The 47202-nt window shown below is 63.1% G+C and carries 45 protein-coding genes and 1 pseudogene; 14 read left to right on the top strand and 32 right to left on the bottom strand.

Going from position 1 to position 47202, the window contains the following annotated elements; translation table 11 throughout:
* The first annotated feature begins 794 nt into the window (after positions 1-794).
* Positions 795-1559 carry an SDR family oxidoreductase gene (locus tag NR164_RS27890; RefSeq protein WP_017849722.1) on the top strand — a complete coding sequence of 255 codons (765 nt, stop codon included), beginning with the start codon at positions 795-797 and terminating at the stop codon, positions 1557-1559.
* Between the two features lie 126 nt (positions 1560-1685).
* Here the strand turns inward: NR164_RS27890 and NR164_RS27885 are convergent, their stop codons facing one another.
* The 5 genes from NR164_RS27885 to ureE form a co-directional block, all read right to left on the bottom strand.
* Positions 1686-2807, bottom strand: coding sequence for an AGE family epimerase/isomerase (locus NR164_RS27885; RefSeq protein ID WP_256823528.1), 1122 nt, complete (start codon positions 2805-2807; stop codon positions 1686-1688).
* A gap of 196 nt (positions 2808-3003) precedes the next feature.
* A complete protein-coding gene (locus NR164_RS27880) occupies positions 3004-3576 on the bottom strand; it encodes a HupE/UreJ family protein (RefSeq protein ID WP_079442730.1) in 573 nt (190 codons plus the stop codon).
* A 22-nt stretch (positions 3577-3598) separates the two neighbouring features.
* The gene (ureG, locus tag NR164_RS27875) at positions 3599-4213 is read right to left on the bottom strand and encodes an urease accessory protein UreG (RefSeq protein ID WP_017849719.1); all 615 of its coding nucleotides are present in this window, start codon (positions 4211-4213) and stop codon (positions 3599-3601) included.
* 9 nt (positions 4214-4222) lie between these two features.
* The gene (locus tag NR164_RS27870; protein ID WP_046384880.1) at positions 4223-4897 is read right to left on the bottom strand and encodes an urease accessory protein UreF; all 675 of its coding nucleotides are present in this window, start codon (positions 4895-4897) and stop codon (positions 4223-4225) included.
* Positions 4894-5394 carry an urease accessory protein UreE gene (ureE, locus tag NR164_RS27865; RefSeq protein ID WP_017849717.1) on the bottom strand — a complete coding sequence of 167 codons (501 nt, stop codon included), beginning with the start codon at positions 5392-5394 and terminating at the stop codon, positions 4894-4896. Before ureE ends, NR164_RS27870 begins: the two co-directional genes overlap by 4 nt.
* A gap of 338 nt (positions 5395-5732) precedes the next feature.
* On the opposite strand from ureE, the gene NR164_RS27860 reads away from it, so the two are divergent.
* Positions 5733-6239, top strand: a complete 507-nt coding sequence (locus NR164_RS27860; RefSeq protein ID WP_026140377.1) for a C40 family peptidase — start codon at positions 5733-5735, stop codon at positions 6237-6239.
* 4 nt (positions 6240-6243) lie between these two features.
* Here the strand turns inward: NR164_RS27860 and NR164_RS27855 are convergent, their stop codons facing one another.
* Both NR164_RS27855 and NR164_RS27850 read right to left on the bottom strand, forming a co-directional pair.
* Complete coding sequence (locus NR164_RS27855) at positions 6244-6876, bottom strand: TetR family transcriptional regulator (RefSeq protein WP_046384878.1); 633 nt, start codon at positions 6874-6876, stop codon at positions 6244-6246.
* 160 nt (positions 6877-7036) lie between these two features.
* A complete protein-coding gene (locus NR164_RS27850; RefSeq protein ID WP_079442732.1) occupies positions 7037-7408 on the bottom strand; it encodes a hypothetical protein in 372 nt (123 codons plus the stop codon).
* A 358-nt stretch (positions 7409-7766) separates the two neighbouring features.
* Here NR164_RS27850 and NR164_RS27845 point away from each other — a divergent pair, with 358 nt between their 5' ends.
* The gene (locus tag NR164_RS27845) at positions 7767-9836 is read left to right on the top strand and encodes an AsmA family protein (RefSeq protein ID WP_256823527.1); all 2070 of its coding nucleotides are present in this window, start codon (positions 7767-7769) and stop codon (positions 9834-9836) included.
* Between the two features lie 292 nt (positions 9837-10128).
* Positions 10129-10485 carry a hypothetical protein gene (locus NR164_RS27840; RefSeq protein WP_256823526.1) on the top strand — a complete coding sequence of 119 codons (357 nt, stop codon included), beginning with the start codon at positions 10129-10131 and terminating at the stop codon, positions 10483-10485.
* Between the two features lie 55 nt (positions 10486-10540).
* On the opposite strand, the gene NR164_RS27835 is transcribed toward NR164_RS27840, so the two are convergent.
* Positions 10541-11071, bottom strand: a complete 531-nt coding sequence (locus NR164_RS27835; RefSeq protein ID WP_046384874.1) for a bacterioferritin — start codon at positions 11069-11071, stop codon at positions 10541-10543.
* A 176-nt stretch (positions 11072-11247) separates the two neighbouring features.
* Between NR164_RS27835 and NR164_RS27830 the strand changes: the two genes are divergently transcribed.
* Positions 11248-12138 (top strand): triacylglycerol lipase, encoded by an 891-nt coding sequence (locus NR164_RS27830; protein WP_177034491.1) that lies wholly within the window; start codon positions 11248-11250, stop codon positions 12136-12138.
* A gap of 112 nt (positions 12139-12250) precedes the next feature.
* Here the strand turns inward: NR164_RS27830 and NR164_RS27825 are convergent, their stop codons facing one another.
* Entirely contained in the window at positions 12251-13138 is an 888-nt protein-coding gene (locus NR164_RS27825; RefSeq protein WP_169864645.1) for a DMT family transporter, read from the bottom strand.
* A 144-nt stretch (positions 13139-13282) separates the two neighbouring features.
* On the opposite strand from NR164_RS27825, the gene NR164_RS27820 reads away from it, so the two are divergent.
* Complete coding sequence (locus NR164_RS27820; protein WP_017849707.1) at positions 13283-13582, top strand: PsiF family protein; 300 nt, start codon at positions 13283-13285, stop codon at positions 13580-13582.
* A 174-nt stretch (positions 13583-13756) separates the two neighbouring features.
* Positions 13757-14770 carry an AI-2E family transporter gene (locus NR164_RS27815; RefSeq protein WP_046384871.1) on the top strand — a complete coding sequence of 338 codons (1014 nt, stop codon included), beginning with the start codon at positions 13757-13759 and terminating at the stop codon, positions 14768-14770.
* 140 nt (positions 14771-14910) lie between these two features.
* Here NR164_RS27815 and NR164_RS27810 read toward each other — a convergent pair whose 3' ends face one another.
* Positions 14911-16179 (bottom strand): Hsp70 family protein, encoded by a 1269-nt coding sequence (locus NR164_RS27810; RefSeq protein WP_017849705.1) that lies wholly within the window; start codon positions 16177-16179, stop codon positions 14911-14913.
* A 288-nt stretch (positions 16180-16467) separates the two neighbouring features.
* Between NR164_RS27810 and NR164_RS27805 the strand changes: the two genes are divergently transcribed.
* Positions 16468-17412, top strand: a complete 945-nt coding sequence (locus NR164_RS27805) for a DnaJ C-terminal domain-containing protein (RefSeq protein WP_046384870.1) — start codon at positions 16468-16470, stop codon at positions 17410-17412.
* Positions 17413-17566: 154 nt separating this feature from the next.
* Here the strand turns inward: NR164_RS27805 and ureC are convergent, their stop codons facing one another.
* The 12 genes and pseudogenes from ureC to urtA all read right to left on the bottom strand — a co-directional run bounded on the left by ureC (position 17567) and on the right by urtA (position 27730).
* Entirely contained in the window at positions 17567-19267 is a 1701-nt protein-coding gene (ureC, locus tag NR164_RS27800) for an urease subunit alpha (protein ID WP_057006066.1), read from the bottom strand.
* Positions 19268-19380: 113 nt separating this feature from the next.
* Positions 19381-19686, bottom strand: a complete 306-nt coding sequence (locus tag NR164_RS27795) for an urease subunit beta (RefSeq protein ID WP_017849702.1) — start codon at positions 19684-19686, stop codon at positions 19381-19383.
* Positions 19683-20216, bottom strand: a complete 534-nt coding sequence (locus tag NR164_RS27790) for a GNAT family N-acetyltransferase (protein WP_256823525.1) — start codon at positions 20214-20216, stop codon at positions 19683-19685. Before NR164_RS27790 ends, NR164_RS27795 begins: the two co-directional genes overlap by 4 nt.
* A 5-nt stretch (positions 20217-20221) precedes the next feature.
* A complete protein-coding gene (locus tag NR164_RS27785) occupies positions 20222-20734 on the bottom strand; it encodes a GNAT family N-acetyltransferase (RefSeq protein WP_046384868.1) in 513 nt (170 codons plus the stop codon).
* 9 nt (positions 20735-20743) lie between these two features.
* The gene (locus tag NR164_RS27780; RefSeq protein WP_010213535.1) at positions 20744-21046 is read right to left on the bottom strand and encodes an urease subunit gamma; all 303 of its coding nucleotides are present in this window, start codon (positions 21044-21046) and stop codon (positions 20744-20746) included.
* A 145-nt stretch (positions 21047-21191) separates the two neighbouring features.
* On the bottom strand, positions 21192-22031 hold the full coding sequence (locus NR164_RS27775; protein ID WP_198718350.1) for an urease accessory protein UreD: 840 nt from the start codon (positions 22029-22031) through the stop codon (positions 21192-21194).
* 30 nt (positions 22032-22061) lie between these two features.
* Positions 22062-22760, bottom strand: a complete 699-nt coding sequence (gene urtE / locus NR164_RS27770) for an urea ABC transporter ATP-binding subunit UrtE (protein WP_256823524.1) — start codon at positions 22758-22760, stop codon at positions 22062-22064.
* A 22-nt stretch (positions 22761-22782) separates the two neighbouring features.
* Positions 22783-22869 (bottom strand): annotated as a pseudogene (locus NR164_RS27765) (outer membrane lipoprotein carrier protein LolA); the annotation flags it as partial.
* A 24-nt stretch (positions 22870-22893) separates the two neighbouring features.
* A complete protein-coding gene (gene urtD / locus NR164_RS27760; RefSeq protein WP_046384866.1) occupies positions 22894-23742 on the bottom strand; it encodes an urea ABC transporter ATP-binding protein UrtD in 849 nt (282 codons plus the stop codon).
* Positions 23739-24818 (bottom strand): urea ABC transporter permease subunit UrtC, encoded by a 1080-nt coding sequence (gene urtC, locus NR164_RS27755; RefSeq protein ID WP_017849696.1) that lies wholly within the window; start codon positions 24816-24818, stop codon positions 23739-23741. The genes urtD and urtC overlap by 4 nt, the downstream gene beginning before the upstream one ends.
* The gene (urtB, locus tag NR164_RS27750) at positions 24818-26320 is read right to left on the bottom strand and encodes an urea ABC transporter permease subunit UrtB (protein ID WP_104904032.1); all 1503 of its coding nucleotides are present in this window, start codon (positions 26318-26320) and stop codon (positions 24818-24820) included. Before urtB ends, urtC begins: the two co-directional genes overlap by 1 nt.
* 144 nt (positions 26321-26464) lie before the next feature.
* Complete coding sequence (gene urtA, locus NR164_RS27745) at positions 26465-27730, bottom strand: urea ABC transporter substrate-binding protein (protein ID WP_017849694.1); 1266 nt, start codon at positions 27728-27730, stop codon at positions 26465-26467.
* A gap of 476 nt (positions 27731-28206) precedes the next feature.
* Here urtA and NR164_RS27740 point away from each other — a divergent pair, with 476 nt between their 5' ends.
* Positions 28207-32814 carry a DUF4329 domain-containing protein gene (locus NR164_RS27740; protein WP_256823523.1) on the top strand — a complete coding sequence of 1536 codons (4608 nt, stop codon included), beginning with the start codon at positions 28207-28209 and terminating at the stop codon, positions 32812-32814.
* A gap of 75 nt (positions 32815-32889) precedes the next feature.
* On the opposite strand, the gene NR164_RS27735 is transcribed toward NR164_RS27740, so the two are convergent.
* The 9 genes from NR164_RS27735 to NR164_RS27695 all read right to left on the bottom strand — a co-directional run bounded on the left by NR164_RS27735 (position 32890) and on the right by NR164_RS27695 (position 40882).
* A complete protein-coding gene (locus NR164_RS27735) occupies positions 32890-34260 on the bottom strand; it encodes a PepSY domain-containing protein (RefSeq protein WP_046384863.1) in 1371 nt (456 codons plus the stop codon).
* A gap of 119 nt (positions 34261-34379) precedes the next feature.
* On the bottom strand, positions 34380-36455 hold the full coding sequence (locus NR164_RS27730) for a TonB-dependent copper receptor (RefSeq protein ID WP_026140374.1): 2076 nt from the start codon (positions 36453-36455) through the stop codon (positions 34380-34382).
* A gap of 93 nt (positions 36456-36548) precedes the next feature.
* Positions 36549-36974 (bottom strand): DUF2946 domain-containing protein, encoded by a 426-nt coding sequence (locus tag NR164_RS27725; RefSeq protein WP_079442743.1) that lies wholly within the window; start codon positions 36972-36974, stop codon positions 36549-36551.
* Between the two features lie 11 nt (positions 36975-36985).
* The gene (locus NR164_RS27720) at positions 36986-37468 is read right to left on the bottom strand and encodes a copper chaperone PCu(A)C (RefSeq protein WP_046384861.1); all 483 of its coding nucleotides are present in this window, start codon (positions 37466-37468) and stop codon (positions 36986-36988) included.
* A gap of 47 nt (positions 37469-37515) precedes the next feature.
* Complete coding sequence (locus NR164_RS27715; protein WP_256823522.1) at positions 37516-37911, bottom strand: DUF2946 domain-containing protein; 396 nt, start codon at positions 37909-37911, stop codon at positions 37516-37518.
* A 96-nt stretch (positions 37912-38007) separates the two neighbouring features.
* Positions 38008-38298: an addiction module antidote protein gene (locus NR164_RS27710; protein ID WP_046485673.1), complete on the bottom strand. Its 291-nt coding sequence runs from the start codon at positions 38296-38298 to the stop codon at positions 38008-38010.
* Positions 38299-38301: 3 nt separating this feature from the next.
* Positions 38302-38604 carry a type II toxin-antitoxin system RelE/ParE family toxin gene (locus NR164_RS27705; protein ID WP_079442744.1) on the bottom strand — a complete coding sequence of 101 codons (303 nt, stop codon included), beginning with the start codon at positions 38602-38604 and terminating at the stop codon, positions 38302-38304.
* Between the two features lie 356 nt (positions 38605-38960).
* Positions 38961-39680: a cobalt-precorrin-6A reductase gene (locus tag NR164_RS27700; RefSeq protein ID WP_256823521.1), complete on the bottom strand. Its 720-nt coding sequence runs from the start codon at positions 39678-39680 to the stop codon at positions 38961-38963.
* Positions 39677-40882, bottom strand: coding sequence for a bifunctional cobalt-precorrin-7 (C(5))-methyltransferase/cobalt-precorrin-6B (C(15))-methyltransferase (locus NR164_RS27695; RefSeq protein ID WP_057006058.1), 1206 nt, complete (start codon positions 40880-40882; stop codon positions 39677-39679). Before NR164_RS27695 ends, NR164_RS27700 begins: the two co-directional genes overlap by 4 nt.
* Positions 40883-40920: 38 nt before the next feature.
* On the opposite strand from NR164_RS27695, the gene cobG reads away from it, so the two are divergent.
* From cobG to NR164_RS27670, 5 genes are all read left to right on the top strand, one after another.
* Entirely contained in the window at positions 40921-42273 is a 1353-nt protein-coding gene (cobG, locus tag NR164_RS27690; protein WP_256823520.1) for a precorrin-3B synthase, read from the top strand.
* Entirely contained in the window at positions 42266-42892 is a 627-nt protein-coding gene (locus NR164_RS27685) for a precorrin-8X methylmutase (protein ID WP_046384855.1), read from the top strand. The genes cobG and NR164_RS27685 overlap by 8 nt, the downstream gene beginning before the upstream one ends.
* On the top strand, positions 42892-43623 hold the full coding sequence (locus tag NR164_RS27680) for a precorrin-2 C(20)-methyltransferase (protein WP_177031677.1): 732 nt from the start codon (positions 42892-42894) through the stop codon (positions 43621-43623). Before NR164_RS27685 ends, NR164_RS27680 begins: the two co-directional genes overlap by 1 nt.
* Positions 43623-45260, top strand: coding sequence for a precorrin-3B C(17)-methyltransferase (gene cobJ / locus NR164_RS27675; protein ID WP_256823519.1), 1638 nt, complete (start codon positions 43623-43625; stop codon positions 45258-45260). The genes NR164_RS27680 and cobJ overlap by 1 nt, the downstream gene beginning before the upstream one ends.
* Before the next feature lie 237 nt (positions 45261-45497).
* Positions 45498-46277 carry a hypothetical protein gene (locus NR164_RS27670; protein ID WP_046384853.1) on the top strand — a complete coding sequence of 260 codons (780 nt, stop codon included), beginning with the start codon at positions 45498-45500 and terminating at the stop codon, positions 46275-46277.
* Here NR164_RS27670 and NR164_RS27665 read toward each other — a convergent pair.
* Positions 46274-46870, bottom strand: a complete 597-nt coding sequence (locus NR164_RS27665; protein ID WP_017849674.1) for a MarC family protein — start codon at positions 46868-46870, stop codon at positions 46274-46276. The genes NR164_RS27670 and NR164_RS27665 overlap by 4 nt on opposite strands.
* Positions 46871-47202 lie beyond the last annotated feature (332 nt).

The following is a 47202-nucleotide window of genomic DNA, read 5'->3' as shown; positions in this document are numbered from 1 at the left end:
TAAAGGATGTCCCCGGTCTCGTTTGTAAAGGATGTCTCCGTCTGTACACCCCGATGGCGGTGTATCAGTCAGAACACCTGATACTGACCCACCGCCATCGGGGGCAAGCCCCCTCCCACATTTGTTTTTGTGGTGTTCACAAGTGCGATCCCAAATTGTGGAAAACAAATCCGGCCACCTTCCAAAGCGCGACAGATAGCCGCCGCAAATCGCTGTTTTGTCACAGTTTTGACTTGTCCCCATCCGCTGTGGAACCGGCTGTGGGTAACGTGGGAGTAGCTGGCTGAAAGCCTTTGATTACGTGGCCTGCAGCGTGATGGTTGTTTTTTGATCAGTGGCTTTTTGGCGACCTGCCGAGGGGTTTGTCAACCTGTTTAAAGACACAGGTATATGACCGGATTATGTCTGTCCAACCTGTGGATAAGTCTGTGGTTAAACTCTGGAAAGACGCCCGCAGAGGCCGGAATGACTGGCCTGGAGCCATCGTTCGGTTTTTCCTCTCGTGCATGGGCCTACATACCGCCTCGTCCAGGTCAAGCAAAAAACTTTGCAAAACCGCCTGAAAGCCTTGTACACAGCGGCTCTGGGCTTTTTGCACTTGCCCCCAAAGACTGTGGGCGCAATTGTGGATAACCTGCGCGCATATGGCTGCAGGCCACGGTGTGTAAGGCTTTGCGTGGTTTGGTTAAAAACTGATCAGGCGTGCATGGCGTGATGTGCATAGCGGTTGCCGCGACGACGGTGTAAGGGCATTCTGCTGGCTTATTTTTTCCGATGCCCGCAAGGAGAACACCATGTCCAACACGCTGTTTATTACTGGCGCAACTTCAGGTTTCGGCGAAGCCTGCGCCCGTCGGTTTGCCGAAGCTGGCTGGAAACTGGTGCTCACCGGTCGTCGTGCCGAGCGTCTGAACGCGCTGGTCGAAGAGCTTTCCAAGCAGACCGAAGTACACGGCCTGGTGGTGGACGTGCGTGACCGTCAAGGCATGGAAGCGGCGATTGCCGGCCTGCCGCCCGCGTTCGCCAAGCTGCGCGGGCTGATCAACAACGCCGGCCTGGCCGTGGGCACCGATCCCGCGCCCAAGTGCAACCTCGACGACTGGGAAACCATGGTCGACACCAACATCAAGGGCCTGCTGACCACCACCCACCTGCTGTTGCCGCGCCTGATCGCCTATGGCCGCGGTGCCGGGATCATCAACCTGGGCTCCATCGCCGGCAGCTACCCGTACCCGGGCAGCCACGTGTATGGCGGCTCCAAAGCGTTCGTGAAGCAATTCTCGCTGAACCTGCGCTGCGACCTGCAAGGCACCGGCGTGCGTGTGACCAACATCGAGCCAGGGCTGTGTGAAAGCGAGTTCTCCCTGGTGCGCTTCGGCGGCGACCAGGCGCGCTACGACGCCACCTATGCCGGCGCCGAGCCGATCCAGCCGCAGGACATCGCCGACACCATCTTCTGGGTGCTGAACACCCCGGCGCACGTCAACATCAACCGTCTTGAGCTGATGCCGGTGAGCCAGAGCTGGGCCGGGTTTGCGATTGAGCGTGGGGCCAAGTAAGGCGTTAGACCGAGTCGCCTGCATCGGGGGCAAGCCCCCCTCCCACACTGAATTGGGTTCACACATCAAGATCTGTGAACCACCTTCAAATGTGGGAGGGGGCTTGCCCCCGATGAGGCCCTGAGGTCAGCCGAGAACCTTGACCAACCCCTGATAACAGGTCGCCAGATGATACGGCGTGGTCGACGGCATATCCCGTCGGCTCACGCTGCCCTGGGCATCCAGGCATTCATTCCAGCCCTTGGCATGCAGGAAGTGCTGCTGCAACGCGAGCAACTGGCGCTGCAGCACGGCTTCGCTGCCCGGCCGCAAGGTCAGTGCGCGCAGGTATTCCGCCTGGGCCCAGATGCGTTGGGTGCCGTCGCGCACGCTGCCGTCCAGGGCGAGCATGCCGCTGACCGCGCCGGTCCGGTTATCCACACCCGTTTGCTCGGCATAGGCAAAGGCCCGCGTCAGCGAAGCATGCAGCGGCGTGCCGCGCAGCACGTCGGAAGACTCAAGCAAGAAGAACCACTCGAACTGGTGCCCCGGCTCAAACCAGTTATCCACAGCGCCCAGCGGTTTTTCCATCATCACGCCGTGCTGGCGCTCGATGAAACGCTGCTGCATGGCCGTCGCCAAGGCCAGCAATGCGGTTTGCACCGCGGCGTCGTCACGCACCGCCAGGGTGGCGAGGAAGCCTTCCGCCAGGTGCATCAGCGGGTTTTGCAATGGGCCGGACTTGAGGGACGACCAATTACGCTCCAGCACCGCCTCGTACAGGCCATCGCCGCTGGCGAAACGTTGGGCGACCACTTCCAGCGCCGCATTCAACACCGACTCCACCAGCGGTTCGCGTACCTTGGCCCAGTAATGGGCGCAGGCGAAGATGATGAACGCGTGGGTGTACAGGTCCTTGCGCTTGTCCAGCGGCTGGCCGGCGGGGTCGATGCTGTAGAACCAGCCACCGTGCTCGGCGTCGTGGAAATGCCGTTGCAGCGAGCGGAACAACACGGCAGCGCGTTCTTCGGCAAAGGCTGCGCCGGGTTCGCCGATCAGGCTGGCGAACAGGTACAACTGCCGGGCACAGGCCATGGCGCGGTAGCGTTGCGGCGGCAGCGGCCGGTGGTCGGCGTCCAGCGCCTCGTAGGGCAGCGCCAGCTCGGCGTTCCAGCCCGGGCCCTGCCAGAGCGGCACGATCAGGTCATGGAAGTGCGTGAGCACGGCATTCAAGGAAGGCTGAAGGGCGGAGCTTGGAGCGATGGGCATCGGCTGGCGTCGTCACGGCAGGGGTGTAGGCGCGCATGGTAGCAGGCTTGGGAACGGTGGTGTCTGCGCCACCGCTATCGGGGGCAAGCCCCCTCCCACATTCGACCGAGTTCCAACTTTGGAATGCAAGCGAATGTGGGAGGGGCGGTGCGACGATTCGACTTGCCCCCGATGAGGCGCTTAATCGCGCCGCAAATCAGCCAGCCAGCAACCAAACCCCAGTCGCCGCCGAAGCCGCCCCGGCAACCCGCACCAACGGCGCCGCCGCAGTCGGCAGCCAGCGCACCACGGCATAACCGGCGGCGTGCAACACAGCGGTGGCGCCGACAAATCCGGCGGCATACGCCCAAGGGCTGGACATGTCCGGCAGCTCCAAACCATGGGCCACGCCGTGGAACAGCGCGAACAAGGCCGTCGCCCCCAGCGCCATGAACAACGGCGGGCGCACCGCCAGCGCCACCGCCAGGCCCAGGGCCAGCACCGACGCGGCAATCCCGCTTTCCAGCGCCGGCAACGCCAGGCCTTCAAAGCCCAACAGGCCGCCGAGCAACAGGGTGGCCACGAAGGTGCAGGGCAGCGCCCAACGCGCCGCGCCTTTTTGCTGGGCGGCCCACAAGCCGACCGCCAGCATGGCCAGCAAATGGTCGAGACCGCCCAATGGATGGCTGATACCCGCCACCAGGCCGTTGTCGCCGTGACCCGGGTGGGCGAAGGCCAAGGCGGGTGCGAGCAGCAGGGCGGCGGCAGCGAAGAGTTTTTTCAGGCGCATGGACAGGTTCCTTATGGGTTGATCAGGCTGCAGTCAGCAGGCCCTGGCGTTCGATGAAGGCGACGATCTCATCCAGGCCGACGCCGGTTTTCTGGTTGCTGAACACAAAGGGTTTACCGTTGCGCATGCGTTGGGTGTCGCTGTTCATCAGTTCCAGCGAGGCACCGACCAAGGGCGCCAGGTCGATCTTGTTGATCACCAGCAGGTCGGATTTGCAGATGCCGGGGCCGCCCTTGCGCGGCAGTTTATCGCCGGCGGACACATCGATCACATAGATGGTCAGGTCCGACAGTTCCGGGCTGAACGTCGCCGACAGGTTATCGCCGCCCGACTCCACCAGGATCAGGTCCAGGCCGGGAAAGCGCCGGTTGAGTTGGTCCACCGCTTCCAGGTTGATCGAGGCGTCTTCACGGATCGCCGTGTGCGGGCAGCCGCCGGTTTCCACACCGATGATGCGCTCGGGCGCCAGGGCCTGGTTGCGCACCAGGAAGTCGGCATCTTCGCGGGTATAGATGTCGTTGGTGACCACCGCCAGGTTGTAGCGATCACGCAAGGCCAGGCACAGGGCCAGGGTCAGGGCGGTCTTGCCGGAGCCCACCGGGCCGCCGATGCCGACACGCAGAGGTTGTGTGTTCATGTGCTTCTCCTAGGAACGGAACAGGCGGCTGTACTGGCGCTCGTGGGCCATGCACGCCAGGGACAGGCCGAACGCGGCGCTGCCGAAATGGTTGGGGTCGATGTGGCTGGCGTCCTGCTGGGCGTGTTGCAGCAGGGGCAGCAGTTCACTGGTCAGGCGTTGGGCGGCCTGCTGGCCGAGCGGCAGGGTTTTCATCAGCACGGCCAGCTGGTTTTCCAGCCAGCTCCACAGCCAGGCGGCGAGGGCGTCGTCGGGGCTGATGCCCCAGGCGCGTGCGGCCAGGGCCCAGCCCAGCGCCAGATGCGGCTCGGTGTGTTGTGCGAGAAAATCACGGGCCGCGTCGTCCAGTTCCGGCAGGCCGTTGAGCAGTTGCTGCAGGGAGTACCCCATCTGCCGGCTCTCCTGATACAGCTCGCGGGTCTCGCGACTGGCGCGGTGTTCCTCACACAGTTGCGTCAGCTGCGACCAATCGCCGGCCACGGCGGCGCGGCAATGCGCGAGCAACAGCGGCGCTTCGAAGCGGGCGAGGTTGAGCAGCAACTGGTCGCTGATCCAGCGGCGGGCGCCGGCCGCGTCTTTGACGCGGCCATTCTCCACGGCCATTTCCAGGCCCTGGGAATAGCTGTAGCCGCCAATCGGCAATTGCGGACTGGCCAGACGCAGCAGCGCCCAGGCTGGGTTCATAAACGCACGCCGAACTGATGCAGCTTCGGCGGGTAGTTGAAATCTTCATCGCCATGGCGTGAATGGTGGTGGCCGCCGCCGTAGGCCCCGTGTTCCGGCTGGAATGGCGCTTCGAGGGTTTCGGTCCGCGCGCCCAGCTGTTCAAGCATGGCCTTGAGCACGTAATCATCTAGCAGGCGCAGCCAGCCGTCGCCTACTTGCAAGGCCACGTGGCGATTGCCCAGGTGATACGCGGCGCGGGTCAGTTCAAATGCGTTGCGACAGGTGACGTGCAGCAGTTGTTCAGGGCGCGCGCAGACGCGTACTACACGTCCGTCTTCAGCCTGTAGGAACTCGCCATCGTGCAGCGGCGGCTGGCCACGCTCCAGGAACAGGCCGACGTCTTCGCCGTCGGCACTGAAACAGCGCAGGCGGCTTTTGCTGCGTGCTTCGAAGTTCAGCAGCAACTCGGCGGCCCAGAGGGCTTGCGGGGCGATTCGGCGGTGGATCACCAGCATCAGAAGGCTTCCAGCTATGAGCGATAAGAGAGCTAGAGCAAGGGGCTTGCCAATCCCGCGCAGGAGTAGGAATTCCCTGAAGGCGAGCGCAGCGATGCCACCGAATAGGGCGTCAGTCAGCGCCTTTATGCTTCAATTTGGTGCGCGTCTGGAGGTGTGGCACTGGATGGGGGCGTTGTGTGTGGATGTGGTGTGCGGTTTTGCATGAAATTTCTCTCATCTAATTCGCACTGGTGTTTTTTCAGATTTCTCCTACGCGGTATCCGGATTCCGCGTTCAAAAAGTTACGCGCTGTTTCTTTAGGATTTGCGCCGTCTTAACACCACGGCGATTCATCAATGTTCAAGTCACTTTTCTTTTTAATCCTTTTCAGTCTTTCCTGCGTCATCTCATCGGCCTCGGCCAACCTGAAACCCCAATCGACATTCGGCTCTTCGCTGCCTGGTGTTCCAACGTCTTCGGTGGCGAATGTGGTCGACCGCGCCCATGCCCTGCTGGGCACCCCGTACAAATGGGGGGGCACCTCGGCCGAGCAAGGGTTTGATTGCAGTAGTTTCCTGGTCTACCTGTTCAAGACCGAAGCCAACATTCACATCCCGCGCACGACGGCGGCGATGCACCGTTCAACGGCTGCGACCGTCAAGCGCAACGAGCTCAAGCCGGGGGACGCGGTGTTTTTCAAAGGCAACGGGCGCGGTCAGGTCAGCCATGTGGGGCTGTATATCGGCGAAGGGAAATTCATTCATTCGCCGCGGGCCGGCAAGAATGTGCGGATCGATTCGCTGAGCAACAACTACTGGAACAAGAACTACACCGGCGCCAAGCGTTTCCACACGGCGGGTTGACGGCTTACTCGGTGCTGCCGAGGCCCTGCCAGTGCTTGAGGCCAATGAAGATGAAGCGCAACTGCTGGGTGATTTTCGCCTGGGGCGTGAGGTGGGCGGGCAGCGCGTGGGCGGGCGGGTCGATGATGTCGGGCAGGGTGGCGAACACACTTTTGACGATCAGGTCGGCCATCACGTGCAGGCCGTCGGCGTCCAGGTGCTGGAGCTTGGGCATCAGGGTCAGGTCGGCGGCCAGGTCACTGGTGATGTCTTCGCGCAGAGCGCCGATGGCTTGGCGCACAGCCAGGCAGCCACCGTACTGTTCGCGGGCCAGGAACAGGAATTGCGAGCGATTGGCCGCGACCACATCGAGGAAGATCCGCACGGATGCATCGATAATGCCGCCCATCATGAATTCGTTGTGGCGCACCAGGCGGATCGTGGCACGGAAGGTCTGGCCGACTTCGCTGACCAGCACCAGGCCCAGTTGGTCCATGTCGGCAAAGTGACGATAGAACCCAGTGGGCACGATCCCGGCTGTCTTGGCCACTTCCCGCAGGCTCAGGCTGCCGAACCCGCGGCCACACTCCATCAGATGGCGGGCAGCGTCCATCAGGGCGAGGCGGGTCTGTTGCTTCTGTTCGGCACGGGGCAGCATGGCGGGCGGGCTTTGTCGGCAAGTACAGCGACGCACTCTAGCAAAACCGCTTCATAGACGTCGAACTTGGCAGGGCATTGCGGCGTGGATACGTGACACGTTGTGCAGAAAGTCAAAAGCCCGATCCAGGGATCGGGCTTTTTTCCGGGCCACCACAGGCTTAGCTCTGAGCTTGATGCAGGTCTTGCAGACGGTCGGCACCGCCTTCAGCAACACCTTCTGTATAGGCACGTTTGTTGGCGAGTTCAGCACCACCTTCAACCAGGCCTTTTTCTTCCAGGCGGTTGTGGCCGTTTTCGGTCACGCCTTCGGTGTAAGCGCGTTTGTTGGCTTGTTCCGAACCATTTTCAGCAACGGCGCCTTTGGCGTAGTCACGGTTCTCTTGTTCTTGCGACCCGCTACGGGCGAGGGTTTGGCTGAATTGAACGGCATCGGCTTTGGCTTGTGGGATCGCTTGTTCAGCGGCCGGCAGGGCAAAGGCACTGGATGCCAGGACGGACAGCAGCACGGTAGCGAGTACTTGGCGTTTCATGATCGGTTGCTCCTTGGGAGGGCGATTAAGTGGGTACGGGGCTAATGCTACTCTCGATAAGTCGATATAAAAGTTCATAAACCCAATGGTAATAATCAACGGAATTGATTGTTCCCATGGGAGGCTCTAAGTCGAGCCTCTCAAGCCCGCGGTTTTGCACCGTGCTGGGTATTTTCGACACGCGCCTGGGTAACAATGGTGCGCTGGAGTGGGATAAATCTGTCGAAGTGGTCAGAAAAATGGATTTTTTCCGGCAAAACGTTGATTGGGTTAAACCCCGGGAGGGTTTGCCAGTCCTAGCTGTATAAGCTGTCTCAAGGGCCGTGACTCAGCCAGTCGTATTCAGGAGCTCTGTGCAATGACGCGCACTCGTAAAATCGTCGCTTGGTGCTGCGCCAGCATCGTTCTATCAATCGCCGTGGTGGTGTTGTTTTTGCTGTTCTTCGACTGGAACCGCATCAAACCGCCGCTCAATGCCAAGGTTTCCGAAGAACTGCATCGCCCGTTCGCCATCAATGGCAACCTGGCGGTGGTGTGGCGCCGTGAACTGGACGAGGGCGGCTGGCGCGCCTGGGTGCCCTGGCCCCATGTCATTGCCGAAGACCTGAGCCTGGGCAACCCCGACTGGTCGAAAACCCCGCAGATGGTCACGCTCAAGCGTGTGGAGCTGCGTATCTCGCCATTGGCCTTGCTGGTGCAGCGCGTGGTGATCCCGCGTATCGACCTCGTCGAACCGAGCGCCGAGTTGCAGCGCCTGGCCGATGGGCGCGCCAACTGGGTGTTCACATTCGATCCCAAGGACCCTAACGCCGAACCCTCCGCCTGGATGGTGGACATCGGTGCCATCGGCTTCGACAAGGGCCACGTGACCCTCGACGACCAGACCCTCAAAACCCAACTGGACGTGATCATCGACCCGCTGGGCAAACCCATTCCGTTTAACGAAATCGTCGGCGATGCGGATGCCAAAAAGGTCTTGGAAAAAGGCGCGGCCCCCCAGGACTACGCGTTCGGCCTCAAGGTCAAAGGTCGCTACCACGGGCAGACACTCGACGGCAGCGGCAAGATCGGCGGCCTGCTCGCCTTGCAGGACGCGGCCAAGCCGTTTCCGCTGCAAGCCCAGGTGAGCGTCGCCGACACCCGCATCGCCGTGGCCGGCACCCTGACCGACCCGCTCAACCTCGGTGCCCTGGACCTGCGCCTGAAACTCGCCGGCGCCAGCCTGGGCAACCTGTACCCGCTGACCGGCGTCACCCTGCCGGACTCGCCGGCCTATTCCACCGATGGGCGCCTGATCGCGCAACTGCATCAAGCCAGCGGCGCGACGTTCCGCTACGACAACTTCAACGGCAAGATCGGCGACAGCGACATCCACGGCAACCTGGCCTACGTCGCGAGCCAGCCGCGGCCCAAACTCAGCGGCACGCTGGTGTCCAACCAACTGCTGATGGCTGACCTTGCGCCCTTGATCGGTGCCGACTCCAACGCCAAGCAAAAAGCCCGTGGCGGGATGAGCAAGCAACCGGCGACCAAAGTGCTGCCGGTGGAAGCGTTCCGCACCGAGCGCTGGCGTGACATGGATGCCGACGTGGAATTCACCGGCAAACGCATCGTCCACAGCACCGACTTGCCCTTCACCGATCTCTATACGCACTTGGTGCTGACGGATGGCGAACTGAGCCTGCAACCCCTGCGGTTCGGCGTGGCCGGCGGCAAGCTCGATGCACAGATCCGCCTGAACGGGCGCATCACGCCGATGGAAGGCCGCGCCAAATTGACCGCGCGCAACTTCAAGCTCAAACAGTTGTTCCCGACCTTCGAGCCGATGAAAACCAGCTTTGGCGAACTCAACGGCGATGCTGATATTGCCGGGCGTGGCAACTCGGTGGCGGCGTTGCTGGGCTCGGCCAACGGTGACCTGAAGATGCTGATCAACGACGGCGCCATCAGCCGGGGCCTGATGGAAATCGTCGGGCTCAACGTAGGCAACTACGTCGTCGGGCGCCTGTTTGGCGACAAGGAAGTGAAGATCAACTGCGCGGCGGCCGACTTCGGCATCAAGACCGGGCTCGCGACCACGCGCTTGTTTGTGTTCGATACCGAGAACGCCATTGTCTATATCGATGGCACGGCGAACATGGCCTCGGAGCAGCTCGACCTGACCATCACCCCGGAGTCGAAAGGCTTCCGCCTGTTCTCGCTGCGCTCACCGCTGTATGTGAACGGTCCGTTCATCAAACCGAATGCCGGCGTGAAAGCCATCCCCCTGGCACTGCGTGGCGCCGGCATGGTCGCGCTGGGCGTGATCGCCGGCCCGGCTGCCGGGTTGCTGGCACTGGTCGCGCCGAGCGGCGACGTGCCCAATCAGTGCGCGCCGTTGTTGCAGCAGATGAAGGAAGGCAAGGCGCCGAAGACCGTGAAAGGTTGATTCGGCGCAGTCGTAAGAAAGGGCGCCCCTAGGGGCGCCTTTTTGATGGCGGTGCTGTAAGTGTGCTCCTGGTCTTGCGTAGTTCATTTCTGAAACAGCAAATCCGCCCCTGATTCCCCTTATACCTCCTGCGGCGCCTTCTTATAGTCGGCGGTCACAGTCACTTGGAGGTGGACGCGATGCAGGAGCCTTATGTGTTTATCGCCATAAAGGGCGTAGCCGTGGGCACTTTAGGTAGCCACACCGGTGAGCAAATAGGCTCCCTCCTTTACAAAGTTTCAGGGAGTGGGCAATGACGCTTGAGTCCATGGGGATAGTCTCGGGGGTTATTATGATGCTGAGTTTCCCTATATCTTTTTATTCTATGTATACAAAGCTGGAAGAGGCCGAGAGCTATTTGCGGTTCAGCACATTTATAGTGATGTTCAAGCACATGTTCAAAGCCGGATTGTTTGAGGGGAGGATGAAGAGACTCTTCGCTGTCGCCCTTGTTATTCTTATGCCCGCGGCTTTTCAATGGAGACGTTTAGTACTCGTTGACGATGTGAAAGCTATTCCCATAAGACTCAAACTCTGGATGGTCATGCCCTTCCTGCTCACACTGTTTTCCATCACTGGAATGGTCCTGTCATGGTTTCTGACGAACTGACGGTCAAAAGGGGAAGCGGTCTAATCCGCTTCCCCCTTTTTAGACGCGCAGCCATTTACAGACTTTCGAGAATATCCGCCATGTCATCCGCATGCTCTTCTTCCTGAGCCAGGATTTCTTCGAACAGGCGGCGGGTGGTCGGGTCTTTGTCACCGATGTACTGGATGATTCCACGGTAGCTGTCGACCGCAATCCGCTCGGCGACGAGGTCTTCGTAGACCATTTCCTTCAAATTGTTGCCGGCCACGTATTGCGCATGGGCGTTCTTCGACAGCAGGTCCGGGTTGAATTCCGGCTCGCCGCCCAACTGCACGATACGTTCGGCGAGTTTGTCGGCGTGTTCGGCTTCCTGGGTCGCATGTTCGAGGAATTCTGCAGCGGCGATCTGCGCCTTCACGCCGCTGGCCATGAAGTAGTGACGCTTGTAGCGCAGCACGCAGACCAGTTCGGTGGCCAGCGAGGCATTGAGCAGGCGAATGATCTCTTCGCGGTCGGCGTCGTAGCCTTCGGTCACGGCGCCGTTTTCGACGTTCTGGCGGGCGCGTTGGCGCAGGGTCGCAACGTCAGTCAGGTTTGCTGCAGTCATCTCAACCTCCTGGGGCTAATCCGGTTTTACGCCACGCTCTGTCGGCGTGATCGCTCCAAGTTGTGAGTCGTGGGCGGGGCAAAAAGTTTTATTGGATTTGCCGGCAGATGTCATCAGCCCGTCGCCGGATTGGGTTAGCCTGCGCTCATCCTTTCTTGATCAAGGACGTTCGCTTCATGTCGCAGTCGTTAGCCACGCGTTACCCCTTGGTGCTGGTGCCGGGCATGCTGGGGTTTGTGCGCCTGGGATTGTTTCCTTACTGGTACGGCATCGTCCCGGCGTTGCGGGCCGGCGGGGCGCAGGTGTTTGCGGTGCAGGTGGCGCCGCTCGATTCCAGCGAGGTGCGTGGCGAGCAGTTGCTCGCGCAGGTCGAGCGGATTCGCCGCGAAACCGGTGCCGACAAGGTCAACCTGATCGGCCACAGCCAGGGTTCGCTCACTGCGCGCTATGCCGCGGCCAAATGTCCGCAGTGGATCGCCTCGGTGACGTCGGTGGCCGGCCCCAATCACGGTTCGGAGCTGGCGGATTATTTCCACACCCATTACCCCCGGGGCAGCCTCAAAGGCCGGATGGTCAGCGCGCTGTTTCATCTGGTCGCCGCCGTCATGAGCCTGCTGGAGACCGGCTACCGAGGCCCGCGCTTCAAGGCCGACCTGCACGCCTCGCACCAGTCGCTGACCAGCGCCGGCGTGGCGGTGTTCAATCGTGAGTATCCCCAGGGATTGCCGCAGACATGGGGCGGGCAGGGCGCCGCAGAGGTCAATGGCGTGCGCTATTACTCGTGGTCCGGCACCTTGCAGCCGGGTAAGACCGATCGCGGGCGCAACCTGCTCGATGGCACGAATCGCAGTTGCCGCTTGTTCGCCCGCAGCTTCGTGCGCGAGAAAGGCCAGTGCGATGGCATGGTCGGGCGCTACAGCTCACACCTGGGCACGGTGATCGGCGATGACTACGCCCTCGACCATTTCGATATCGTCAACCAGTCGCTGGGGCTGGTGGGCAAAGGCGCGGAGCCGATCCGCTTGTTCGTCGAGCATGCGCAGAGGCTCAAGGCGGCTGGGGTGTAGGAGATGCACCGCGTTATCGTTCATCGGGGGCAAGCCCCCTCCCACATTGGCCCGCGTTCGCCCTGGCGCCTCGGTCAACTGTGGGAGGGGGCTTGCCCCCGATAGCGATAGCTCAGGCAACGCCCAGCTTACGCCCGACCGGCGTAGTCCAGCGCTCCGACAAAATCACCCCGCCCAACGTCAGCAGCCCGCCCACCAGGTGATACAGCGCCAACGCTTCCTTCAACACCAGCGCCGCGATCAGCGCGGTAATCAGCGGCAGCAGGTTGAAAAACAACGTGGTGCGGCTCGGCCCCAGGGTTTTCACCGAGTGCATCCAGGCCAATGGTGCGAGCATCGAGGCCAACAGGCAGGCGTACAGCACCAACGGAATATTCGCCCAGACCAACCCGGCTTTGGCCGAGTACAGAAACAGCGGAAACAGCACCACCACGGCCACCAGCACCTGCAGATACAGCAACACCAACGGCGGCAGGCGCAGCTGCCATTTTTTCAGCAAGGTGCTGTAGACCGCGTAGGCCAGGGTGGCGACCAGCATCATCGCGTCGCCCAGGTTGACCCCGTGTTGCAGCAGCGTGCCCAGGCTGCCGGACGACACCACCACCGCCACGCCAGCGAACGACAGCACCGCGCCGCTCAGCGCGCCGAAGGTCAGGCGTTGGCCGAGGCTGATGATCGCCGCCGTCAACGCCATCAATGGCATCAGCGACAGGATGATGCCCATGTTGGTGGCGCTGGTCAGCGACGCGGCGTAATAGGCCAGGCTTTGATACACCGCCATGCCCAGCACGCCGAGGATAAAAATCTTGCCCAGGTTCGGGCGGATGATCGGCCACTGGGCAATCACCGGCTTGAGCATGAACGGGGTAAACAGCAGCGCCGCGAGCAACCAGCGGTAGAAGCCGATTTCAGCGGGGAAGATCGAACCCACGGCCAGTTTGTTGACCACGGTGTTGCCGGCCCAGATGAAAATGGCCAGCAGGGGATACGCGTATTGCATTGAAAACAACCCAAGGTGTTGGTGAGACGGGAGTATGGCGCAGTACTGACGGGCGAACATCCGTAGTCGGTGAAGATGTTACAAGGTTTGGCTACACTCCTCGGTAGGCCGCGCCCTCCGGCGCGGTAACAGGGAGAAAACTCCATGAAGATGCTGCGAATTCCGTTGTTGATGATGGGCCTGCTGCTGTGTTCCCAAGGCTTTGCCGCTACCGCCCAGCAAAATAAAATGACCACCTGCAATGCCGAGGCCACCACCAAGACGCTCAAAGGCGACGAGCGCAAAGCGTTCATGAAAACCTGCCTGTCGGCGCCCGCCGCCAATGATGCGAAGACGCTGACCCCGCAGCAGCAGAAGATGAAAGATTGCAATGCCTCGGCGAAAACCAAGGCGCTGACCGGCGATGCGCGCAAGACGTTCATGAGCACCTGTCTCAAAGGCTGATCGCGCGTTCGCGCTCGCTGAAGATCAAATGTGGGCGGCTGGCTGGGGCCCCCCGGTCTACCTGAAGGGCCAGCCCGCTCCCACGCTTGATCGCATTGACTACCGATCCACTCGCTTGATTGCCTCAAGGCTGGCAGACTGCCCATCCTTTAACGCCGTTCGTTTTGAGGCTGTATGCCAACGTTTTCTCAGCGTCACGTGTTATTGCTGGCCAGTTACATCATCATTTTCGGCGGATTACTGCTGGTTCTGCCGCTGAAGTTGCTGCCCAGCCTGCTGGCCGGGCTGTTGGTATTTGAACTGGTCAACATGCTTACCCCTCAACTGCAACGGCTGATCGAAGGTCGGCGTGCGCGCTGGCTGGCCGTGGCCTTGCTCGGCACCCTGATCGTCAGCGTGTTGACCCTGATCTTTGCCGGCGCGATCAGCTTCCTGCTCCACGAAGCGGAAAACCCCGGGGCCTCCCTCGACAAATTCATGGGCGTGGTCGACCGCGCGCGCGGCCAGCTGCCGCCGTTCCTCGACGCTTACCTGCCCGCCAGCGCCGCTGAATTCCGGGTGGCCATCGGCGACTGGATCAGCAAACACCTCAGCGATCTGCAATTGGTGGGCAAAGATGCCGCCCACATGTTCGTCACCCTGCTGATCGGCATGGTGCTCGGCGCGATCATGGCGCTGCAGCGCATCCCCGACCTGACCAAGCGCAAACCCCTGGCTGCCGCGCTGTTCGATCGTCTGCACCTGTTGGTCCAGGCGTTTCGCAACATCGTCTTCGCACAAATCAAGATCGCTGCCCTCAACACCGTGTTTACCGCCGTGTTCCTCGCCGTGGTGCTGCCGCTGTGCGGGATTCACCTGCCGCTGACCAAGACCCTGATCGTGCTGACCTTCCTGCTCGGCCTGCTGCCGGTGATCGGCAACCTGATGTCCAACACCCTGATCACCATCGTCGCGCTGTCGCTGTCGATCTGGGTCGCGGTGGCGGCGCTGGGGTATTTGATCGTGATCCACAAGGTCGAGTACTTCCTCAACGCGCGCATCGTCGGCGGGCAGATCAGTGCCAAGTCGTGGGAATTGTTGTTGGCGATGCTGGTATTCGAAGCCGCGTTCGGCCTGCCGGGCGTGGTGGCGGGGCCGATTTACTATGCGTACCTGAAGAGTGAGCTGAAGCTCGGCGGGATGGTCTGAGGAGGGAGGACACTGCTCTGCTGTAGGAGCGAGCTTGCTCGCGAAAAACCCAAGAGCACCGCGCGCCGTCAGACAGCCCGCGTTATCGTTGGCGTCCTTCGCGAGCGAGCTCGCTCCTACAGGGGGGCAGTGCGACGGTATCAGCTGCCGTAGCGCTTGCTGGCCTCGATCGCCAACCCGCTGCCGATACTGCCGAAGATATTCCCTTCCACATGCCGCGCATTCGGCAGCATCGCCGAGATGCTGTGGCGCAGCGCCGGAATGCCGCTGGAACCGCCGGTAAAGAACACCGTGTCCACCTGCGCCACATCCACCGACGCGTCGCTGAGCAATTGGGTGACGCTGTTGCGCACGCGCTCCAGCAGCCCGTCGATGGCCGACTCGAACAACGTGCGGCTCAGGTCTACGCTCAAGCCCGGCTCAACCCGGTCGAGCAGCACATGACGGCTGTCTTCGTGGGTCAGCTGGATCTTGGTTTCTTCGACTTCCATCGCCAACCAGTGCCCGGCCCGCTGTTCGATCAGCTTGAACAGGCGGTCGATGCCGCCGGTGTCTTCGATGTCATAGCGCATGCTGCCCAGGGCCAACTGGGATTTTTGCGAGTACACCGAGTTGATGGTGTGCCAGGTGGCCAGGTTCATGTGATGGCTGGTGGGCATGTACGCGCCGCTTTTCATGCGGCTGCCGTAGCCGAACAGCGGCATCATGCCGGCCAGCGAAAGTTGTTTGTCGAAGTCGGTACCGCCGATGTGTACGCCGCCGGTGGCGAGGATGTCGTCGTGGCGGTTGTCGTTGTGGCGACGGTCCGGCGACAGGCGCACCAGCGAGAAGTCCGAGGTACCGCCGCCGATGTCGACAATCAGCACCAGCTCTTCTTTTTCGATGGTGGACTCGTAGTCGAAGGCCGCGGCAATCGGTTCGTACTGGAACGAGATGTCCTTGAAGCCGATCTTGCGCGCCACGTCGACCAAGGTGTTCTCGGCTTCCTGGTCGGCCATCGGGTCGTCATCGACGAAAAATACCGGGCGACCCAGCACCACTTCTTCGAACTCGCGGCCGGCGGTGGCTTCGGCGCGGCTCTTGAGTTGGCCGATAAACAGCGCGAGCAAGTCGGTGAACGGCATCGCAGTGCCCAGCACGCTGGTGTCGTGCTTGATCAGCTTGGAACCCAGCAGGCTCTTGAGCGAGCGCATCAGCCGGCCTTCGTAGTTCTCCAGGTATTCGTGCAGCGCCAGGCGACCGTAGACCGGGCGGCGCTCCTCGAAGTTGAAGAACACCACCGACGGCAAGGTGATTTTGTCGTCCTCCAGCGCGATAAGCGTTTCCATGCCGGGGCGAATCCAGCCGACGGTGGAGTTGGACGTGCCGAAGTCGATGCCGCAGGCACGGGCTGGGGATGGGTTTTTCATGTCTATCGGGTTCCGGTTGAAAAACGGCCGCGCAGTGTATGCCACCCGCGTGCAGATGCGTAGGCCAACGATCTGTTAAATAGCCGGCGGCGCGCCTTGAAAGAGCGGGGTTTGCCCCCAACTTGTCCAGCATACGGTCGGCGGCTGCAAGGTTATTCGTGCGGTGCCGATAAACTACTCAGACGCATCCATCGGCTTGGGATTGAGTTCAGTCAATCCAAACGCTGCAAACCGGCGCATGCTGTGCCCTTGGCTGTGCGATATCGATGACGGAGGGTGACCCCCCAGATGGACTTTAAAGATTATTACAAGATCCTTGGCGTGGAGCCGACAGCGGACGACAAGGCAATCAAGGCCGCCTATCGCAAGCTGGCGCGCAAATATCACCCGGACGTGAGCAAGGAAAAAGACGCCGAGGCCAAGTTCAAGGACGCGTCCGAAGCCTATGAAGCGCTGAAAAGTGCCGACAAGCGTGCCGAGTACGACGAGTTGCGCAAATACGGCCAGCATGGCCAGCCGTTCCAGGGCCCACCGGGCTGGCAGAGCCGTGGCGGCTATGGCGGCGGCCAGGACACGGGCGACTTCTCGGACTTCTTCAGTTCGATCTTCGGCGGGCGCGGCGATGCGTTCGGTGGCGGTCAGCGCCGCAGTACCGGACGCAAGGGCCAGGACGTGGAGATGCAACTGTCGGTGTTTCTTGAGGAGACGCTGTCGACCGAGTCCAAGCAGATCAGCTTCCAGGTGCCGCAATACGACGCCTCGGGCCGGCATGTCAGCAACACCACCAAGAGCCTGAACGTGAAGATCCCTGCCGGGGTGACCGACGGCGAGCGCATCCGCCTCAAGGGCCAGGGCGCGCCGGGCGTTGGCGGCGGGGCCAATGGTGATCTGTACCTGATCGTCAAGTTCGCGCCGCACCCCAAGTTCGAGGTCGAAGGCGAAAACCTGGTGATCACCGTACCGGTGGCACCGTGGGAGCTGGCGTTGGGCACCGAAGTCGCGGTGCCGACCCTGACCGGCAAGATCAACCTCAAGGTCCCGGCCGGCAGCCAGAACGGCCAGCGCATGCGCGCCAAGGGCCATGGCCTGCTGAACAAGAGTGGCCAGCGCGGTTACCTGTTCATCCAGCTCAAAGTGGTGATGCCCAAAGAAGCCAGCGAGGAGGTGCTCGGGTTGTGGAAGGCGCTGGCCGACAGCGCCGCCTTCGATCCGCGCAAAGGCTGGAACGCCTGACCCGCCAGGGCGGCGGTCTTGCAGAGTTAGGCCCAGGCCCGTGGGGGCCATGAATAAGCTGCTCATTTTCACAATGAGGCGCTATTCATGGCCCACGCTCAAGCCCCGTTCCCTCCGGGCGATGGGGCGCAGCGCCAGCGTGGCGTAGGGCGCTTCAGAACAGAAAGTAGCGCTGCGCCATCGGCAGCACATCCGCCGGCTCACACCACAGCAACACGCCGTCGGCCTTGACCTGATACGTCTGCGGGTCCACCTCGATGTGCGGCAGGTAGTCGTTGTGGATCAGGTCGGTTTTCTGCACGTCGCGGCAGCCCTTGACCACTGCGATCTGCTTCTTCAGGCCCAAGGCTTGCGGCAAGCCGGCGTCCGCGGCGGCCTGGCTGATAAAGGTCAGGCTGGTGGCGTGCAGGGCGCTGCCGAAGCTGGCGAACATCGGCCGGTAGTGGACCGGCTGCGGCGTGGGAATCGAGGCGTTGGCATCACCCATCAGGCTTGAGGCAATCGCGCCGCCCTTGAGGATCAGCGTCGGCTTGATGCCGAAGAACGCCGGCCGCCACAGCACCAGATCAGCCCATTTGCCGACTTCGATGGAACCGACGATATGGCTGATGCCATGGGTGATCGCCGGGTTGATGGTGTACTTGGCGATGTAGCGCTTGGCCCGGAAGTTGTCGTTGCCGGGGCCGTCGCCGGGCAGGGCGCCGCGCTGTTTTTTCATCTTGTCGGCGGTTTGCCAGGTGCGCGTGATCACTTCGCCGACGCGGCCCATGGCCTGGCTGTCGGAGCTGATCATCGAGAATGCGCCGAGGTCGTGCAGGATGTCTTCGGCGGCGATGGTCTCGCGGCGGATGCGGCTTTCGGCGAAGGCCACGTCTTCGGCGATGCTCGGGTCGAGGTGATGGCAGACCATCAACATGTCCAGGTGCTCGTCGATGGTGTTGCGCGTGAACGGCCGCGTCGGGTTGGTCGAGCTGGGCAGCACGTTGGGGAAGCCGCAGGCCTTGATGATGTCCGGTGCATGGCCGCCGCCGGCGCCTTCGGTGTGGTAGGTGTGGATGGTGCGGCCCTTGAGCGCGGCCAGCGTGGTTTCGACGAAGCCGGACTCGTTGAGGGTGTCGCTGTGGATCGCCACCTGCACATCGTATTGGTCGGCGACGTTCAGGCAGTTGTCGATGCTCGCGGGCGTGGTGCCCCAGTCTTCATGCAGCTTCAAGCCGATGGCGCCGGCCTTGACCTGTTCGATCAGCGGCTCCGGCAGGCTGGCGTTGCCCTTGCCGGTGAAACCGATGTTCATCGGGAACGAGTCGCTGGCCTGCAGCATGCGCGCCAGGTGCCACGGGCCGGAGGTGCAGGTGGTCGCGTTTGTGCCGGTGGCCGGGCCGGTGCCGCCGCCGATCAGGGTGGTGACGCCGCTGGTCAGTGCCTCTTCGATCTGCTGTGGGCAGATGAAATGCACGTGGCTGTCGATGCCGCCGGCGGTGAGGATCATGCCTTCACCGGCGATCACTTCGGTGCTGGCGCCGATGGCCATGGTCACGCCGGGCTGGATATCCGGGTTGCCGGCCTTGCCGATGGCGTGGATGCGACCGTTCTTGAGGCCGACGTCGGCCTTGACGATGCCCCAGTGGTCGATGATCAGCGCGTTGGTGATCAACGTGTCGACCACTTCATGGGCGAGCAATTGGCTCTGGCCCTGGCCATCGCGGATGACCTTGCCGCCGCCGAATTTGACCTCTTCGCCATAGACGGTGAAGTCCTGCTCCACTTCGACGAACAACTCGGTGTCGGCCAGGCGGACCTTGTCGCCGACGGTGGGGCCGTACATGTCGGCGTAGGCTTGGCGGCTGATTTTCATGTGTGGTTGCCCTGAAAAATTTATGTTGAATGTGAGTCAGCTATCGGGGGCAAGCCCCCTCCCACATGGGAATGCATTCCAACTGTGGGAGGGGGCTTGCCCCCGATGAGGCCCTAAAGGTCGCCCATGATCCGCCCGGCAAACCCGAACACCCGCCGCCCACCGCCGAAGTCGACCAACTCGACCTCACGGCTCTGCCCCGGCTCGAACCGCACCGCGGTGCCCGCCGGGATATTCAGGCGCATGCCGCGGCTCAATGCGCGGTCGAAGGTCAGCGCGTCATTGGTCTCGAAAAAGTGATAGTGCGAGCCCACCTGGATCGGCCGGTCGCCGCTGTTGGCCACGCTCAGGCTGACGGTGCGGCGGCCGACGTTGAGTTCGATGTCGCCAGGCTGGATCTGAAATTCACCAGGAATCATGCAGGTTGCCCCAGGGTCTTGTAGTAGATGGCGGTCGGGCTGTAGCGCCCGTCCGGGCTTTGGCAGTAATCGGGCAGTTCACCGACCTTGGTGTAGCGCAGCGCCTGGTAGAAGGCTTCGGCCTCGGAGCCGGCTTCGGTGTCCAGGTACAGCAGGCCGCGCTTGTGTTGGCGCGCGGCGAGTTCCAGGGCGTGCATCAACTGGTGGCCCAGGCCATGGCGGCGGGCGCTGCTGTGGACCAGCAGTTTTTGCACTTCGGCGCGGTTCAGACCGTTGGCTTTCTGGCACAGCGCCAGTTGCACGCTGGCGATCACCCGCTCGTCGCGCACCACCACCCACAGCAACAGGCTGGCGTCTTTGATGCTCGCTTGCACGCCGTGCAAATACGCACGCGCCTGGGCCTCATCGAAGTCGGCCATGAAGCCGATCGACGCGCCGTGCCTGACCGCATCCAGCAACAGCTCGATCAAGCCCTGGCGATAGTGGGCAAAACTTTCAGCATTGACTCGACGCAGTTGCGCGGCGTTCATCGATCTCACTCCTGGGGCGGTTCGGCGCCCGGATTCAAGGTCAGTTGCATAAAGGTCAGGTCGAGCCAGCGGCCGAATTTGATGCCCACTTGCGGCATCTGCCCGGTGGTGCTGAAACCCAGGCGCTCATGCAGGCGGAGCGAGGCCTGGTTGCCGCTTTCAATGGCGGCGACCATCACGTGTTTACCGCCGGCGCGCGCGCGTTCGATCAGGGTTTGCATCAGGCGTGGGCCGAGGCCTTTGCCGCGCTGATCGTTGCGCACGTACACCGAGTGCTCGACGCTGTAGCGAAAACCCTCGAAGGGGCGCCAGTCGCCGAACGAGGCGTAGCCCGTCACTTCGTGGTTTTCCACCGCGACCAGGATCGGGTAGCGCTGCGCCTGGCGCGCAGTGAACCAGGCCAGGCGGTTAGCCAGATCCACCGGCTGTTCGTTCCAGATCGCCGTGGTGTTCAGCACCGCGTCGTTGTAGATGTCGCGGATCGCTGGCAGGTCTTGCTCGGTTGCATCACGAATCATGGCTGGGCCTCACGCGATGGGTTGGTGGACGGTCACCAGTTTGGTGCCATCGGGGAAGGTGGCTTCCACCTGGATATCCGGGATCATCTCCGGGATGCCTTCCATCACCTGCTCGCGGCTGAGCAGGGTGGTGCCAAAGTGCATCAGGTCGGCCACGGTACGGCCGTCGCGGGCGCCTTCCATCAGCGCGGCGGAGATGTAGGCGATGGTTTCCGGGTAGTTGAGCTTCACACCACGCGCCAGGCGCCGTTCGGCAACTAAGCCTGCGGTGAAGATCAGCAGTTTGTCTTTTTCCCGTGGGGTCAGGTCCATGGTTCAGTCCGTCGTGAAATACATTCGTAAAATCACTGAAGATCAAGTGTGGGAGGGGGCTTGCCCCCGATGGCGGTGGGTCAGTGACAGATGCATTGCCTGACACTCCCCTATCGGGGGCAAGCCCCCTCCCACATGTTGATCTTCATGTGCTCCAGATTCGCGGTGCCACGGCCTCTCGGCCAAGTACTGCCGGGCGTAACAATTTCCATAAATCAATCAACCAGCCCCGCGCCAGCAGCGCCTCGCTGGCCAGGCAGCGGGCGACCAGCAAGCCGGGCAGTTGGGTCAGGTCGCCGCGCACCGCGTGGGGCAGGGCGCGGCAGTGTTCGAGTAATTCAGGCTCGATATCACCGGTCAGCAACAGGGTGGCGAATACCGGTTGTCCGTCCAGACCGATCGGTGAGTCGAGCAAGCCATCGTCGCCCACAATGCGCTGGCGTTCGTGCCAGAGCAACTGGCCGTCGCGGCGGATATCCAGGTGCGATTGAAAGTGCCCGAGGTCGAAGCGCTCGCCGCTGGCCGGGCGGCCGAGGGCGACCACGTCCCAGTACAACAGCCGCGCATCGCCGTGCAGCGCGATGCGTGTGCTGAGTTCGGCCTGGGCGGCGCTGAACACGATGGTTTCCTGAGGCAGCCATTCCAGGGTGGCGCCGGCCTCGACGCTCAGCTCCAGTTGCTGAAACGCCGGGCCGCTGGCGCGGTACCACTTGGCCGCGCCAGGGCTGGTCAATTGCGCCCAGGCGCCCGCGGCGACGTGGGCGCGGATGTCCAGGCGGTCGCCGCCGGCAATGCCACCGGGCGGATGCACGATGATGTGCTGGCACACCTCGGGGCCTTCGGCGTACAGGTGTTTCTGCACGCGCAGCGGGCCGAGGTGGCGGCGCATCACCGGGCGCGTGGTGGCGCCGAAACGCGCGTAGCCGAGCTCCAGCTCGGCGTGCCAGCTGGGGGTGAACAGGGCAGTGGAAACGGGCAGGTTCATGGCGTGTGCTTATCGTTAGGACGCTACAGATTAGATGGTTACGAGACCGCGCACACCGTCGCGTTCCATATTTTCGCCACGGCCTTGCTGGACGATTTCCCCGCGTGACATCACCAGGTATTTGTCGGCCAGTTCGGCGGCAAAGTCGTAGAACTGCTCCACCAACAGGATCGCCATGTCGCCACGGGCCGCAAGCTTTTTGATCACCGCCGCGATCTCCTTGATCACCGACGGCTGGATGCCTTCGGTCGGCTCATCGAGAATCAACAGGCGCGGCCGGCTGGCCAGGGCACGGCCGATCGCCAGTTGCTGTTGCTGGCCGCCGGACAAATCGCCCCCGCGGCGGTGCTTCATTTGCAGCAGCACCGGGAACAGTTCGTAGATAAACCCCGGCACTTCCCTGGCCTCGGCGCCGGGAAAGCGCGACAGGCCCATCAGCAGGTTTTCTTCCACGGTCAGCCGCCCGAAAATCTCGCGGCCCTGGGGCACGTAGGCGATCCCGGCGTGAACGCGCTGGTGCGGCTTGAAACCGGTGATGGCCTTGCCTTCCCAGTTCACCGCGCCCTCTTTGGCGGGCAACAGGCCCATCAGGCACTTGAGCAGGGTGGTCTTGCCCACGCCGTTACGGCCGAGCAGGCAGGTGACTTCGCCGACCTGCACCTCGAATGAAAGCCCGCGCAGGATGTGGCTACCGCCGTAATACTGGTGCAACTTGTCGACTTGCAGCATTCTCAAAACCTCCTCAATTCCCTGTAGGAGCGAGCTTGCTCGCGAAAAACCTGAGGGCGCCGCGTGCATTCAGGCTGCCCGCGTTATCGTTAACGATTTTCGCGAGCAAGCTCGCTCCTACAAAAAAGCGAACTCAGCGCCCGAGGTATACCTCGATCACGCGCTCGTTTTCCTGCACCTGTTCCAGCGACCCTTCAGCCAGCACGCTGCCCTGGTGCAACACGGTCACATGGTCGGCAATCGAACCGACAAACCCCATGTCGTGCTCCACCACCATCAGCGAGTGCTTGCCCGCCAGGCGCTTGAACAGTTCGGCGGTGAATTCGGTTTCGGCGTCGGTCATGCCCGCCACCGGTTCGTCGAGCAGCAACAGTTGCGGGTCTTGCATCAGCAGCATGCCGATTTCCAGGAACTGTTTCTGGCCGTGGGACAGCAGGCCAGCCGGGCGATGCACCGAGGCGGTGAGGCGGATGGTGTCGAGCACTTCATCGATGCGGTCCTTCTGTTCCCCGCTCAGGTGTGCGCGCAGGCTGGCCCACACCGACTTGTCGGTCTTCTGCGCCAGCTCCAGGTTTTCGAACACGCTCAAGGCTTCGAACACCGTGGGTTTCTGGAACTTGCGGCCGATGCCGGCCTGGGCGATCTGCACTTCGCTCATCGCAGTCAGGTCGAGGGTTTCGCCGAACCAGGCGTTGCCGTGGCTGGGCCGGGTCTTGCCGGTGATCACGTCCATCAGCGTGGTTTTGCCGGCGCCGTTGGGGCCGATGATGCAGCGCAGTTCGCCGACGCCGATGTAGAGGTTCAAGGCGTTGAGTGCCTTGAAACCGTCGAAGCTGACGCTGATGTCTTCCAGGGTCAGGATCGTGCCGTGGCGCGTATCGAGGCCCGTGCCGGCGGCCTGGCCGATGCCGATCGCGTCGCGGCCGTTGCCGGTGTCGAGAATAGGTTCGAGCATAAATTCCGCCGTCGCAGTCACTCTCATTGTTCACCCCGTTTCTTCAACAGGCCGATCACACCCTTGGGCAAATACAGGGTGACGATGATGAACAACGCCCCCAGGAAGAACAGCCAGTACTCCGGGAACGCCACGGTGAACCAGCTCTTCATGCCGTTGACCACCCCGGCGCCGAGCAGCGGCCCGATCAAGGTGCCGCGCCCACCCAGGGCCACCCACACGGCGGCTTCGATGGAATTGGTTGGCGACATTTCGCTGGGGTTGATGATGCCCACCTGCGGCACGTACAACGCCCCCGCCAGGCCGCACAGCACCGCGCTCAATACCCACACGAACAGCTTGAAACCACGCGGGTCGTAGCCGCAGAACATCAGGCGGTTCTCGGCATCGCGCAAGGCGGTCAACACCCGGCCGAACTTGCTGCGGGCCAGGCGCCAGCCGATGTACAGGCTGCTCACCAGCAACAGCACGGTGGCGGCAAACAACACCGCGCGCGTGCCCGGTTCGGTGATGCCGAAGCCGAGGATGCTGCGGAAGTTGGTGAAGCCGTTATTGCCGCCGAAGCCGGTCTCGTTGCGAAAGAACAACAGCATCCCGGCGAAGGTCAGCGCCTGGGTCATGATCGAGAAATACACGCCCTTGATCCGCGAGCGGAAGGCGAAGAAGCCGAACACCAGCGCCAGCAACCCCGGCGCCAGTACCACCAGGCACAGCGCCCAGAGGAAGTGCTCGGTGCCGACCCAGTACCAGGGCAATTCGGTCCACGACAAAAAGGTCATGAACGCCGGCAACTCGTCGCCGGAGGCCTGGCGCATCAGGTACATGCCCATGGCATAACCGCCGAGGGCGAAGAACAGGCCGTGGCCGAGGGACAGCATCCCGGCGTAACCCCACACCAGGTCGAGCGCGAGGGCGACGATGGCGTAGCAGAGGATCTTGCCCACCAGCGTCAGGGTGTAGGCCGAGACATGCAGCGCGTTGTCCGCTGGCAGCAGCGACAGCAACGGCAGCGCCAGCAGCACGCCGAGGATCAGCGCGCCGACGGCAATCGTCAGCTTGGGGCCGGCCTTTTGCGTGGCCGTGAGCATCAATGGCTGGTTCATCAGTCGATCACCCGTCCTTTCAGTGCGAAGAGGCCTTGCGGGCGTTTCTGGATAAACAGAATGATCAGCGCAAGGATCAGGATCTTGCCGAGCACGGCGCCGATCTGTGGTTCGAGGATCTTGTTGGCGATCCCCAGGCCGAACGCGGCCATCACGCTACCGGCCAATTGGCCGACACCTCCGAGCACGACGACCAGGAAGGAATCGATGATGTAGCTCTGGCCCAGGTCGGGGCCGACGTTGCCGATCTGGCTCAGCGCCACACCGCCGAGCCCGGCGATGCCGGAGCCCAGGCCAAAGGCGAGCATGTCCACGCGCCCGGTGGGCACGCCGCAGCAGGCGGCCATGTTGCGGTTCTGGGTGACGGCGCGCACGTTGAGGCCCAGGCGCGTCTTGTTGAGCAGCAGCCACGTCAGCACCACCACGCACAGGGCGAAGGCGATGATCACGATGCGGTTGTACGGCAACACCAGGTTGGGCAGCACTTGAATGCCGCCGGACAGCCACGCGGGGTTGGCCACTTCGACGTTCTGCGCGCCGAACACCAGGCGCACCAGTTGGATCAGCATCAGGCTGATGCCCCAGGTGGCGAGCAGGGTTTCCAGGGGGCGGCCGTACAGGTGACGAATCACCGTGCGCTCCAGGGCCATGCCGATGGCGGCGGTGACGAAAAACGCCACCGGCAGTGCGATCAGCGGGTAGAACTCGATGGCGTGCGGCACGTAGCGCTGCATCAGCAACTGCACCACATAGGTGGAATAAGCGCCGAGCATCAGCATCTCGCCGTGGGCCATGTTGATCACGCCCAGCAGGCCGAACGTGATCGCCAGGCCCAGGGCCGCGAGCAGCAGGATCGAACCGAGGGACATGCCGCTGAAGGCCTGGCCGAGCAGCTCGCCCAGCATCAGTTTGCGCTTGACCTGGGCCAGGCTGGTCTCGGCGGCGGTATGCACGGCGGCGTCGGTTTCCACGCCGGGGGCGAGCAGGGTTTCCAGGCGTGTGCGCGCCAGCGGGTCGCCGGTGCTGCCGAGCAGACGCACGGCGGCCAGGCGCACCAGCGGGTCGCTGTCCACCAGTTGCAGGTTGGCCAGGGCCAGGCTGAGGGCGCTGTGTACCTCCTCGACGGTTTCGGCGGCGACACGCTGGTCGAGGAACTTGAGCTGCGCCGGTTGTGCGGTTTTTTGCAGGGTCTGCGCGGCGGCCAGGCGTACCTTGGGGTCGGCGGCGAGCAGTTGCAGGCTGGCCTGTACGTTGTCGATCAGACCGCGCAGGCGGTTGTTCAGGCGCACGGTCTTGGTTTCACCGTTGACCGTCAGTTGGCCTTGTTGCAGCGCGTCCACCAGCTCGATGCGCGCCGGGTCGGGCTGGGCGGCCCAGTCCTGCAGCAGTTTGGCTTGTTGCGTCGGGTTGGCGGCGAGGAAGTCTTCGGCGTCGCCGGCGTGTGCGGCAACAGGCAGCAACAGCAAGGCCGTGAGGATCAAGCGGTAGAGGGCAGTGGGCATAACAAAATGTCCTGAGCATGCACGGGTCGGCTTTATGTGGGAGGGAGCTTGCTCCCGATAGCGGTGGGTCAGGCAATGCATGTGCTGACTGATCCACCGCTATCGGGGGCAAGCCCCCTCCCACATGTCGATCTGCGCTGGGGCTTAGTTACTTTTCACGGCGTAATCAGGTTTTTTGTCGTTGCCGGGAATGTACGGGCTCCATGGCTGTGCGCGGATTGGTTCCTGGGTCTGCCAGACCACCGAGAACTGCCCGTCGGCCTGGATCTCACCGATCATCACCGGCTTGTGCAGGTGGTGGTTGGTCTTGTCCATGGTCAGGGTGAAACCCGACGGCGCGGCGAAGGTCTGGCCGGCGAGGGCTTCACGCACTTTGTCGACGTCGGTGGACTTGGCCTTCTCCGCCGCCTGCGCCCACATATGAATGCCCACGTAGGTGGCTTCCATCGGGTCGTTGGTCACGGCTTTGTCCGCGCCCGGTAGGTTGTGTTTCTTGGCGTAGGCTTTCCAGTCGGCGACGAATTTGGTGTTCACCGGGTTCTCTACCGACTGGAAGTAGTTCCAGGCGGCGAGGTTGCCCACCAGCGGCTTGGTGTCGATGCCGCGCAGTTCTTCTTCGCCCACCGAGAACGCCACCACCGGTACGTCGGTGGCTTTGAGGCCCTGGTTGGCCAGCTCTTTGTAGAACGGCACGTTGGAGTCGCCGTTCACGGTGGAGATCACCGCGGTCTTGCCGCCCGCCGAGAATTTCTTGATGTTGGCGACGATGGTCTGGTAATCGGCGTGGCCGAACGGGGTGTAGACCTCTTCGATGTCTTTATCCGCGACGCCTTTGGAATGCAGGAACGAACGCAGGATCTTGTTGGTGGTGCGCGGGTACACGTAGTCGGTGCCCAGCAGGAAGAAGCGCTTGGCGCTGCCGCCTTCTTCGCTCATCAGGTATTCCACCGCCGGGATCGCCTGCTGGTTCGGCGCTGCACCGGTATAGAACACGTTCGGCGACATCTCTTCGCCTTCGTATTGCACCGGGTAGAACAGCAGGCCGTTGAGTTCTTCGAACACCGGCAATACCGATTTGCGCGACACCGAGGTCCAGCAGCCGAATACCACGGCGACCTTGTCCTGGGTCAGCAACTGCCGGCTTTTTTCCGCGAACAGCGGCCAGTTCGACGCCGGGTCTACCACCACCGGTTCCAGCATCTTGCCGTTCACACCGCCCTTGGCGTTGATCTCGTCGATGGTCATCAGCGCCATGTCTTTGAGCGAGGTTTCGGAGATGGCCATGGTGCCGGACAACGAATGCAGGATGCCGACCTTGATGGTCTCGGCGGCCTGCACGGTCCAGGTCATGCCCATGGCGACAATCGATGCCGATAGGGTGAAAGCCTTGAGCAAACTACGACGCTTCATGGTGCGATCTCCGGGGATTTGATTTTTTTAGTGGCAGAGTTGGAAGCTGAAGAGTGCATAGCAAGGCCTGTGCCTAAGGCCCGAAACCTCCACTTAAATCGTCACGCTGGGTGTCGCGGGCAAGCCTGGTGCACCGCTTTGGCTCGCGGTCGCAGGGTCGTGCAGGCGGGAGCCCCGAAAGAGGGCATGGAGATGCGGTGCCACGCTGCTGTCCGGGTCTTCCGGGATTCGCGCTTTGCATTCAATACACGGGAGAGCCACTGCATCGATGCGCGCTTTGACATGCTCGCGAAACGCGATGCAGTAATGGCCTCACTGGCGTGTGCGATTGGGTGTTTGTGACAGTACTTTTCGTACAGGGCCTAAATAAGTCATACCTATCTACCGTCTCTGAACGAGCGGTGTACTCCATCTTTGAAGGGGTGCGTCACGGCGATTATTTGCCAGGACGCACGCTTTCTTCGATGAGGTGAAACATGAATGACTTTACGGAACTGCCGCAACAAACCCCTGGACATATACCGGTCCTTCCGGCGCTCAGCCCGTTGTTTATGTCGGCCGACGATGCCGCCCGTTGGGCTTATGAGCGGATCGACTACTCGGTGGCCGACAAGGAATACGGGGGTGCCATTCTTAAACAAGGCAACCGCTACTTCGCCACGACGCCAATCGCTGACCAGCAGTTGACCTTCGATCATCGGATCTTGCTGGCCACGGATGCCGACGACAACTTCATCGCGCCCAACGGCTACAGTTGCGAGGCGCTTTACCATTCTCACCCGCCGAACCTGGAGCAGGTGAAAGCGAGAAACCCCGGGATTAGCGATGATCATGCTTCGATGATGATCAGTTTTTTTTCGCCTGCGGACCTGAGTTTTATCATTGAGCACCGCAGCTCGGTGCGCGCTCATTATTTGTGCGGCCCCGAGGGCTCGCTGCTTAAGTACACAACCTCGGGTTCGGCGGCGGAGGTCCTGCTGAGAAAGCGCCTTCTCGGCGAGGAGCCGTTCCCGGCTTCTGCGGATCGGGAGTCATTGATCTGGATGACCGCCGATGCCGGCGACCTGCGGGTAGTGGTGCCCAACCGCCAATGGGGAGGCGTGCGTGGGCAGATGAAGCGGGGTTGGAGAGTCAATGCCGCCGTGACGCAAGTGACCCAGGAGCAGCCATTTTTCACCCAGGTATTCGCACAGCCTGAATTGGCCGTGATGGCGGCCCTAGCCCTGTCGGCGTCGGCGGCTGGCGAGTATGCCTTCGGGTTTGTACTGAAACACACCCAAAGCGAAAGTTACATCGCGACCTACCCCGAGCTCGCGCCCAGGGCATTGTTCTCTGCCGCCGGGCTCTTCCCCGAGCAAGCCTCCGGCAAACTGAAGCTGCCCTCCAACTTTCGGCTCGAAGCCCTCTACTACCGCTCTAAAGCCACGCCAACGGACATCCCCGAAAACGAGTCCTGGTTGTATGCCACATTCCCGACCCCTGCGGAGCTGGTGGCGGCCATCGTGCAGTCAGAAGCGACCCGGGACATACAGAACAAAAGCCGAGGTTTGCGCCTTTACATCGAAACCTCGGATGACGCACTGCTTGAACTCAAGGTGCCAGCGCCCAGTGATGCCGGTGCGCTGGTCAACACCGGCGACGATGGCGTGCTCGGTGACAATGGCGCCCAGGCCGCGCTGAAGGCCGGCAGCCTCAGCGCGCGTGACTATGTGCGCCGGGTGATTGCCGCGACGTCGGTGTCAGTGGTCCAGGCCGGCTTGCTCTGGCGTGTCGTCGGCCCGCTGGACAACCGTTCTGCGGTGTTGAACGGTTTCTATCCGGCGGTATTGAGCCCGCCCTTTATTTCTGCCCACGACGCAGCGGTGTATGCCCACGAGCAGATCGGCCCAAGACGTGAGCGAACCTACGGCGGCTATGTACTCAAGGACAAAGAAGGCCGCTTCTTTATCACCCAGCCCCTGGCCAGCGACGCCAACCCGTTTGCCCTCAGGCTGTTTTTTCCGACGGAGCTACCCGGTCCGTTGATCCCTCCCGAGGCTTACGCGATTCACGGCCGCTACGGCTCCCACCCGGCGCTGTCGATGGTCGACCCCGGCTGGGTCAAGCAGCGCAACTGGACGCGCGAAGACGCCCTCATCAACCTGCAGATTTTTGGCACCGCCCAAATCTACGATGTGATCCAGTCGGGGCGCCCGGCGTATATGTCGGCCGCCGAGGACTGCCTGCTGGCGTACACCCCGAGCGGCTCCACGCATGAGGCATTGGTGTCTGCCGGCGCTGCGCCGCAACCGGCCGGCAGCGTGCTGCAAAAACGTTTGGACAGCGGTCTGTTCAAACCCGCGCTGTGGGTCACCCGGTTGGCTGAGGCGGGTGACTTGCGGGTGATCCAAGGCAATGTGTTATGGGGCCCGCGTTCGCCGATCTATAAAGACTGGACGCCCTCTTTCGAGTACGCGCCCAGAACCGGCGCTCCCGACTATGTGACCTATGGCGCGCTGTTCGGCACGGCAGACGAAGCCGCCCGCGATCTGCATGCGCGGGTCCATGGGCGCAACCTGCCGGAGCAGGCGTACTTTGCGTTTATCCTCAAGCACCGGGACAAGGCGTTGTACCTGGCCACCGAGGTGGTGGGCGTCAATGAACGGGTCAAGCTGTTCAATCTCAACAGCGTGTTTGCACCGACAGAAGACAATGACTATCGGTTTCCCGCTGGGTTTTCGCTCTGCGGGCTGTTTCGTTCGCAGCAATGGCAACCGACCGGGCTGTCGCCATCCAGTGCCTGGCTGACCCGCTATTTTGTGATGCCGATGGTGTTGTACGAGGCGCTGTACGAGAGCCAGCGCAGAGGGGTGAAGTACAACGGCGGTAGAAACCTGCCGGTGTACTTTTCAACGCAGGAGGGGGCCCTGTTGAGATTCGTCGCGCTGCCATTTCGCGTGGGCGGCGGCGGGCCGGTGGAAAGTGCCTTTGAACAGGCCGCCAGCGCATTGGCCTCCGGTGAAAAGACGACGCAGACCTTTGTCAGGGAGTGGGCCAACAGCGGCGAGCTCTACGTGGTGCGTACCAGCCAATGCTGGGACCAGCAAGGGCGGGTGTCGCGCACCTGGACGGGTTACGAACACCTGACCCGCCGTCGCGTGGGGCCCGCGTTTGCCAACCCGGACGATGCGGCACGGTATGCCGCGGGCATTGTCGGTGAGGGCCGGCGCCGCACCTATGGCGGCGTCCTGCTCAGGCTGCCCGATGGTGTGTTCGTCGCGACTGATCCGCTGGTGGTGCCGCCCCAGGGCTTTGCGCTGAACTGGATTTATCCCGACCCGGCGATCGCGCAAGGGCTGTACCCGCCGGGAAGTATCATCGTCGCGCGTTACCGCTCGGTGCTCAAGCAAGAGACACAGATACTGTTTTCGGCCACGCAAAAGGCGGTCTACCAGAGCATGTTGCCCACGAGCGTGCTGTCGAACCTGCTGTTCCGTGAAGTCCACATCAAGCGCGAATATGTGTTTGGCCCCGAGGGGGGCATCCTGCGTTATCAACTGACGGGGTCGGCGGAGGAGGAGGCGCTCAAGCTGACGTTGGCGCCGTTGAACCTGGTCAGGGGGGATGTGGCCGACAATGAAGTCGAACGGCAACTGCGCAGCGGAACGCTGCTCCCGGTCGACTTCGTCACGCAGGTGGCGAAGGCCGGCGATCTGCGGGTGGTCAACGGCAACCGCCTGTGGGGCCACCCGCGACGGTTGAGCGGGCCGTTCGTGCCGGACTTGGCCGAGGTCGCGGCGCTGGCGATCAAGCAGGTGTTTGCCGATGCGCCGTGCGGTCCGCTCTTTACCCAGGCTTACGACGCCGTGCGTCATGTGCAGCGAGTGTCGTCGCCGCAGGCACAGGTGCAGTTCGGTTATGTACTCAAGGATGCGCGGAAAAACCTGTACATGACGACCTTGCCGTTGGTGCGCGCCGATTACACGCGTTTCGAACAGGTCTTCGTCGATGGCCTGTTGCCCCAGGGGTATACGCTGGATGGCTTGTATCTGTGCGCCTCCACCGTGGCGATTGCGCCGACGAGCGATGACATGGCGCTGAGTTTCTTCTCGCCCCAGGTACTGGCCGGCGCGGTCAATTTTCTCAGCAACCTGGCCGGCAACGGTGCCCTGCCGCTCTACCTGCTGTGCGCCGACGGCGCGCTGCTGAGGTATTCCTTGCGAAAGCACGAGGGGCAAGCGCTGAGCAGCGAGGCCCGAACGCTCGGACCGCAGTTGCTCGAAGGCGCCTCCAGCGTCGCCGACTACGTGCGCGGGCTCGCGACCAAGGGCGACTTGTATGTGCGTGTCAGGAGCACGGTGTGGGGCAAGGAACAAAGCGTCACCGCGCAGTGGCAACCCAAGGCCGCGCCCTGGCCCGCCCAGGACAACCCACACTTCCTGTCCTTTTGCGGGCCGCTGTTCGGTCATGCCGACGACGCCGCGCGCTGGGCCGAAAAACAGCTGGGCGGCTTCAAGGGCCGCGAATACCTCGGCGCCGTGCTGGCGCCGCCAAAGGCGCGGGGGCTCGTGGCGCTTGAGCCGGTGGAGGATCACCGTGCGTGGTTGGTGGACACGATTTCACAGCTGTTCTGGTTCGGTCATCTCGGCTTTGATATCACCCCCGATCATCCGCTGTTCTTCTACACCATCAAAGCGCTCCAGGCGTTTTACAAAGTCATCCCTTTGGGCCTGAATCTATCGGCGCTGGATCAGCGGTTGCTGGACAATTTTGCCGACAAAAATGATCTGCGCCTGTACCTGGACATCATCCGCAGTAACCGTCCGGTCGCCGAGAGTGTCTACCTGGCGTGTCGCGGCGGTGCGCTCCTGAAGTATGTGCCGGGTTTCACGGCGGACGAGACGCGACTGCTGAGTGTCGACTCGTCGCCTTCGCCCAGCGTGCTGGTCAGCGGCTTGCGCGCGGCCGGCACGTTGAGTGTGTTGGAAACCGATACCTTCTGGACGCGACCGGGGGCGCTGGGGGCGGAATGGCAGGTCAAGGACGTACTCGCCGAGCCGGACCCGCAAGCCGTGCTGTACGGCCGGGACAAAGACGAACTCTGACAACGGCGCGGCGCTGACCAAGCCGGCCGCCGTGGATCGCCCGGTCCCCGGCGGCACTTGACCGGCACCCGGGCGTCAAACCCGCGAAGGCTGCGCAAACAGCCGCGACAGCAGCAGGCGATCGAGCGCCCACACGACGATCAACGACGCGCCCACCAACGGGAAGGCGATCGCCAGCCCGAGCATGATCACCATCGCGGTTTTCCACTTCGGCAGGTCATGACGCAACGGCGGCACTCCGAGGCCGCCCACCGGCCGCCGTTTCCACCAGATCACCACGCCGCTGACGGCACTGAGCAGGATCATCAGGCAGATCAGCAGCACGATCAGTTGATTCACCCAGCCGAACATCTTGCCCTCGTGCAACATCACGCCGGTCTCGGTCGCCCGCGCCACGCCGTTGTAGTGTTCCCAGCGCACATCGGCGAGGACCTTGCCGGTGTACTGGTCCACATGCAGGGTGGCGTCATTGCGCGGGTCGTTGGCGAACACCGAGACAGTGAATACGCCCTCGGCGGTGGTGGGCGGGGTGATGCTGTAGCCGGGCTCGACCTTGCGCGAGGTGGCCAGGTCGACCACCTGTTGCAGGCTGATGGTGGGCGCGGCGGGGGCGGCATGCATCGCGCCGTGGTTCATGTGTTCGGCATGGTCGCCGGACACCGGCATCGGTGTGTTTTCCATGGCCCAGGGCACGGTCTGTTGCGTCGCGGTGTTGAGCACGCGGGCCTGTTGATCGGAGGTCGGCACGTTGTTCCACATCGCCGCCGGGAAGCGGTTCCACAGGTCGGCGTATTGCTTGCCCCAGAAGCCGGTCCAGGCCATGCCGCTGAGCAGCATCACCAGCAACAACGCCGCGCCCCAGAAACCGGTGACGACATGCAGGTCGCGCCAGAACACACGGCCACGGGTGTTGAAGCGCGGCCACAGCACCCCGGACGATGACTTGCCGCGCGGCCACCACAAGTACATGCCTGAGATCACCAGCATCACGCCCCAACCGGCAGCGAGCTCGACCAGGCGGTCACCCACGGTGCCGATCATCAACTCGCCGTGCAGGGCGCGGGCGATGGCTTGCAGGTTGTTTTTCGCGTCCTGCGTGCCGAGCACGGTGCCGCGATACGGGTCGACGAACACCGTCATTTCGCGGCCGCCGTCATGCATGACGAACTGTGCGCTGCTGGTGGCGTCGGCCGGTGGCAAGTATTTGCTGAGCCGGCCCTGGGGGTAGGCGGCCTTGGCGCGCTGCAGTTGCTCGTCGGCGCTCAGTGCGCGTTCGGCGGCGGGGACGGTGAGCAGGTGGCCGTACATCAGCGGGTCGAGCTGGGGCTTGAACAGGTAGATGATGCCGGTCAGGGCCAGCAGCACCATGAAGGGGGCGACAAACAGCCCGGCGTAGAAGTGCCAACGCCAGGCCAGGTTGTAGAAGGAGATTTTTTGTGTGCTCATCAGGGGGGCTCCGCAAGGTTTTGTTTTTTTGGGGTCAGTTACACCGCCATCGGGGGCAAGCCCCCTCCCACATTTGAAGTGCATTCCAACTGTGGGAGGGGGGGTTGCCCCCGATGCTTTTAGAAGCTCATGTCGACCTTGGTCCAGAGCGTGCGCCCCGGCTCCTTGATGGCCTGCGGATCGTTGGCCGGGTAGCCGAACCCGGCGTTGCCGGCCAGGTTCAAGTGCTCGGCGTAGGCTTTGCCGAACAGGTTGTCGACGCCGGTACTGACCTTGAAGTTTTTATTGATGCGGTACGCCGCGTTCAGCGAGAACACGCCAAAGCCGCCGCTCTTGTCGTAGTCCTTGCCGACCACGTTGCCTTTGTTCTGATCGATGCGGTTTTGCGCGGCGACCACTCGCCACAGGGCGCCGGCGCTCCAGTCGTCCTCGCTGTAGGTCAGGCCCAGGCGCGCATCCAGCGGCGGCATTTGCGGCAGGGGCTTACCGTCGCTGCTGTTCTTGCCCCAGGCGTAGGCGAGGGTGGCGTCGGCCTTCCAGTTTTGGGTCAGCTTGTACGCCGCGCCCAGTTCGCCGCCCATGATCCGTGCGTCGACGTTGCGCGCCTGGGACGTGGTGCCCATCATTCCGGTCCGGTAGTCGAACAGGATGAAGTCGCGTACCTGCCCGACGTAACCCGAGGCCCAGGCTTCGAGGTCGGCGGTCTTGTATTGCGCGCCGAAGTCGAGCTGGGTGGTTTTTTCCGGTTTCACGCCATCGAACGCGTTGACCGAACCGGCCGCGCCGGTGTTGGGGGAAAACAGTTCCCAGTAGTCCGGGAAGCGTTCGGCGTGGCCCAGCCCGGCGTAGAGCGTGGTCGGGGTGTCTGCCAGGTCGTGCTCGTAACGCATGAAGCCCGAGGGCAGGGTGTCGGCGCGGGTGTCGTCGGCGGTCGGGTTGGCGCGTGCCGACATGCCTGAGCCGATGGTCTGGCGGAAGTCCCGGGCCGAGGCGCGGTCCAGGCGCGCGCCGGTGATCAGGCGGTCGCGGTCGGCGGCGTACCAGGTCAGCTCGCCGAATACGCCGTAGTTATGGAAGTTGGCGTCCTTGTTGCGCGGCAAATCCTTGTAGGTGTCGACGCCCATGCTGCTGCGCTGGCGGTGTTCGTTGGTCTGCGCATCCAGACCGCCGATCAGTTGCAGGTCGGCCCAGCGCCAGGTCGCCTTGATCCGCGCGCCGAGGGTGCGGCGGTCGACGTTGGAGGCCATGGGGCCTGCCATCATCCCGGTGCCCGACGGGACGCGCAGGCTGTAGTTGTCCATGACGTGGTCGGCGTAGTTGTAGTAGACCTGGGCCTCGACCTTGTCCAGCACCTCGCCGATATTGGATTTTTCGAAGCGCAGCCCCAGGCTTTCGCGCAGGAACTGCGAGCCGTCCATGCCGCGCCCGGCGTAGCGCGCCTCGCCATCGCCGCGGCCGGCGGTGAGTTCGAGCAGGGTGTCGGCGTCGGGGGTGAAACCGACCGCGACGTCACCGTTCCACTTGTCGTAGCGCGAGGCGACGGTGTCGTTGTTGCCGTCCTTGTAGTCGTCGGCGTGCGCCTGGTTGCCGATCACCCGCACGTAACCCAGGGGCCCGCCGGCAGCGGCGTCGATGACTTTGTCGAAGCGCCCGTTGGAGCCGGCCAGCACGCTGGCGTTGAGCCGCGTGCCCAGTTCGCCGAAATGCTCGGGCTCGCGCTCGAACAGGATGGTGCCGGCCGACGCGCCCGGGCCCCAGAGCACGGTTTGCGGGCCTTTGATCACTGTGAGTGTGTCGTAGGTTTCCGGGGAAATGTACGAAGTGGGCGCGTCCATCCGGCCCGGGCAGGCGCCGAGCATCATGCTGCCGTTGGTGAGGATGTTCAGGCGCGAGCCGAACATGCCGCGCAGCACCGGGTCGCCGTTGGTGCCGCCGTTGCGCACCAGGGCGAAGCCGGGGATGGTCTTGAGATAGTCGCCGCCGTCGCTGGCGGGCACTGGCTGGCGCGGGTCTTTCGGGTTGGTGACCACGGTCAGCGGCGAGCTGGGGGCGATCGCGGTGATCACGGTGGGGCTCAGTTCGTGCTCGGCGTGCTCATCGGTATCGGCATGGGCCTGTGGCATCAAGAGCGCGCCGCACAGAACGGCGAACACGGGAGTGCTTCCCAAACGGGTGTCAGCAGAAAACCTGGACATGAAAAATTCCATCTATCAATCGTAAACAACACGGCCAGCAGCCTGTGGCTGTCTGTCTAACGTCGGCCGGGGTGAAGTAACGGTGTCAAGTGCTTACGCGGCGATGGGTGGGGCACGGCTGCGCGCGCCGGGGAAAATGCTCTGCCGGGCATGGCCCAGGCGCGGTGAGGGGGTGAGGGCGTTGGCCGGCGATGGGGCGCCGAGGGTGAGGTAGGACACGCTGCCGGGCAGTGCCGGGCAACTGAAGAGCAGGCTGCAATAGCCGCACTTTTCCCAGAGGACGTGGTGTTCGTCGGGGGCTTGTTTTTGAGGTGGACGGTGTTGCGGTTCGCCGTGGCACTCGGGCATGTCCATGGACATGCTCATGGACATACCGGCGTGCTGATTCATCGGCATCGCTTGGGAAATCAGCGGACCGATAAAGATCATCAGCATGGCGAACAGGCTGATCCAACTGCCGCGCTTAAGGCTCACGGGCCTGCGGCGCGGCGCGGACAACCTGGCGCGAGGGGCGCCCATCGAGTGTTGGCCTACTCGCCGTGTTTATGCTCGTGGGGCGCCATCGGCGGGACTTTCTGTACGGACACTTGCACCTCGACGTCCCCGGCTTTTTCGAAGGTCAGGGTCAGAGGGAAGTGCTTGCCGTCGGCCAGTACGCTGCGGTCTTTGAGGCCCAGCAACATCACGTGATAGGCCATGGGCGCGAAGGTCAAGTCACCTTTGGCCGGCACGGCAACGCTGGGCACTTGTTGCATCTTCATCAATGCGCCTTGCATCACATGCTCATGCAGTTCGGCTTTGTCCGCCACCGGCGTCTTGGCGCTGAGCAGGCGATCCGGGGTTTCGCCGGTATTGTGAACCACAAAGTAGGCCGCGACGGTCGGCGCGTTGGGGGGCAATTCCTGGGACCAGGGATCGCTGACCAGCAGGTCGCCGGCCTTGAAGTCGTCGGCATTGGCAGCACTGAACACCGGCAGCAGCAATGCGGCCAGAAGCAGGGAAGATTTGAGCATGGCAGTTCTCCAGAACGGTTCTAAACGCAGTTCACTTGCGAAGACCATCAGACCGTTGGAGAGGCGCGCGGGTTAAGGCTCGGCCATTGCTGGCGCGGTGTCGGGGACTGCAATGACGGCGGCGGCAGGCTCTGCGCCGCCTCGAACCGCGTGACATACAACTGCGGCACATGCCCCGGCAACGCCACCAACGGCGCCGAGCCCGAGCAACACCAGCAATGCTGCATGGCGGAGTGATCGTCCTGCTGCGGTGCCGGAATGTCCAACTTGCCCAGGGCAACGGTTTTCAGGCTGGCGCCATTGGACGAACAGAAACTGCCCCACAACAGTTGCTGCGCGGGGGCCTTGGACTGCTGCATCGCCCCGGCCAGCGGCATGGCAAAGGCGTTGAACAGCACTGCAAAGCAGGCGATCCAGACGATTGCAAAGCGTTGACGGGCCATGGCGGACAATCCGTAGGGTTAAACGATCAGGCGGGTATTTAGCCTGATCGGGGGGGATAAGTAAAAAGTGGCGGTGTGGTTTGGTGTCGCAGTGTGTCAGAGCGCGGTGGCGTGAAGCTTGAGGCCCAGCGCTTTCATGACTTTCATGATAGTCGCGAACTCGGGATTGCCAGTGCTGGAGAGGGCTTTGTACAAACTTTCTCGCCCCAGGCCGGCGTCGCGAGCGACTTGGGTCATGCCTTGGGCGCGAGCGATATCGTTCAACGCTGTGCGAATCAACAGACCGTCGCCAGCATCTTCTTCAAAGCAAGCATCCAGATAGGCGGCCATCTCAAAAGGAGTCTTGAGATATTTTGCGGCATCGAAACGGGTAAAGGATTCGCTCATAAGTCACTCCTTGCGGCCAAGATTTTTTGCCATGTGTATTGCACGCTGGATGTCTCGGCTTTGTGTTGATTTGTCGCCGCCCATCAGCAGCAGATAAACCACCTTGTCTCGGCGAGTGAAGTAAACCCGATACCCGGGGCCTTGGTGGATTCGCATTTCGCAAACGCCCTCTCCTACAGCCTCACAGTCGCCGAAGTTTCCTGCTTGCGCCATGCGCAGCCTTGTCACAATGCGTACTTTTGCGAGCGGATCGCGCATTGCTTCGAGCCATTTGACAAACTCAATGGATTCTTCGAACTCAATCATCGCAAATCGTATTCCTTGGGATACAGGATGGCAAGTTGCGACGCGCTGCAACTGCAGTGCATCCCCATCGCGGAAGCGGGTGCAAAACCGCGAGAGGGGAGGTTAGGGCGGGAGCTTTTGGCTGAACTAGCCGGCTGGTTCGGAGTTGGTCGTAAGGTGAATCGTCTTTCTGCTGGGTAAACCAAACAGTGGGTGTTTTGGCTAGGTCTTCGTACAAACAGAAACGTGCGACACCTTGTTTGAGGTTGCTGGTCGCAAACGTGATCTCTAGTCTGCGGACATCGCTGCAAACTCAGCGATCATGCGACTGCTACGCCGTTGAACGGGAGCAAGTTCCCACATTGGCGAGGTGTCGTTTAGCGAGACGATATTGCCTGTAGCACCGCAGCCACGGCTGTAAATTCTCGATCCGCCGTAGCCAACACCGGCCGCCTCAACACCAACACCGGCACCCCTCGCTCGCGCGCCACTTCCAGCTTCGGTTCGGTGGCGGTGCTGCCACTGTTCTTGCTGATCAGCACATCGATCTTTTGTCGTTCGAACAACGCACGCTCGTTTTCGATCAGAAACGGCCCACGCGCGCCGATGACTTCGCAGCGTTCATTGCCTGGATATACCTCCAGCGCGCGCAGTGTCCAGAATTGCTCCTGCGGGATCTCATCAAGATGCTGCAACGGCTCGCGGCCCAAGGTGAACAGCGGGCGCTTGAAGGGTTTCAGGGCCTCGATCAGCTCGGCCCAGTCAGCGACTTCGCGCCAGTCATCCCCCGTTTGCGGTCGCCATGCCGGGCGGCGCAGGGCCCAACACGGCACACCGCACAACCGTGCTGCCTGGGCGGCGTTGTGGCTGATCTGTGCCGCATACGGGTGGGTGGCGTCGAGGATCAGGCCGATGTGTTCGTCGCGCACGAACTGCGCCAACCCTTCAACCCCGCCGTAGCCACCGACACGCACCTGGCAGGTGAGGTCGGTCGGCACGCGGCCCACACCGGCCAGACTGTAGATATGTTCGGGGCCGAGGGTGCGGGCGATGGCGAGGGCTTCGGTGACGCCGCCCAGTAGCAGGATCGGTTTCATAGGGGCTTGATCACGTCCAGCAGGGTGATCGGCAGCGCCTGGCGCCAGGTGTCGAATTCACCGAGCGGCTGGGCCTGGGCCACGTGGAGGCGGGTCAGTTCGCCGCCGTGTCGGGCGCGCCAGGCCATCAGGGTCATTTCGCTTTGCAGGGTCACGGCGTTGGCGACCAGGCGGCCACCGGGGCGCAGGTGCTGCCAGCAGGTCTCGAGCACGCCGTCGCGGGTGACGCCGCCGCCGATGAAGATCGCGTCGGGCGTTTCCAGGCCGCCGAGGGCCGCGGGTGCGGTGCCGCGCACCAGTTGCAGGCCGGGCACGCCGAGGGCGTCGCGGTTATGTTCGATCAGGCCTTGGCGGCCGGCATCGGCTTCAATCGCCAAGGCGCGGCAGCTCGGGTGGGCGCGCATCCACTCGATGCCGATGGAGCCGCTGCCCGCGCCCACGTCCCAGAGCAATTCGCCGGGCAGTGGCGCCAGGCGGGCCAGGGTCATGGCGCGCACGTCGCGCTTGGTCAGTTGGCCGTCGTGTTTGAATGCCACATCCGGCAGGCCGGCGAGGCGCGACAGGCGCGGGGCATCGGCGTCGGCCAGGCAGTCGATGGCGACCAGGTTCAGATCGGCGACCGCAGCGTGCGGCCAAGCGTGGGCCACGCCATCGACACGCCGCTCAGCCGCGCCGCCCAGGTGTTCAAAGACGCTGAGGCGGCTCGGCCCAAAGCCGGATTCAGCCAACAGCGCGGCAATCGCGGCAGGGCTCTGCCCGTCATTACTCAACACCAGCAAGCGCACGCCGCTGGCCAGATGTGCATTCAACGCCGCCAAGGGCCGGGCCACCACCGATAACGTCATCACGTCCTGCAACGCCCAGCCCAGACGCGCCGCCGCCAGCGACACAGAGGAGGGCGCCGGCAAAATCAGCATCTCTTCAGCCGGCACCTGCCGCGCCAGGCTGGCGCCGACGCCGTAGAACATCGGGTCGCCGCTGGCCAGCACGCACACCGGTTCACCGCGTCGCGCCAATAGCGGCGCCAGGGAAAACGGGCTCGGCCACAACTGGCGTTCGCCGCGCACGCACACTGGCAACAGGTCCAATTGGCGCTGGCCACCGATGATCCGCGCGGCACGCAACACGGCGTGCCGGGCGTTTCTGCCGAGCCCTTTGAAGCCGTCTTCACCGATGCCTATTACCGTCAGCCAGGGCGACATATGAATTCCTTGAACGACATCCGACGGGCAGGCTTTTCATGCCGTCGGACAAAGCAGGCATAATACCGCGCCTTGACCCGCGAACCGGTAGCCCCGTGAACCCAATCCCTGCTCTGAACACCTTGCGCCCCTCGGCTTGCCCGGGGTTGCTGCGTATCGTCCAGGCGTTGGACGGCGGCATTTGCCGGATCAAACTGGCCGGTGGCGCGATCAGCGCCGCACAAGCCCATGCCGTGGCGGACGCGGCCCAGGCCTATGCGGGCGGGGTGATCGAGGCGACCAACCGCGCCAACCTGCAGATCCGCGGGATCGGCGCCGAGCAGCAGGCCTTGATCGCGATGCTCCTTGCCGCAGGCCTCGGCCCCAGCACCTCCGCCGGTGACGACGTGCGCAACCTGATGCTCAGCCCCAGCGCCGGTATCGACCCGCAGATGCTGTTCGATACGCGCCCGCTGGCCGACCAGATCCTCGCCACCCTGCAAAACCACACGCGCTTCCACGAGCTGTCGGCCAAGTTCGCGGTGCAACTGGATGGCGGTGAAACCCTGGCGATGCTCGAACATCACCATGACCTGTGGCTGTCGGCCTTTGAGCAGGGCGGCGAAACACTGCTCGCGTTCGGCCTGGCCGGCTGCCCGGGGTTGGATGCGCCGTTGGCGGCCGTGCGCTTGGAGCAGGGGCATGCCTTGGTGGTGGCGGTGTTGGAACGGTTTCTGGACCTGGCCACGCCGGCGCAAACACGCATGCGTCATCTGCCTGTGGATAACTTCCTGGTCGGGCTGGACCTGCCGTTATTGCCGGTCGATGGCTTCAAGCGCCCGGCCAGCGGGGCGTGGCTGCACCTGGGAAGTTATCCACAGCGTCAGCACGGTCGGGTCTACGTGACCGCCGTGACGCCGCTGGGTCGACTCGACGCCTCCATGCTCAAGGGCGCAGCGCAACTCGCCGATGAGTATGGCGACGGCACGCTGCGCTTTACCCCCTGGCAAGGTCTGCTGCTGCCCAACGCCAAATGCCAGGATGCCGCCGCGATCACCGCGCGCCTGGAACAACTGGGCTTCCTCTGCTCGGCCGACCAGCCGCTGGCGCAGCTGATCGCCTGCACCGGCTCCAGCGGCTGCGGCAAAGGCCTGGCCGATACCAAGGCCGACGCGATGCAACTGGCCGCGCTGCGCCCCGGCCACGCGGTACATCTGTCTGGCTGCGCGCGTTCCTGCGCCGCCGCGCACATCGCGCCGGTGACCTTGCTGGCGGTCAGCCCCGGCCATTACGACGTCTATTTTCGCGAAGCAGCCCAGCCCGGTTTCGGCCGGCTGCACGCGCGCACTCTTTCTATTGAAGCGGCGGGCGCCCTGCTGCGCGCTCACCCACGGAGCAACACCGATGATTGATTACATCCGCGACGGTCAGGAGATCTATCGCAACTCCTTCGCCATTATTCGCGCGGAAGCCAGGTTGGAGCGCATCCCGGCCGACCTGGAAAAACTCGCGGTGCGCGTGATTCATGCCTGCGGCATGGTCGAGGCGATCGACGGCCTGCAGTTCTCCGCAGGCGCAGGCAAGGCCGGGCGCGAGGCGCTGGCCGCCGGTGCGCCGATTCTGTGCGATGCGCGGATGGTGTCCGAAGGCGTGACCCGTGCGCGGCTGCCGGCCAACAACGAAGTGATCTGTACCCTGCGCGACGAACGCGTGCCGGCGTTGGCGCAGAAGCTGGGCAACACCCGCTCCGCCGCCGCCCTGGAACTGTGGCGCCCGCACCTGGCCGGCAGTGTGGTGGTGATCGGCAATGCGCCGACCGCCTTGTTCTACCTGCTGGAAATGCTCGACGCCGGCGCGCCGAAACCGGCGTTGATCCTTGGCTTCCCGGTGGGCTTCGTCGGCGCCGCCGAATCCAAGGCGATGCTGGCCGCCGACAGCCGTGGCGTGCCGTTCGTGATCATGCAGGGCCGCCTGGGCGGCAGTGCGATGGCGGCCGCGGCGGTCAATGCCCTGGCCACGGAGGTCGAATAATGCCGGCACGTGGACGTTTGATCGGCCTGGGCGTCGGCCCCGGCGACCCGGAACTGATCACCCTCAAGGCCCTGCGCCTGCTGCGCGAATCGCCGGTGGTGGCGTACTTCGTGGCCAAGGGCAAAAAGGGCAACGCCTTCGGCATCATCGAAGACCACCTGGTGGCGCAGCAAACCCTGATGCCGCTGGTGTACCCGGTGACCACCGAAGCGTTGCCGGCGCCGCTGTCCTATGAACAGGTGATCAGCGATTTCTACGACAGCGCCAGCCAGGACGTCGCCGCGCACCTGGACGCCGGCCGCGATGTGGCGGTGATCTGTGAAGGCGACCCGTTCTTCTACGGCTCCTACATGTACCTGCATGACCGTCTGGCCGAGCACTACGAAGCGCAGGTCATCCCCGGCGTGTGTTCGATGCTCGGTGGCGCCTCGGTGCTCGGCGCGCCGCTGGTGTATCGCAACCAGAGCCTGTCGGTGCTGTCGGGGGTGCTGCCCCATGAAGACCTCAAGCGTCGCCTGGCGGATGCCGATGCGGCGGTGATCATGAAGCTGGGGCGCAACTTCCCCAAGGTGCGTCAGGTGCTCGAAGAACTCGGCCTGGCCGAGCGTGCGCTGTATGTGGAGCGCGCGACCATGGCCAACCAGAAAATCGTCCCGCTGGATCAAGTCGAGCCGATGTCCTCACCGTATTTCTCGCTGATCATCGTGCCCGGTGAACGGTGGCAAGGTTGATGCGCCCGGCGATCGTCATCCTCGGGCAGGGCAGCCTGGCCACGGCGCGCAGGATTGCGCAGGTGTATCCGGGCGCGGTGATCCACGGCCTGCTGGGCCGGGTCGACGGCGCGGACCAGAGCTACCGCGAATTCGGCGCGACCCTGCGCCAGCTCTATCAGCAAGGCACGCCGCTGATCGCGCTGTGCGCCGCCGGTATCGTGATCCGCACCCTGGCGCCGCTGCTGCTGGAAAAAGGCGAAGAGCCCGCCGTACTGGCCGTGGCCGAAGACGGCAGTGCGGTGGTGCCGTTACTCGGTGGCCTGGGCGGGGTGAATGATATGGCGCGGGAGATTGCCGCGGCGTTGGGCGTGGCCGCCGCGATCACCACCAGTGGCGAGCTGCGTTTCGGCACGTGCCTGCTCAACCCGCCGGCCGGTTATCAACTGGCGGACCTGGAGCTGGGCAAGCGCTTCGTCAGCGACCTGCTCGCCGGCGAAAGCGTGCGTATCGAAGGCGCGGCGCCGTGGCTTGACCAGGCCAACCTGGCGCAGGACCGACAGGCGCGCCTGGCGATCCACGTAGGCAGCGCCGAGCGCGTACCGGCGGCCAACGAGTTGCTGATTTATCCACAGAGCGTGTGCGTCACCTGCAAGCCCGGCGCGCAATTGGCGCAGCGTGTGCGTGGCGCGTTGCATGCCTCGGGGATTGCCCTGCAGTCACTGGCCTGCCTGTTGGCCAGCGATACCCAGATGGCCGAACCGTCGTTGCACGAAGCGGCGTTGGAGTTAGGCGTGCCGCTGCGTTTCGCCGAGGTGGCGCAAGCGGCGGACATCGTTGTTTCGGTCGCCGAACAGCCCTTGGACGTGTCCCAGGTCGGTCGCCCGCGTGGCCGCCTTGCGGTGATCGGCCTTGGCCCTGGCGCCGCCGACCTGATGGTGCCGGCGGTGAAGGCCGAACTGGCGCGCTGTACCGATGTGCTGGGGTACGAAACCTACGTCCGCATGGCCGGGCCGTTCCGCGACGATCAGGTGCAGCACTGCACCGACAACCGTGAAGAAATGCAGCGCGCCCGCCACGCTTTCGCGCTGGCCGCCCAAGGCCGTTCGGTGGTGGTGGTGTCGTCCGGCGACCCTGGTGTGTTCGCCATGGCGGCGGCGGTGATCGAGGCGCTGCACGAGTCCGACGACCCGGCCTGGCACCAGGTCGAGCTGGAAATCCTGCCGGGCGTTTCCGCGTCCCTGGCCACCGCGGCCCAGGCCGGCGCGCCGTTGGGGCACGACTTCTGCGTGATGTCGCTGTCGGACAACCTCAAGCCCTGGTCGATCATCGAGCAGCGCCTGGACCTCGCGTCCCAGGCCGACCTGGCCCTGGCGTTCTACAACCCGATCTCGCGTGCGCGGCCGTGGCAACTGGGGCGTGCCCTGGAGATTGTCGCGCAACACCGCAACGCCGCAACGCCGGTGGTGCTGGGCCGCGATATCGGGCGGCCGGGCCAGACCCTGCGCGTGACCACGCTGGGGCAATTGACCCCGGAACAGGTGGACATGCGGACCATGGTGCTGATCGGCTCGTCCACCACCTGCGCGTTCCCGCGCGCCGGCGGCGGTGAGTGGGTGTACACGCCGCGCTGGTATGGCGAAAAACCGGCCTCCTGAAAAGCGCCGCGCGAGCGCCGGAAAGCTCCGAATGACGCTGGGTGAACACCTGCCGTGATTCGGGGCTTTTTCTTTTTTTATCGATGAAATCCGGAACTGCCCGTGGGGCGCCCAACGAATGCTGGGCTGCGCTTTGCGAGCGCTGCCGGCAAGGGATGTTTGTCGTGTGGAAAGCCCGTCGGCGCCTGGACTAGTGTGGACACACGCCCCATGTGGGGTGCTTGTGGAGAACTGAAAATGGAGCGACATCACAGAAGGATCAACAGCACCAAGCGGCGCAAATTGATTGCCGCCTATAAGCTGCCCGGCGCGCCGGGGACGCACGCGGCTTTACCGCTGGATACCGAGGACGGCTGCAACGCGGCGGTGGTCAACAATGGCGTGATCTCGTTCGCCGACGGCCTGAGCGGCCTGAACCGCGAATACATCCGCAAAAGCTATCTGTTGGCCAGCAGCTACGTCAGCGATGTCTTGAAGATCAGTCGCGGCACGGAGGGCTGGTACGACGAATTTATCAAGGTGATGATCAGCCTGGGCTGGCTGCCGGTGCGCAGCCGGTTCGAGCGGGTCTCAAGCGCCGGCAAGGGGCTGACGGTGCAACTGGCGGCGCTGAATATCATCGCCACCCTGCTGGCCTCGACCTCACTGGCCGGGCCTCTGTTGACGGCGCTGCCGAAACTGGCCGCCGATGCGCTGGAAACATTGAAACAGATGCCGGCGTCATTCGAGCTGTTCAAGCGCAATAGCAGCGTGCATCAGGGCGGCGATTTTGGCTTGGCGTCCTGCGCCGAAACCGACGGCGAAGTCATGATGGTGCTGGTGACCTACAGCTCCCATGGCGTCAGCAAGCACGTGGGGCTGCCTTTTCTTGAGTGGGACAGTTCCTCGTTCGAGGCCTTCAGCGGGCAAACCTGCCTGGTGCTGAATACCTCGGTGGTCAACGAAAAAACCATCCAGTTGATGCGTGAGAGTGCGGGCGACAAGGTGCAACTGGCGATCGCCAAATACCGGATCTAAGGCACCAGGTAGCCGCGCACCCCGGTAAAGATGATTTGTGCGGCCAAGGCGCACACGAACAAGCCCATCAAGCGACTGACAATCTGCAAGCCCTGGTCACCGAGAATCCGTTCGATACGGTTGGACAAATACAGCACCACGCCCACCGTGAAGCTGGCCAGGGCGATGCTGAGGATGGCGGCGATTTTGTCGTCCCAATGGGGCTGGCTGACGCCCATCACCAGCAGCGCCCCGATGGTGCCGGGGCCGACAGTGAGCGGAATGGTCAGCGGCACGATGGTCACATCCTGCTGCACGTTATCGGTCTGCACCGCCGACTTGCCCTGCGCCATGCCCAGGGCCGAGATGAACAGCACACTGCCGGCGCCGATGCGGAAAGCGTCCACGGTGATGCCGAACACGCTGAAAATCACCCGGCCGAACAGGTAGAGCAAGACGCTCGACACCAGCGTCGCCAACGCCACTTTCCAGGCCAGGCGTCGCCGTTCCTTGCTCGAATAGCCGCGGGTCAGGCTGATAAAACAGGACAACACGAAGAACGGGCTGTAGAGCACCAGCATCTTCAGGTAAACGCTGAATAACACGTGGAGCATGGGGGTGGCTCGCGACAGAAGGAGATTGGCGGAGTCTATCAGGCGACAGAGATCAAATGTGGGAGGGAGCTTGCTCCCGATAGCGGTGTGACCGTCAGCTTATTTGTAACTGTTCCAGCGCTATCGGGAGCGAGCTTGCCATCGCTGGCTTTCAGTCGATGCATCGGTGACTGGTCCACCGCCATCGGGGGCAAGCCCCCTCCCACATAGGATCTGTGGTGTTCATCCATTGTGTGGCAGACGTAGGCTCAGTGTGGGAGGGGGCTTGCCCCCGATGGCGGTGTGACCGTCAGCTTATTTGTAACTGTTCCAGCGCTATTGGGAGCGAGCTT

The sequence above is a fragment of the Pseudomonas sp. Pse79 genome (assembly GCF_024519615.1).
GTDB classification, from domain to species: domain Bacteria; phylum Pseudomonadota; class Gammaproteobacteria; order Pseudomonadales; family Pseudomonadaceae; genus Aquipseudomonas; species Aquipseudomonas veronii.
Note: the sequence above shows the minus strand (reverse complement) of the source record. Positions and strands in the feature narration are given on the sequence as shown.

Excerpts from the sequence above, each read along its gene's own strand:
- NR164_RS27890 (WP_017849722.1), top strand. The coding sequence starts at position 795 with ATGTCCAACACGCTGTTTATTACTGGCGCAACTTCAGGTTTCGGCGAA.
- NR164_RS27885 (WP_256823528.1), bottom strand. The coding sequence starts at position 2,807 with ATGCCCATCGCTCCAAGCTCCGCCCTTCAGCCTTCCTTGAATGCCGTG.
- NR164_RS27880 (WP_079442730.1), bottom strand. The coding sequence starts at position 3,576 with ATGCGCCTGAAAAAACTCTTCGCTGCCGCCGCCCTGCTGCTCGCACCC.
- ureG (WP_017849719.1), bottom strand. The coding sequence starts at position 4,213 with ATGAACACACAACCTCTGCGTGTCGGCATCGGCGGCCCGGTGGGCTCC.
- NR164_RS27870 (WP_046384880.1), bottom strand. The coding sequence starts at position 4,897 with ATGAACCCAGCCTGGGCGCTGCTGCGTCTGGCCAGTCCGCAATTGCCG.
- ureE (WP_017849717.1), bottom strand. The coding sequence starts at position 5,394 with ATGCTGGTGATCCACCGCCGAATCGCCCCGCAAGCCCTCTGGGCCGCC.
- NR164_RS27860 (WP_026140377.1), top strand. The coding sequence starts at position 5,733 with ATGTTCAAGTCACTTTTCTTTTTAATCCTTTTCAGTCTTTCCTGCGTC.
- NR164_RS27855 (WP_046384878.1), bottom strand. The coding sequence starts at position 6,876 with ATGCTGCCCCGTGCCGAACAGAAGCAACAGACCCGCCTCGCCCTGATG.
- NR164_RS27850 (WP_079442732.1), bottom strand. The coding sequence starts at position 7,408 with ATGAAACGCCAAGTACTCGCTACCGTGCTGCTGTCCGTCCTGGCATCC.
- NR164_RS27845 (WP_256823527.1), top strand. The coding sequence starts at position 7,767 with ATGACGCGCACTCGTAAAATCGTCGCTTGGTGCTGCGCCAGCATCGTT.
- NR164_RS27840 (WP_256823526.1), top strand. The coding sequence starts at position 10,129 with ATGACGCTTGAGTCCATGGGGATAGTCTCGGGGGTTATTATGATGCTG.
- NR164_RS27835 (WP_046384874.1), bottom strand. The coding sequence starts at position 11,071 with ATGACTGCAGCAAACCTGACTGACGTTGCGACCCTGCGCCAACGCGCC.
- NR164_RS27830 (WP_177034491.1), top strand. The coding sequence starts at position 11,248 with ATGTCGCAGTCGTTAGCCACGCGTTACCCCTTGGTGCTGGTGCCGGGC.
- NR164_RS27825 (WP_169864645.1), bottom strand. The coding sequence starts at position 13,138 with ATGCAATACGCGTATCCCCTGCTGGCCATTTTCATCTGGGCCGGCAAC.
- NR164_RS27820 (WP_017849707.1), top strand. The coding sequence starts at position 13,283 with ATGAAGATGCTGCGAATTCCGTTGTTGATGATGGGCCTGCTGCTGTGT.
- NR164_RS27815 (WP_046384871.1), top strand. The coding sequence starts at position 13,757 with ATGCCAACGTTTTCTCAGCGTCACGTGTTATTGCTGGCCAGTTACATC.
- NR164_RS27810 (WP_017849705.1), bottom strand. The coding sequence starts at position 16,179 with ATGAAAAACCCATCCCCAGCCCGTGCCTGCGGCATCGACTTCGGCACG.
- NR164_RS27805 (WP_046384870.1), top strand. The coding sequence starts at position 16,468 with ATGGACTTTAAAGATTATTACAAGATCCTTGGCGTGGAGCCGACAGCG.
- ureC (WP_057006066.1), bottom strand. The coding sequence starts at position 19,267 with ATGAAAATCAGCCGCCAAGCCTACGCCGACATGTACGGCCCCACCGTC.
- NR164_RS27795 (WP_017849702.1), bottom strand. The coding sequence starts at position 19,686 with ATGATTCCTGGTGAATTTCAGATCCAGCCTGGCGACATCGAACTCAAC.
- NR164_RS27790 (WP_256823525.1), bottom strand. The coding sequence starts at position 20,216 with ATGAACGCCGCGCAACTGCGTCGAGTCAATGCTGAAAGTTTTGCCCAC.
- NR164_RS27785 (WP_046384868.1), bottom strand. The coding sequence starts at position 20,734 with ATGATTCGTGATGCAACCGAGCAAGACCTGCCAGCGATCCGCGACATC.
- NR164_RS27780 (WP_010213535.1), bottom strand. The coding sequence starts at position 21,046 with ATGGACCTGACCCCACGGGAAAAAGACAAACTGCTGATCTTCACCGCA.
- NR164_RS27775 (WP_198718350.1), bottom strand. The coding sequence starts at position 22,031 with ATGAACCTGCCCGTTTCCACTGCCCTGTTCACCCCCAGCTGGCACGCC.
- urtE (WP_256823524.1), bottom strand. The coding sequence starts at position 22,760 with ATGCTGCAAGTCGACAAGTTGCACCAGTATTACGGCGGTAGCCACATC.
- urtD (WP_046384866.1), bottom strand. The coding sequence starts at position 23,742 with ATGAGAGTGACTGCGACGGCGGAATTTATGCTCGAACCTATTCTCGAC.
- urtC (WP_017849696.1), bottom strand. The coding sequence starts at position 24,818 with ATGAACCAGCCATTGATGCTCACGGCCACGCAAAAGGCCGGCCCCAAG.
- urtB (WP_104904032.1), bottom strand. The coding sequence starts at position 26,320 with ATGCCCACTGCCCTCTACCGCTTGATCCTCACGGCCTTGCTGTTGCTG.
- urtA (WP_017849694.1), bottom strand. The coding sequence starts at position 27,730 with ATGAAGCGTCGTAGTTTGCTCAAGGCTTTCACCCTATCGGCATCGATT.
- NR164_RS27740 (WP_256823523.1), top strand. The coding sequence starts at position 28,207 with ATGAATGACTTTACGGAACTGCCGCAACAAACCCCTGGACATATACCG.
- NR164_RS27735 (WP_046384863.1), bottom strand. The coding sequence starts at position 34,260 with ATGAGCACACAAAAAATCTCCTTCTACAACCTGGCCTGGCGTTGGCAC.
- NR164_RS27730 (WP_026140374.1), bottom strand. The coding sequence starts at position 36,455 with ATGTCCAGGTTTTCTGCTGACACCCGTTTGGGAAGCACTCCCGTGTTC.
- NR164_RS27725 (WP_079442743.1), bottom strand. The coding sequence starts at position 36,974 with ATGGGCGCCCCTCGCGCCAGGTTGTCCGCGCCGCGCCGCAGGCCCGTG.
- NR164_RS27720 (WP_046384861.1), bottom strand. The coding sequence starts at position 37,468 with ATGCTCAAATCTTCCCTGCTTCTGGCCGCATTGCTGCTGCCGGTGTTC.
- NR164_RS27715 (WP_256823522.1), bottom strand. The coding sequence starts at position 37,911 with ATGGCCCGTCAACGCTTTGCAATCGTCTGGATCGCCTGCTTTGCAGTG.
- NR164_RS27710 (WP_046485673.1), bottom strand. The coding sequence starts at position 38,298 with ATGAGCGAATCCTTTACCCGTTTCGATGCCGCAAAATATCTCAAGACT.
- NR164_RS27705 (WP_079442744.1), bottom strand. The coding sequence starts at position 38,604 with ATGATTGAGTTCGAAGAATCCATTGAGTTTGTCAAATGGCTCGAAGCA.
- NR164_RS27700 (WP_256823521.1), bottom strand. The coding sequence starts at position 39,680 with ATGAAACCGATCCTGCTACTGGGCGGCGTCACCGAAGCCCTCGCCATC.
- NR164_RS27695 (WP_057006058.1), bottom strand. The coding sequence starts at position 40,882 with ATGTCGCCCTGGCTGACGGTAATAGGCATCGGTGAAGACGGCTTCAAA.
- cobG (WP_256823520.1), top strand. The coding sequence starts at position 40,921 with ATGCCGTCGGACAAAGCAGGCATAATACCGCGCCTTGACCCGCGAACC.
- NR164_RS27685 (WP_046384855.1), top strand. The coding sequence starts at position 42,266 with ATGATTGATTACATCCGCGACGGTCAGGAGATCTATCGCAACTCCTTC.
- NR164_RS27680 (WP_177031677.1), top strand. The coding sequence starts at position 42,892 with ATGCCGGCACGTGGACGTTTGATCGGCCTGGGCGTCGGCCCCGGCGAC.
- cobJ (WP_256823519.1), top strand. The coding sequence starts at position 43,623 with ATGCGCCCGGCGATCGTCATCCTCGGGCAGGGCAGCCTGGCCACGGCG.
- NR164_RS27670 (WP_046384853.1), top strand. The coding sequence starts at position 45,498 with ATGGAGCGACATCACAGAAGGATCAACAGCACCAAGCGGCGCAAATTG.
- NR164_RS27665 (WP_017849674.1), bottom strand. The coding sequence starts at position 46,870 with ATGCTCCACGTGTTATTCAGCGTTTACCTGAAGATGCTGGTGCTCTAC.